The sequence below is a fragment of the Stenotrophomonas sp. BR163 genome (genome assembly GCF_047520985.2).
Lineage (GTDB): Bacteria > Pseudomonadota > Gammaproteobacteria > Xanthomonadales > Xanthomonadaceae > Stenotrophomonas > Stenotrophomonas sepilia.
This window is the reverse complement of sequence record NZ_JAXBRE020000029.1, coordinates 1-43,394: the sequence shown is the minus strand read 5'-3', so window position 1 is coordinate 43,394 and position 43,394 is coordinate 1. Positions and strand designations below refer to the sequence as shown.

General features: G+C 67.2%; 37 protein-coding genes. 14 read left to right on the top strand and 23 right to left on the bottom strand.

The window, feature by feature from the left end; genetic code table 11:
* Nucleotides 1-81: 81 nt before the first annotated feature.
* The 5 genes from ACM0PY_RS18125 to dapB all read right to left on the bottom strand — a co-directional run bounded on the left by ACM0PY_RS18125 (nucleotide 82) and on the right by dapB (nucleotide 7,024).
* Nucleotides 82-999, bottom strand: coding sequence for a phosphoglycerate mutase (locus tag ACM0PY_RS18125; protein ID WP_180885842.1), 918 nt, complete (start codon nucleotides 997-999; stop codon nucleotides 82-84).
* Between the two features lie 4 nt (nucleotides 1,000-1,003).
* Nucleotides 1,004-1,468, bottom strand: a complete 465-nt coding sequence (gene greA, locus ACM0PY_RS18120) for a transcription elongation factor GreA (RefSeq protein ID WP_026347191.1) — start codon at nucleotides 1,466-1,468, stop codon at nucleotides 1,004-1,006.
* An 8-nt stretch (nucleotides 1,469-1,476) separates the two neighbouring features.
* Complete coding sequence (carB, locus tag ACM0PY_RS18115; RefSeq protein WP_065177614.1) at nucleotides 1,477-4,719, bottom strand: carbamoyl-phosphate synthase large subunit; 3,243 nt, start codon at nucleotides 4,717-4,719, stop codon at nucleotides 1,477-1,479.
* A gap of 149 nt (nucleotides 4,720-4,868) precedes the next feature.
* Complete coding sequence (gene carA / locus ACM0PY_RS18110; RefSeq protein ID WP_134972737.1) at nucleotides 4,869-5,996, bottom strand: glutamine-hydrolyzing carbamoyl-phosphate synthase small subunit; 1,128 nt, start codon at nucleotides 5,994-5,996, stop codon at nucleotides 4,869-4,871.
* Between the two features lie 308 nt (nucleotides 5,997-6,304).
* On the bottom strand, nucleotides 6,305-7,024 hold the full coding sequence (gene dapB, locus ACM0PY_RS18105) for a 4-hydroxy-tetrahydrodipicolinate reductase (RefSeq protein ID WP_180885844.1): 720 nt from the start codon (nucleotides 7,022-7,024) through the stop codon (nucleotides 6,305-6,307).
* 143 nt (nucleotides 7,025-7,167) lie between these two features.
* Between dapB and ACM0PY_RS18100 the strand changes: the two genes are divergently transcribed.
* Complete coding sequence (locus tag ACM0PY_RS18100) at nucleotides 7,168-7,629, top strand: DUF4304 domain-containing protein (protein WP_134972722.1); 462 nt, start codon at nucleotides 7,168-7,170, stop codon at nucleotides 7,627-7,629.
* Between the two features lie 67 nt (nucleotides 7,630-7,696).
* Here the strand turns inward: ACM0PY_RS18100 and ACM0PY_RS18095 are convergent, their stop codons facing one another.
* Genes ACM0PY_RS18095 through ACM0PY_RS18085 form a run of 3 tightly spaced genes read right to left on the bottom strand, consistent with a single transcriptional unit; the run spans nucleotide 7,697 to nucleotide 10,058 of the window.
* Entirely contained in the window at nucleotides 7,697-7,942 is a 246-nt protein-coding gene (locus ACM0PY_RS18095) for a DUF6587 family protein (RefSeq protein WP_065177612.1), read from the bottom strand.
* A complete protein-coding gene (gene feoB, locus ACM0PY_RS18090; RefSeq protein ID WP_134972721.1) occupies nucleotides 7,942-9,807 on the bottom strand; it encodes a ferrous iron transporter B in 1,866 nt (621 codons plus the stop codon). Before feoB ends, ACM0PY_RS18095 begins: the two co-directional genes overlap by 1 nt.
* The gene (locus ACM0PY_RS18085; protein ID WP_049464336.1) at nucleotides 9,804-10,058 is read right to left on the bottom strand and encodes a FeoA family protein; all 255 of its coding nucleotides are present in this window, start codon (nucleotides 10,056-10,058) and stop codon (nucleotides 9,804-9,806) included. Before ACM0PY_RS18085 ends, feoB begins: the two co-directional genes overlap by 4 nt.
* 119 nt (nucleotides 10,059-10,177) lie before the next feature.
* Here ACM0PY_RS18085 and ACM0PY_RS18080 point away from each other — a divergent pair, with 119 nt between their 5' ends.
* From ACM0PY_RS18080 to yeiP, 5 genes are all read left to right on the top strand, one after another.
* Complete coding sequence (locus tag ACM0PY_RS18080; protein ID WP_061479265.1) at nucleotides 10,178-10,966, top strand: enoyl-CoA hydratase/isomerase family protein; 789 nt, start codon at nucleotides 10,178-10,180, stop codon at nucleotides 10,964-10,966.
* A gap of 2 nt (nucleotides 10,967-10,968) precedes the next feature.
* Nucleotides 10,969-11,370, top strand: coding sequence for a VOC family protein (locus tag ACM0PY_RS18075; RefSeq protein WP_072169000.1), 402 nt, complete (start codon nucleotides 10,969-10,971; stop codon nucleotides 11,368-11,370).
* Nucleotides 11,367-12,263 (top strand): hydroxymethylglutaryl-CoA lyase, encoded by an 897-nt coding sequence (locus ACM0PY_RS18070; protein WP_180885846.1) that lies wholly within the window; start codon nucleotides 11,367-11,369, stop codon nucleotides 12,261-12,263. Before ACM0PY_RS18075 ends, ACM0PY_RS18070 begins: the two co-directional genes overlap by 4 nt.
* A 100-nt stretch (nucleotides 12,264-12,363) precedes the next feature.
* Entirely contained in the window at nucleotides 12,364-13,134 is a 771-nt protein-coding gene (locus ACM0PY_RS18065; protein WP_065196763.1) for an SDR family oxidoreductase, read from the top strand.
* Between the two features lie 49 nt (nucleotides 13,135-13,183).
* The gene (gene yeiP, locus ACM0PY_RS18060; RefSeq protein WP_005409468.1) at nucleotides 13,184-13,750 is read left to right on the top strand and encodes an elongation factor P-like protein YeiP; all 567 of its coding nucleotides are present in this window, start codon (nucleotides 13,184-13,186) and stop codon (nucleotides 13,748-13,750) included.
* A gap of 162 nt (nucleotides 13,751-13,912) precedes the next feature.
* Here yeiP and ACM0PY_RS18055 read toward each other — a convergent pair whose 3' ends face one another.
* From ACM0PY_RS18055 to ACM0PY_RS18040, 4 genes are all read right to left on the bottom strand, one after another.
* Nucleotides 13,913-14,605 carry a COG3650 family protein gene (locus ACM0PY_RS18055; protein WP_138953581.1) on the bottom strand — a complete coding sequence of 231 codons (693 nt, stop codon included), beginning with the start codon at nucleotides 14,603-14,605 and terminating at the stop codon, nucleotides 13,913-13,915.
* 83 nt (nucleotides 14,606-14,688) lie between these two features.
* Nucleotides 14,689-15,081: a nuclear transport factor 2 family protein gene (locus ACM0PY_RS18050; RefSeq protein ID WP_095378816.1), complete on the bottom strand. Its 393-nt coding sequence runs from the start codon at nucleotides 15,079-15,081 to the stop codon at nucleotides 14,689-14,691.
* A complete protein-coding gene (locus ACM0PY_RS18045; RefSeq protein ID WP_180885847.1) occupies nucleotides 15,062-18,211 on the bottom strand; it encodes a multidrug efflux RND transporter permease subunit in 3,150 nt (1,049 codons plus the stop codon). The genes ACM0PY_RS18050 and ACM0PY_RS18045 overlap by 20 nt, the downstream gene beginning before the upstream one ends.
* Before the next feature lie 36 nt (nucleotides 18,212-18,247).
* Nucleotides 18,248-19,396, bottom strand: a complete 1,149-nt coding sequence (locus ACM0PY_RS18040; protein ID WP_180885849.1) for an efflux RND transporter periplasmic adaptor subunit — start codon at nucleotides 19,394-19,396, stop codon at nucleotides 18,248-18,250.
* Nucleotides 19,397-19,525: 129 nt separating this feature from the next.
* On the opposite strand from ACM0PY_RS18040, the gene ACM0PY_RS18035 reads away from it, so the two are divergent.
* Entirely contained in the window at nucleotides 19,526-20,242 is a 717-nt protein-coding gene (locus ACM0PY_RS18035; RefSeq protein WP_180885851.1) for a response regulator, read from the top strand.
* Nucleotides 20,242-21,318, top strand: coding sequence for an ATP-binding protein (locus tag ACM0PY_RS18030; protein ID WP_180885853.1), 1,077 nt, complete (start codon nucleotides 20,242-20,244; stop codon nucleotides 21,316-21,318). Before ACM0PY_RS18035 ends, ACM0PY_RS18030 begins: the two co-directional genes overlap by 1 nt.
* Here the strand turns inward: ACM0PY_RS18030 and ACM0PY_RS18025 are convergent.
* The 3 genes from ACM0PY_RS18025 to ACM0PY_RS18015 form a co-directional block, all read right to left on the bottom strand.
* Complete coding sequence (locus tag ACM0PY_RS18025) at nucleotides 21,296-23,092, bottom strand: DUF7844 domain-containing protein (RefSeq protein ID WP_180885855.1); 1,797 nt, start codon at nucleotides 23,090-23,092, stop codon at nucleotides 21,296-21,298. The genes ACM0PY_RS18030 and ACM0PY_RS18025 overlap by 23 nt on opposite strands.
* Nucleotides 23,093-23,132: 40 nt before the next feature.
* Nucleotides 23,133-23,432 (bottom strand): DUF2388 domain-containing protein, encoded by a 300-nt coding sequence (locus ACM0PY_RS18020; RefSeq protein ID WP_065196996.1) that lies wholly within the window; start codon nucleotides 23,430-23,432, stop codon nucleotides 23,133-23,135.
* A 62-nt stretch (nucleotides 23,433-23,494) separates the two neighbouring features.
* Complete coding sequence (locus ACM0PY_RS18015) at nucleotides 23,495-24,883, bottom strand: D-2-hydroxyglutarate dehydrogenase (protein WP_180885857.1); 1,389 nt, start codon at nucleotides 24,881-24,883, stop codon at nucleotides 23,495-23,497.
* Nucleotides 24,884-25,052: 169 nt separating this feature from the next.
* Here ACM0PY_RS18015 and serA point away from each other — a divergent pair, with 169 nt between their 5' ends.
* Nucleotides 25,053-26,294: a phosphoglycerate dehydrogenase gene (gene serA, locus ACM0PY_RS18010; RefSeq protein ID WP_180885859.1), complete on the top strand. Its 1,242-nt coding sequence runs from the start codon at nucleotides 25,053-25,055 to the stop codon at nucleotides 26,292-26,294.
* Nucleotides 26,295-26,370: 76 nt separating this feature from the next.
* On the opposite strand, the gene ACM0PY_RS18005 is transcribed toward serA, so the two are convergent.
* Together ACM0PY_RS18005 and ACM0PY_RS18000 are read right to left on the bottom strand one after the other, a co-directional pair.
* On the bottom strand, nucleotides 26,371-26,763 hold the full coding sequence (locus tag ACM0PY_RS18005; RefSeq protein ID WP_134971033.1) for a hypothetical protein: 393 nt from the start codon (nucleotides 26,761-26,763) through the stop codon (nucleotides 26,371-26,373).
* Complete coding sequence (locus ACM0PY_RS18000) at nucleotides 26,763-27,377, bottom strand: NUDIX hydrolase (RefSeq protein WP_414609340.1); 615 nt, start codon at nucleotides 27,375-27,377, stop codon at nucleotides 26,763-26,765. The genes ACM0PY_RS18005 and ACM0PY_RS18000 overlap by 1 nt, the downstream gene beginning before the upstream one ends.
* Nucleotides 27,378-27,509: 132 nt before the next feature.
* Between ACM0PY_RS18000 and ACM0PY_RS17995 the strand changes: the two genes are divergently transcribed.
* The 5 genes from ACM0PY_RS17995 to mtnC all read left to right on the top strand — a co-directional run bounded on the left by ACM0PY_RS17995 (nucleotide 27,510) and on the right by mtnC (nucleotide 33,030).
* Complete coding sequence (locus ACM0PY_RS17995; protein ID WP_005416354.1) at nucleotides 27,510-28,985, top strand: amino acid permease; 1,476 nt, start codon at nucleotides 27,510-27,512, stop codon at nucleotides 28,983-28,985.
* A gap of 82 nt (nucleotides 28,986-29,067) precedes the next feature.
* The gene (locus tag ACM0PY_RS17990) at nucleotides 29,068-30,495 is read left to right on the top strand and encodes an amino acid permease (RefSeq protein WP_053500013.1); all 1,428 of its coding nucleotides are present in this window, start codon (nucleotides 29,068-29,070) and stop codon (nucleotides 30,493-30,495) included.
* A gap of 545 nt (nucleotides 30,496-31,040) precedes the next feature.
* Nucleotides 31,041-31,682 (top strand): methylthioribulose 1-phosphate dehydratase, encoded by a 642-nt coding sequence (locus ACM0PY_RS17985; RefSeq protein ID WP_180885860.1) that lies wholly within the window; start codon nucleotides 31,041-31,043, stop codon nucleotides 31,680-31,682.
* 91 nt (nucleotides 31,683-31,773) lie between these two features.
* Nucleotides 31,774-32,331, top strand: a complete 558-nt coding sequence (locus ACM0PY_RS17980) for a 1,2-dihydroxy-3-keto-5-methylthiopentene dioxygenase (protein ID WP_021204389.1) — start codon at nucleotides 31,774-31,776, stop codon at nucleotides 32,329-32,331.
* Nucleotides 32,332-32,334: 3 nt separating this feature from the next.
* Nucleotides 32,335-33,030 carry an acireductone synthase gene (mtnC, locus tag ACM0PY_RS17975; RefSeq protein ID WP_180885862.1) on the top strand — a complete coding sequence of 232 codons (696 nt, stop codon included), beginning with the start codon at nucleotides 32,335-32,337 and terminating at the stop codon, nucleotides 33,028-33,030.
* A gap of 81 nt (nucleotides 33,031-33,111) precedes the next feature.
* On the opposite strand, the gene ACM0PY_RS17970 is transcribed toward mtnC, so the two are convergent.
* The 6 genes from ACM0PY_RS17970 to ACM0PY_RS17945 form a co-directional block, all read right to left on the bottom strand.
* Nucleotides 33,112-35,730: a glycosyl hydrolase 2 galactose-binding domain-containing protein gene (locus ACM0PY_RS17970; RefSeq protein WP_180885864.1), complete on the bottom strand. Its 2,619-nt coding sequence runs from the start codon at nucleotides 35,728-35,730 to the stop codon at nucleotides 33,112-33,114.
* Nucleotides 35,731-35,820: 90 nt separating this feature from the next.
* Entirely contained in the window at nucleotides 35,821-37,047 is a 1,227-nt protein-coding gene (locus tag ACM0PY_RS17965; protein WP_134971037.1) for an AGE family epimerase/isomerase, read from the bottom strand.
* A complete protein-coding gene (locus ACM0PY_RS17960; RefSeq protein WP_005416347.1) occupies nucleotides 37,044-38,039 on the bottom strand; it encodes a carbohydrate kinase family protein in 996 nt (331 codons plus the stop codon). The genes ACM0PY_RS17965 and ACM0PY_RS17960 overlap by 4 nt, the downstream gene beginning before the upstream one ends.
* Before the next feature lie 7 nt (nucleotides 38,040-38,046).
* Nucleotides 38,047-39,360: an L-fucose:H+ symporter permease gene (fucP, locus tag ACM0PY_RS17955; RefSeq protein WP_005416346.1), complete on the bottom strand. Its 1,314-nt coding sequence runs from the start codon at nucleotides 39,358-39,360 to the stop codon at nucleotides 38,047-38,049.
* A 60-nt stretch (nucleotides 39,361-39,420) separates the two neighbouring features.
* Nucleotides 39,421-40,470 (bottom strand): LacI family DNA-binding transcriptional regulator, encoded by a 1,050-nt coding sequence (locus tag ACM0PY_RS17950; protein ID WP_134971039.1) that lies wholly within the window; start codon nucleotides 40,468-40,470, stop codon nucleotides 39,421-39,423.
* 96 nt (nucleotides 40,471-40,566) lie between these two features.
* The gene (locus ACM0PY_RS17945; protein ID WP_180885868.1) at nucleotides 40,567-43,032 is read right to left on the bottom strand and encodes a GH92 family glycosyl hydrolase; all 2,466 of its coding nucleotides are present in this window, start codon (nucleotides 43,030-43,032) and stop codon (nucleotides 40,567-40,569) included.
* Nucleotides 43,033-43,394: the final 362 nt, after the last annotated feature.

Genomic DNA, 43,394 nt, shown 5'->3' with positions numbered 1-43,394 from the left:
AGTGCCGGCCGCTGGCCGGCAACCCCGACAAACCCTGGGGGGTCAGAGCCGTTTTCCGATGGAAAACGGATCCGACCCCGGTCAGTCGTGCAGCTGGCGCGGCTTCTTCCAGAACTGCCAGCGCTGGCCACGGTCCAGCTGGAACTGCAGGCCGTCCTCGAAGTCCAGCACCAGCCGCTGCAGTTCGCCACGCCTCAGCGCGGCCAGCAACGGCCGGATCGCATCGTTGCCGAGCTGCTGCAGCGAACGCAGCTGGCGCAGGTCGACCAGTGCATCCACCGCCTGTTCGCCATCCACGGCCACACCGGCCGCCAAGGCCAGGCCCTGCAGCAGCGCGTCGCGGCTGCGCACCTGCGCGTGTGGGGTGCTGACCGACACCGGCATCACGCCACCGCCCCAGAACCACAGCGAATTGATCGGCTGTTGTCCCTGTGCGGCACGCTGCTGGTTCCAGGAATGGTTGTGCAGCAGCACCTGCGCCTCGGTCATCAGCGCCCGCCAGCGACGGCCGCCCTCGCCCTCCGGCAAATGCGAGAACAGGTCATCGCCCAGCACCTCGTCCGGACTGTCGAAGTCCGGCAGGGCCAGGTCGATCGGCAGGCGCAGGTACCAGCGCGACGGGTCCGGTGCGTCGAGCACGAATCCGGCATCGGCGAACAAGGGCTGCAGCACCGGCAGCAGGGCCAGGCTGTCGGCCAGCGTCGGCCGCAGCGTTTCGCCGTAGGCCATCATCCGCGCGCCATGCATGTCCGGCACCATGCAGGCCGGATCGGCACGTAGCCAGCTGGCGCCGGCCGCATCGCCGACGTCGCGCTGGCGGGTCAACGCGGCCACCGGCCAGTGCGGCGCGGCAACCGCAAAATGGCGCGTCAGCTGCGCGCGCTCGCCCGGCACGACCTGCACCGTCGTGGCACGGCCGAGCGCGCGTGCCACATCGTCCGGCAGCGCAGCCGCGGCAAAGCGGCTGCGTGCAGGCAACAGCAGGGTCGCCGTCGCCACGCGGTCAGTCCACGTAGCTGACGCTGACGATCTCGTACTCGCGCTGGCCGGCCGGGGCGTCGATCACGATCGAATCGCCTTCCAGCTTGCCGATCATCGCCCGCGCCACCGGCGAGGAAATCGCGATCAGGCCCAGCTTGATGTCCGCTTCCAGGTCACCGACGATCTGGTACTTCTTCTCTTCGTCGGTTTCCACGTCGGCCAGCGTCACGCTGGCGCCGAACACCACCTTGGAGCCGGCATTGAGCTTGCTCACGTCGATGATCTCGGCGTGCGACAGCTCGCCCTCCAGCTGCTTGATGCGGCCTTCGATGAAGCCCTGTTCCTCGCGCGCGGCGTGGTACTCGGCATTCTCCTTCAGGTCACCGTGCTCACGCGCTTCGGCAATGGCGGCGATGACCTTCGGGCGCTTGACCGACTTCAGGTGATCCAGTTCGTCGCGCAGCTTCTGCGCGCCCTTCATGGTGATGGGGGCTCTCATGCATTCAACTCCTTGTGCAGCTCCTGCAGCGACCAGACGGGGCCGGTGCCGCGGAATTCCAGTGAATCCACCAGCGCCTTGGCGCCGGCAATGGTGGTCGAGTAGGTGACGCGGTGCTGCAGCGCCTCGCGGCGGATCGAGAACGAGTCGTTGATCGCCGAACGACCTTCGGTCGTGTTGACGATGTAGACGATCTCGCCGTTCTTGATCGAGTCGACGATGTGCGGACGGCCTTCGACCACCTTGTTGATGATCTCGCAGTCCATGCCGTGCTGCTGCAGCCACGCGGCGGTGCCACGGGTGGCGACCAGGCTGTAGCCACGCGCCAGCAGCGCCTTGGCCACCGGCAGCACGCGCTTCTTGTCCGGGTCGCGGACCGAGACGAAGGCCTTGCCGACCGGCGGTGCCTTGATGCCACCGGCTTCCTGCGCACGCGCAAAGGCGGCGTTGAAGGTGCGGCCGACGCCCATCACCTCGCCGGTGGAGCGCATCTCCGGCCCGAGGATCGGATCGACGCCCTGGAACTTGGCGAACGGGAAGATCGCTTCCTTCACCGAGTAGTAGTCCGGCACGATTTCCTTGGTCGCGCCCTGCTCGGCCAGGCTCTTGCCAGCCATGCAACGGGCGGCGATCTTCGCCAGCGCCATGCCGGTGGCCTTGGACACGAACGGCACGGTGCGCGAGGCACGCGGGTTCACTTCCAGCAGGTAGATGGTGTCGGCACCCTCGTCGCTGGTCTGGATCGCGAACTGGGTGTTCATCAGGCCGACCACGTTCAGGGCCTTGGCCAGCTCCACCACCTGGCGGCGCAGTTCGGCCTGGGTTTCAGCCGACAGCGAATACGGCGGCAGCGAGCACGAGGAATCGCCCGAGTGCACGCCAGCTTCTTCGATGTGCTCCATCACGCCACCGATCAGGACGTTGCCATCCTTGTCGGCAATGATGTCGACGTCGCACTCGACAGCATTGTCGAGGAAGCGGTCCAGCAGCACCGGCGAATCGTTGGACACCTTCACAGCGTCGCGCACGTAACGGGCCAGGTCGGCTTCGCCGTAGACGATTTCCATGGCACGGCCGCCCAGCACGTAGCTCGGGCGCACCACCAGCGGGTAGCCGATCTCGCGGGCCAGCAGCAGGGCTTCCTGATCATTGCGGGCGATGCGGTTCGGCGGCTGCTTCAGGCCCAGCTTGTCCACCAGCTGCTGGAAGCGCTCGCGGTCTTCGGCCAGGTCGATCGAGTCCGGGCTGGTGCCAATCACCGGCACGCCGTTGGCTTCCAGCGCGCGCGCCAGCTTCAGCGGGGTCTGGCCGCCGTACTGCACGATCACGCCCTTCGGCTGTTCCAGTTCGACGATTTCCAGCACGTCTTCCAGGGTCAGCGGCTCGAAGTACAGGCGGTCGGAGGTGTCGTAGTCGGTCGACACGGTTTCCGGGTTGCAGTTGACCATGATGGTTTCATAGCCATCCTCGCGCAGCGCCAGTGCCGCGTGCACGCAGCAGTAGTCGAACTCGATGCCCTGGCCGATGCGGTTCGGGCCACCGCCCAGGATCATGATCTTGTCGCGGTTGCTCGGCGCGGCCTCGCACTCGTCCTCGTAGGTCGAGTACAGGTAGGCGGTACCGGTGGAGAACTCACCGGCACAGGAGTCCACGCGCTTGTAGACCGGGCGCACCTTGTGCGCACGACGCAGCGCGCGGATGGCGGCTTCGTTGGTGCCGGTCAGCTGCGCCAGGCGCGCGTCGGAGAAGCCAGCGCGCTTCAGCTTGCGCAGGCGTGCGGCATCCAGCGCATCGATGCCGCCGGCAGCGACTTCGGCTTCGGCCGCGATGATTTCCTCGATCTGGTCCAGGAACCAGTGATCGATGAACGACAGTGCGTAGATCTCTTCCACGCTCATGCCGGCGCGGAACGCATCGGCCACATAGAACAGGCGCTCCGGGCCCGGCGCCTTCAGCTCGCGACGCAGGGTCTGCAGGTCGTCTTCGTTGCCCAGGTCCAGGCCGGTCGGGTCGAAGCCGACCTTGCCGGTTTCCAGGCCACGCAGGGCCTTCTGCACCGACTCCTGGAAGGTGCGGCCCATCGCCATCACCTCGCCCACCGACTTCATCTGGGTGGTCAGGCGGGCATCGGCGGCCGGGAACTTCTCGAAGGCGAAGCGCGGGATCTTGGTGACGACGTAGTCGATGGACGGCTCGAACGAGGCCGGGGTCAGGCCGCCGGTGATTTCGTTCTTCAGTTCGTCCAGGGTGTAGCCCACGGCCAGCTTGGCGGCGACCTTGGCGATCGGGAAGCCGGTGGCCTTGGAAGCCAGCGCCGAGGAACGCGACACGCGCGGGTTCATCTCGATGACGACCACGCGGCCGGTCTTCGGGTTGATGCCGAACTGCACGTTCGAGCCACCGGTATCGACGCCAATCTTGCGCAGCACGGCGATGGAGGCATCGCGCAGGCGCTGGTATTCCTTGTCGGTCAGGGTCTGGGCCGGGGCCACGGTGATCGAGTCACCGGTGTGCACGCCCATCGGGTCCAGGTTTTCGATCGAGCAGACGATGATGCAGTTGTCCGCAGTGTCGCGGACCACTTCCATCTCGAATTCCTTCCAGCCCAGCACCGACTCTTCCACCAGCACTTCGGTGGTCGGCGACAGTTCCAGGCCGCGGCTGACGATCTCGACCAGCTCTTCGCGGTTGTAGGCAATGCCGCCACCGCTGCCGCCCAGGGTGAAGCTGGGGCGGATGATGGTCGGATAGCCGACGCGGGTCTGGATTTCCAGCGCTTCGTCCAGGGTGTGGGCGACGGCGGCAGTCGGGCACTCCAGGCCGATCTCACCCATGGCCACGCGGAACAGCTCGCGGTCTTCGGCCATGCGGATCGCTTCGCGCTTGGCGCCGATCAGTTCGACGTTGTACTTCTCCAGCACGCCGTGGTCGGCCAGGTCCAGCGCGCAGTTCAGCGCGGTCTGGCCACCCATGGTCGGCAGCAGCGCATCGGGCTTTTCCTTGGCGATGATCTTCTCGACCGTCTGCCAGTTGATCGGCTCGATGTAGACGGCGTCGGCCATCTCCGGGTCGGTCATGATCGTGGCCGGGTTGCTGTTGACCAGCACCACGCGGTAACCCTCGTCACGCAGGGCCTTGCAGGCCTGGGCACCGGAGTAGTCGAACTCGCAGGCCTGGCCGATGACGATCGGGCCAGCACCGATGATGAGGATGGTCTTGAGGTCAGTGCGCTTGGGCATTTTCTTCTCTAAGTCAGTACAGCGTGACAAGGGGGAGTGATCGCACGCTGTCGATCAGGAATCTTGATCCGCAGCGCCGCGCCAGTGGCAGCAGCGATGCGGGGTTTACGGTCCATCGCGACGCCACCGGGGGGCCGGCGGCGTACTGATCACGCCTTGGCCTGCTCCATCAGCGCCACGAAACGGTCGAACAGCGGACCGACGTCGTGCGGGCCGGGCGACGCTTCCGGATGGCCCTGGAACGAGAACGCCGGCACGTCGGTGCGGGCCACGCCCTGGTTGGTGCCGTCGAACAGCGAACGGTGGGTCACGCGCAGGGTCGGCGGCAGGGTCGCTTCATCGATCGCGAAACCGTGGTTCTGCGAGGTGATCATCACCCGGCCGCTGTCCAGGTCCTGCACCGGGTGGTTGGCACCGTGGTGGCCGTGGCCCATCTTCATGGTCTGCGCGCCCGAGGCCAGGCCCAGCAGCTGGTGGCCCAGGCAGATGCCGAAGGTCGGAATCTTCACGTCGATGAAGGTCTTGATCGCTTCGATGGCGTAGTCGCACGGTTCCGGGTCACCCGGGCCGTTGGACAGGAACACGCCGTCCGGCTTCAGTGCCAGCACCTCGGCGGCCGGGGTCTGCGCCGGCACCACGGTCACTTCGCAGCCGCGCTCGGCCAGCATGCGCAGGATGTTGGTCTTCACGCCGAAGTCGTAGGCCACGACCTTGAACCGGGCCGGCACGCTGACGAAGGCGTTGGCATCCAGGTCCAGCTGGCCCTCGGTCCAGGTGTAGGTCTTCTCGGTAGTGACGACCTTGGCCAGATCCATGCCCTTCAGCCCCGGGAACTTGCGGGCGGCTTCCAGTGCCTTTTCCACGTCGATGTCGCCGGCCATCAGCGCACCGTTCTGCGCGCCCTTCTCGCGCAGGATGCGGGTCAGCTTCCGGGTGTCGATGCCGGCGATGGCGACTACGCCACGCTGGATCAACCAGTCCTGCAGCGACACCTGGCTGCGCCAGTTGCTGGGACGGCGCGGAACGTCGCGCACGATCAGGCCGGCCGACCACACCTTGGACGCTTCGTCGTCCTGGTCGGTCATGCCGGTGTTGCCGATATGCGGATAGGTCAGCGTGACCATCTGCCGGGCGTAGGACGGGTCGGTCAACACTTCCTGATAGCCGGTCATGGCGGTGTTGAACACCACTTCACCGACGGACAGGCCGGGCGCGCCTACGGATTCGCCCTCGAATACGGTGCCGTCTTCGAGGACGAGGATTGCGGCTTGGGTCACGGGAATCTCACTTTGGCTACCGAGGGGGCTGCCGAAGTCACGCCTGCGCTTCACGGAAATCCGGTTGCAAAAAAGCGCGGACGTACGGTCTGGGACCGGTCCGGCTTTCGTGATTCGGCGAGTGCGAATTGTAGCGCTGCCGGGGCGCTCGCGCCAGCGGTTATCGCGCTTCATGAACAGGCGATTGCGCATTCATTTCGATCCGGCCGGGTATGCGGCACCCGCCACCCGGTAGTGCCGGTCGCTGGCCGGCAACCCCATTGGCTCCCGTCACCCAAGGTTGCCGGCCAGCGGCCGGCACTACCGCCTTACGCCAGCAGGTCCCGCACCCGGTAGCTGCCCGGGGCCCGGCCCTGCAGCTGGCGGGCGGCGAACAGGGCGCCGCGGGCGAAGATGTCGCGGTTGGTGGCCCGGTGTACCAGCTCGATGCGCTCGCCCAGCCCGGTGAACTGCACCAGGTGCTCGCCGACGATGTCGCCGGCGCGCAGGCTGGCGTAATGCGGTTCCGCCCCGCCCCGCTGGGCGGCCGCGCCCAGGGTCAGTGCAGTGCCCGATGGCGCGTCCTTCTTCTGGGTGTGGTGCGATTCGACGATGTCGCAGTCCCAGCCAGCCAGCGCCTGTGCCGCGCGCTCGACCAGCTCGTCCAGTACCGCCACGCCCAGGCTGAAGTTCGAGGCCCAGACCAGCGGGATCTTCGCCGCTGCCGCATCCAACGCCTGGCGCTGCGTGCTGGAAATGCCGGTGGTACCCGACACCAGCCCTGCCCCGCGATCCACGCACAGCGCCAGCAGCGGGTCGAAGCCCTCCGGCAGGCTGAAGTCAATGGCCACATCGAACACAGGCGCACCAGGCAGTTCGCTGGCCGCAAAGAACGGCACACCGTCGACCACGCGCTGCGCCGGCGCGCGACCGGTCACGGCGGCCACGACCTGCAGGGTTTCGGGATGTTCAGCGGCCAACCGCAGCAGGGCTTGGCCCATGCGCCCGGAGGCACCGTGAATGAGCAATCGCAGGGGAGTCAGGTTCATGCCTGCAGGCTAGCGGCAGCACGCCCGCTCCGGCAAGCGCCATCGCTGCGATGCTGCATGCCCCTGCGGTGACGGGTTTGCCACTGGACGCGGCAACGCTCCCCTTCAAGTCTGTGGCCCTTCCCTCAGCCCGGGCAAAACCCATGAAATCCTCGACCGTCTTCAGCAAATGCGCCAGGAAGACCGGTTATGCCGGGACGTCGACCACGCGCTACCGCTTGCTGGATGCCGCCCTGCTTGTCGTTAATCACCAGCGCGCCAGCGAAAGCCGGGGCTTCTATGTGAATGCTGGACTCTACTTTCCAGAGCTGCTCGCGTATCCCCTCGCGCCTGACGATCTTGAAACGGCTTTCCGGTACCGCTCCAGCATTCCCACGCCCCATGTCGACTGGCGGATCGAAGAAACGCCGGGCCTGCGCCGGACCTTCATCCAGCAGGATCTTGATGACCTGCTGGAGGCCGGCAACCGCGACGCGCTGAAAGCCCTGCTGCTCGATGCCCTGGCTGACGTGGCGGGTTTCGCAGCAGCCTATGGAAACCGCGAATCGGTGCGGCGATTGAATCAGGACGGGAACTTCCGCGCGATCATCCGCAGAGAGGTCTGAACCCTGGAAAGCGTGCGGGTCGAAAGTTCGCACCCTCCGGACAGCCGCGGTCCAGCATGGCTGGACGCTACTTCTTGGTCGGCCCGCAGCTGTCGCACCCCCCACAGGCACCGCCCCCACCGCTGGCCGGCGGCGCGATCTTCCGCCCCAGCGCCTGCAGCCAGGCCGCGCGACCCGGCTTCAGCAGGGCCAGCGCCAAGGCCCCGCGCAGCGTGCGCACGGTGCCCGGGAACTGCTTCTTCAGCACCACCCAGGCACTGACCAGCACGGCCACCGCGATGATCAGGTACTGGATCAGCAGCCCGGTATCCATCAGCCGCCTCCCAGCGCCCTGGTCACCTGGTAGGTGATCAGCGCGGCCACGTAAGCCGCGGCAAACAGGTAGAACGCGGCAAAGCCCATCTGCTTCCACGAGTTGGTCTCGCGCTTGATGGTCGCCAGCGTCGAGATGCACATCGGGGCGTAGATGTACCAGACCAGCAGCGACAGGGCCGTGGCCAGCGACCAGCCATCGCTGATCAGCGGGGTCAGCGCCTGGCTGGCGGCATCGTCATCGGCGGCCGACAGCGCATACACGGTGGCCAGCGACGACACCGCCACCTCACGCGCAGCCAGGCCCGGAATCAGCGCGATGCAGATCTGCCAGTTGAAGCCCAGCGGTGCGAAGAAGACCGCCATCGCATGGCCGATCCGGCCGGCGTAGCTGTAGTCGATGGCCGGCATCGTGGCATCGGCCGGGGCCGCCGGGAACGACAGCAACACCCACAGCAGGATGGTCAGCGCCAGGATGATGCCGCCGACGCGCTTTAGGAAGATCATGCCGCGCTCGTACAGGCCGACCGCCAGGTCACGCACATGTGGCAGGCGGTACGACGGCAGCTCCAGCATCAGCGGGTGCTCACTCTTGTCGCGGCGCCACTTCTTCATGATCCAGGACATCGCCAGCGCACTGAGGATGCCGGCGGCGTACAGGCCGAACAGGACCAGGCCCTGCTGGTTGAACACCCCCCACACCGTCTTCTGCGGAATGAACGCACCGATCAGCAGGGCGTACACCGGCAGGCGCGCCGAGCAGGTCATCAGCGGTGCGACCAGGATGGTGGCCAGGCGGTCACGCGGGTCCTGGATGCTGCGCGTGGACATGATGCCCGGCACCGCGCAGGCGAAGCTGGACAGCAGCGGGATGAACGAGCGGCCGGACAGGCCGGCGGCGGCCATCATGCGGTCGAGCAGGAACGCCGCACGTGGCAGGTAGCCGGATTCCTCCAGCACCAGGATGAAGAAGAACAGGATCAGGATCTGCGGCAGGAACACCACCACGCCACCGACGCCGGCGATGATGCCATCGGTCAGCAGGCTGGCCAGCGGACCCTCCGGCAACACGCTGCCAACGAGAGCACCGAGCCAGGCGAAGCCCGCCTCGATGCCATCCATCAACGGCGTCGCCCAGGCGTACACCGCCTGGAAGATCAGGAACATCACCACTGCAAGGCTGATCAGCCCGAACACCGGGTGCAGCAGCCAGCGGTCCAGCGCGTCGTCGATCTTCGCGGTCCGCGCCGGCATCCGCACGGCGACCGACAGGATCTCGCGCACCTTGGCGTGGTAATCGATGCCACCTTCCGGGCCCGGCACCGGCGCATCCAGGTGCGGCACCATCGCATCGAGGCGCTCGACCAGGGCCTTGGCACCCTGCTTGCGCACCGCCACGGTCTCCACCACCGGTACGCCCAGCTCGCGCTCCAGCGCGGCCACGTCCACCTGGATGCCACGGCGCTGGGCCGCATCGACCATGTTCAGGGCGACCACCATCGGCTTGCCCAGCTCACGCAGCTCCAGCGCGAAGCGCAGGTGCAGGCGCAGGTTGGTGGCGTCGATCACGCACAACAGCACGTCCGGCGCAGCTTCGCCCGGGTAGAAGCCCCGGCACAGGTCACGGGTGATTGCCTCATCCAGGCTGGCCGGATGCAGGCTGTAGGCACCCGGCAGGTCGAGCACGGCGAATTCGCGGCCGGACGGCGCACGCAGGCGGCCTTCCTTGCGCTCGACGGTGACGCCGGTGTAGTTGGCGACCTTCTGCCGGCTGCCGGTCAGCTGGTTGAACAGCGCGGTCTTGCCGCTGTTGGGGTTGCCGACCAGCGCGATGCGCAGCGGTGAGGCGGAGACAGTGACGGTCATGCGCGTCGTTCCTGACTGACGGCGTCGACCACGACGCGCTTGGCTTCACTGATCCGCAGCGCGAACCGGGTGAACCCGACCTGCACCAGCAGCGGCTCGCCCCCCACCGGGCCCTTGGCCACCAGGCGTACTTCCTCGCCATTCACGAAACCCAGCTCGCGCAGGCGGCGGGCAATGGCATCGTTGGCATGCAGGTCCTGCACGGACTCGACCACGGCCGAGGTGTGCAGCGGCAGTTCGGACAGCGTCATCTAGCGTGTTCTCTGCTGGATGTAAATGGTTCTCGATTCTAACATTCCCGCGTCGCGTCATGGCCCATGACCAATGGCCCGCTATGATCCATACAGGTATGGAGTGACCCTGGAATCCCATGAACGATGCTTTGCAGATCGAGCGCCGTGGCGCTGTCCTCACCCTCTGGCTGAACCGGCCGGAGCTGCACAACGCCTTTGACGCCAGCCTGATCGCCCGGCTGACTGCCGCACTGGAAGCCGCCGGCGGCGATGATTCGGTCCGGGCCGTGGTGGTCGCCGGTCACGGCGCTTCCTTCTCGGCCGGTGCCGACATGCAGTGGATGCGCGGCATGGCCGCCGCCAGCGAGGCCGACAACCGCGAGGACTCGCTTGCCCTGGCGCGGCTGATGCGCACCCTGGACGAGCTGCCCAAGCCGACCCTGGCCCGGGTCCACGGCGCGGCCTTCGGTGGCGGCGTCGGCCTGGTTGCCTGCTGCGACATTGCCATCGCCAGCACTGCGGCCCGCTTCGGCCTGACCGAAAGCCGCCTGGGCCTGCTGCCCGCCGTCATCTCGCCCTACGTGATCGAGGCCATCGGCCCGCGCCAGGCGCGGCGCTGGTTCGCCACCGGCGAGCACTTCGATGCCGACACCGCGCTGCGCATCGGTCTGGTCCATCAACTGGTCGAACCCGAGCGCCTGGACGAGGCGCTGGAACGCCAGCTGGCCCTGCTCGACAAGGCCGGCCCGATCGCCTCATCCACCGCCAAGCAGCTGGTGCGGCAGGTCCGCGACAGCCATGACCGCGACGCACTGGATCGCGATAATGCGGCCCTGATCGCGCGCCTGCGGGTCTCCGCCGAGGGCCAGGAAGGCCTGGGCGCCTTCCTCGACAAGCGCGCCCCCCACTGGGTCACGGAAGCCTGAACATGCTCGATCATCTTGGTTTGACCAGCGCCGACCTGGCGCGCAGCAGGACCTTCTTCCTGCAGGCACTGGCGCCGCTGCAGATCGGCGTGGTGATGGAAGTGACCGCCGAACAGACCGGCGACCACGACCACGTCGGCTTCGGCAGCGACGGCAAGCCGTTCTTCTGGCTCGGCAATGGAGGCACCGCCAGTCACGGCGTACACGTGGCCTTCGCCTGCGCCAGCCGTGCGCAGGTGGATGCCTTCCATGCCGCCGCGCTCGCCGCCGGCGGCCGCGACAACGGCGCGCCGGGCCTGCGCCCGTGGTATCACCCGGATTACTACGCGGCCTTCGTGCTCGACCCGGACGGCAACAACATCGAAGCGGTCTGCCACCGCCCCGCCGATGGGGCAGCCGCATGAGCGATTACGTCCGCATCGTCGAGGTCGGCCCGCGTGACGGCCTGCAGAACGAAAAGCAGTCGGTGTCCACCGCCGACAAGATCGAACTGATCAACCGCCTGTCGGCCACCGGCCTGCGCAGCATCGAGGCGACCAGCTTCGTCAGCCCGAAGTGGATCCCGCAACTGGCCGACGCCTCCGAGGTCTATGCCGGCATCCAGCGCAGGCCGGGTGTCCAGTACCCGGTGCTGGTACCGAACGAACAGGGCTACGACCGCGCCCGTGCGGTCGGCGTCGAGGAGGTGGCGGTGTTCACTGCCGCGTCCGAGGCGTTCAACCGCACCAATACCAATGCCGGCATCGACGAGTCGCTCGCCCGGTTCGAGCCCATCCTGCGCCGCGCCGCCGCCGATGGCGTGCGCGTGCGCGGCTACGTCTCCACCGTGCTCGGCTGCCCCTACCAGGGCGAGGTGCCGCTGGCCGACGTGGTGCGCGTGGCGCGCGCCCTGCACCAGATGGGCTGTTACGAAATCTCGCTGGGCGACACCATCGGCGTCGGCACCCCGCGCAAGGCACGGGCGATGCTGCAGGCGGTGGCGGCCGAGATTCCGATGACGGCACTGGCCGTGCACTTCCACGACACCTACGGCCAGGCCATCGCCAACATCGCCACCTGCCTGGAAGAAGGCGTGCGCGTGGTCGACAGTGCCGTCTCCGGCGCCGGTGGCTGCCCGTATGCGAAGGGCGCCAGCGGCAATGTGGCCAGCGAAGACGTGGTCTACCTGCTGCAGGGCCTGGGCCTGGACAGCGGCGTGGACCTGCCGGCACTGGCCGAGACCGGCCGCTGGCTGGCCGGCCTGCTCGGTCGCGCCACCGCCAGCCGCACCGGGCAGGCGCTGGCCGCCGCAGGTTGACCGCCGCACTGCGCCGCCCTGCTGCGGCGGCGCAGTGCACAACAGCGACGGTCGCAGCTTCCGTTAGAATCGGCGGTTCTCGAACCTGCAGGACCGTTCAATGCAGCTGTCTTCCGTACGTGCCGTGATCACTGGCGGCGTCTCCGGCCTCGGCCTGGCCGTGGCCCAGCACCTCGTCGCCCAGGGCGGCAAGGTGGCCCTGTTCGATCTCAACGACGACAAGGGTGCGACCGCCGTTGCTGGGCTGGGTGCCGACAACGCCCGCTATTTCAACGTCAACGTCAGCGATGAGGCCGCCGTGGCTGCGGCCATCGACCAGGCCCACGATTTCCTCGGCGGCCTGAACGTGGCGATGAACTGCGCCGGCATCCTCGGCGCCGGCCGCGTGCTGGGCAAGGACGGCCCGATGCCGCTGGCCGGCTTCCAGGGCACGGTGATGGTCAATCTGGTCGGCAGCTTCAATGTCGCCAAGGCCGCGGCCAACCGCATGCAGCACAACGAGGCCGGCATCGATGGCGAGCGCGGGGTGATCATCAACACCGCCAGCATCGCCGCCTATGAAGGCCAGATCGGCCAGGCCGCCTATGCCGCCAGCAAGGGCGGCGTGGTGTCGATGACGCTGCCGATGGCACGCGAACTGTCGCGCTTCGGCATCCGCGTCAATACGATTGCTCCCGGCGTGTTCTGGACGCCGATGGTGGACGGTATGCCCGAAGCCGTGCAGCAGTCTCTGGCCGCCTCGATTCCGTTCCCGTCGCGCCTGGGCAAGCCGGAAGACTTCGCCAGCCTGGTCGGCTTCATCCTCGGCAACACCTACCTCAACGGCGAGACCATCCGCCTGGACGGCGCTACCCGCCTCGCTCCGAAGTGATTCCCCACGGGCGCCGGGACGGCGCCCTCCCCCAACGACCTAGATCACCATGAAAGCCAACGACATCAAGAAGGGCAACGTCGTCGAGTACAACAACGGCGTGTACCAGATCCGCGACATCGAGCGCAGCTCGCCGCAGGGTCGCGGCGGCAACGTCCGCTTCCGCTTCATCATGTACAGCGTGCCGGGCGGCAACAAGCTCGACGCCAGCTTCGATGCCGACGACAACCTGGTCGAGGTCGAACTGCTGCGCCGCCAGTCCACCTATTCGTACAAGGACGGCGATGCCTTCGTGTTCCTCGATGACGAGGACTACACCCCGTACACCCTGGATGCGGACGTGATCGGCGATGACGCCGGTTACATCACCGACGGCCTGACCGGCATCTACGTGCAGGTGATCGACGAGCAGCCGGTGGCGATCCAGCTGCCGGCCTCCGTGGTGCTGGAAGTGATCGAGACGCCGCCGGAACTGAAGGGTGGCACCGCCACCAAGCGCCCGAAGCCGGCCAAGCTCAACACCGGCATCGAGATCATGGTGCCGGAGTACATCGTCAACGGCGAGCGCGTGCTGGTGAACACCGCCACCGGCGAATTCGCCGGCCGTGCCGACTAAGCACCCTGCGCCGATCGCCTGCCGATCGCTGCCTGCGGCAAGTTCGCCGCAGGCAGCAAGCAGCGCATCGCTGACAGTAGTTGTGTAGAGCCGAGCCCGTGCTCGGCTGCGGTGGGTTGGACAGGTACTGCAGCCGAGCGTGGGCTCGGCTCTACAGGTAACTTACGGCTGCTTCGCGCCGAAATTGCCGCAGCCGTGGTACTGGCGGGTACCGACGGTCAGCATCACCTTCGCCTCGAACGCCTCCCCGCTCATATCGTCCTGGCAGGTAGTGCGCTGGAAACTTAGCTTGACGTCGGTACCATCGGACGCCTTGCCGCTCCAGCCGTCGGCACCCTTGGTTGGCTTGGCCACGTCAAAGCGGCGCTCGCCATAGTCAACTTCCACCTGCAGGCCCGGCATATCGCCATCGACGACTGCAAGCCATCCGGGTTCATTGCCGGTGGCACGGAACGCGGCATTGCCGGCGCTGCCATCGCCTTCGGCAGCTTCCACCGCATGGCACTCGCGATCCGGCTCGCCCTTCAGGCTCAGCAGGCCATCATCGCTGCCCTTGGTCCAGAAGCTGTTGCCAAGGCCATCGCTGTACTTGGCGCCGGATGCCGCGCGCTCGGAGGTCATGGCGAAGCTACGCTCGCCGATCACCACCGTGGCAGCATCCTCGCCATTGAAGGTCGCGCGCACGCTCAGATCACCACACTGGTAGGCGGTCTCGCTGCCACCTTCCGTGTTGGCGCTCGGCTTCGGCGTGGCAGGCGAGGGGTCATTGCTGCCCGCCGCGGGTGCCTGGGCCGGCTGGCACGCGGCCAGGACCAACCCCAGGGAGGCTGCCAACAGACTGGGAACTACACGCATGGCTCGACTCCTTGTCGACACTGCAGGAATGCTCGACCCTACCACCTCGCGGTGAGCGGGGCCTGAAAACAGCCTGACCGCACTCATGCGGCCAGCACCGCCATCGACAGCAGCTGCGCGCCACTGCCGCCGGAACTGCAGGTCCAGACCCGCAACAGGCGCAGCTTCAGTTCACGCTCCCGGCCCTGCCGCCACACCGACATCCGCACGTCGCTGGACAGCAACGCCAGACGGCCACACAGCAGCGTTTCCACCGCGTGCAGCTGCAGGCTTCGTACCTGCAGGTCACCGGCCAACCAATCACCCAGCCACGGCAGATCGAGCATGCGGCCACCGTGGCCGTCCATCAGGAACAGGGCCGGCGATACCAGCGCGTTCAACGCATCGTGATTGTTATCCAGCAGCGCTGCGCACAGGCGCTGCTCCAGCGCCATCAACTGCTGCTCATGCAGATCTTCAACGATGTTCCGTTCCATCCACGGTTCCTCCCGGCATCGGCCGGCGCCTGCGCAGGCGCTGCGCGATCCACTGCCGCGCGCCCTGCACCACTACATAGAAGACCGGCACGAAGAACACGGCCAGCACGGTCGCACTGACCATGCCGCCGAACACGCCGGTTCCAATTGCCTGCTGGGTTTCCTTCGACGCGCCCTGCGCCAGCATCAGTGGCACCACGCCCAGCGCGAACGCCAGCGAGGTCATCACGATCGGACGCAGGCGCAGCCGCGCCGCCTCCAGCGCTGCTTCAACCAGGCCGCGCCCCTGCTGCTGCAGCTGCCGCGCGAATTCGACGATGAGGATCGCGTTCTTCGCCGACAGCCCGATCACGGTGATCATGCCGACCTTGAAGAACACGTCGTTGGGCATGCCGCGCAACAGCACCGCGGCGACCGCGCCAAGCAGGCCCAGTGGCACCACCAGCAGCACCGCCAACGGAATCGACCAGCTCTCGTACAGCGCGGCAAGCACCAGGAACACCACCAGCATCGACAACAACAGCAGCCACGGCGCCTGCGCCCCCGACTCACGCTCCTGCAGCGACTGGCTGGTCCACTGCAGGGCGAAGCCGGACGGCAGCTTTGCGGCCAACCGCTCCATCTCCGCCATGGCCTGGCCGGTGGACACGCCAGAGGCCGGGGCGCCGGACAGGTTCAGCGCGGGGAAACCAAGATAGCGTTGCAGCTGCAACGGCGCTTCGGTCCAGTGCGGGGTGACCAGCTCGGACAACGCCACCATGCCGCCCTCGCTGTTGCGCACGTACAGCTTCAGCACGTCTTCCAGCTCCATCCGGTGCGGCGCATCGGCCTGCAGGATCACCTGCTGCAGCCGTCCCTTGTTGGGGAAGTCGTTGACGTACTGCGAGCCCATGGCTGCCGACAGCGTGCTGCTGATCTGCTCGAAGCCCACGCCCATTGCCTCGGCCTTGGCCCGGTCGATGTCCAGCCGCACGCTGGTGCCGGCCGGCAGGCCATCGGCATGCACCTCCGACAGCAGCGGGCTGGCTTCGGCCAGCTTCAGCAGCTGCTGCAGGGCCGCGCGCAGTTCGGCCTGGCCCTGCCCGGTGCGCGCCTGCAGCGCCAGCGAGAAGCCGGACGAACGTCCCAGGCTGTCGATGGCCGGCGGCATCACGCTCATCACCTCACCCTCGGCAACCGTGGCCATCGCCTGCTGTGCGGCCTCCACCTCACCGGCCGCGGTTGCGCCTGCGCGCTCACCCCAGTCCTTCAGCATGGTGTAGGTCAGCGCCGCACTCGGGCCGGAACCGGAAAAGCTGTAGCCGAGGATCGACTGGTTGGAGCCGATGCCCGGACGCGAGGCCACGTGCCGTTCGTAGGCTTCGACAACGGCCAGCGTACGCTCGGCCGTCGCCTCGGCCGGCAGCTGGATCGAGGTCATGAAATAGCCCTGGTCTTCTTCCGGCAGGAACGCACCCGGCAGCCAGTGCAGGCCCAGCAGCAACGCCGCCACCAGCGCGGCGAACACTCCCATCACCCGCCCGCTCCGCTGCAGCACCGACGCCACACCACGCTGGTAACGCCCGGTCATCCGCTCGAAGCCCCGGTTGAAGGCGCCGAACAGCCCGCCGCGACCGTGATGGCCGTGGGTGGCCTGGCGCAGCAGGGTCGCGCACAGCGCCGGCGTCAGGCTCAGGGCCAGCAGCGCAGAGAACAGGATCGACACCGCCATCGCCACGGTGAACTGGCGGTAGATCGCGCCCACCGAACCGCTGGCCAGCGCCATCGGGATGAACACCGCAGTCAGCACCAGGGTAATGCCGATCACTGCGCCGGTCAGTTCACGCATCGCCTTGATGGTGGCCTCGCGCGGCGGCAGGCCCTCCTCGGCCATGATCCGTTCCACGCCCTCGACCACCACGATCGCGTCGTCGACGATGATGCCGATGGCCAGCACCATGCCGAACATGGTCAGTACGTTGATCGAGAAGCCCAGCGCCAGCATCACCGCGAACGTACCCAGCAGCGCGATCGGTGCGACCAACGCCGGGATCAGCGTGTAACGCCAGTTCTGCAGGAACAGGTACATCACCGCGAACACCAGCAGCATCGCCTCCAGCAGGGTCTGCACCACCTTCTGGATCGATATCTTCACGAACGGCGCGGTGTCGAATGGAATGCTCGCTTCCACGCCACGCGGCAGCAGCGGCGCCAGCTCAGCCATGCGCTCACGCACCGCCGCAGCGGTACGCACCGCGTTCGCGCCCGGGCGCAGCTGCACGCCGGCGGCGGTGGCTGGATGGCCGTCCTCGCGGGTGCCCCAGGCATAGCTCTGCGCGCCCAGCTCGACGCGGGCGACATCACCCAGCACCACCCGTGAACCGTCGGCGCCGGCACGCAGTACGATCGCCGCGAACTGTTCCGGCGTGGACAACTGGCCGTCGGCACTGAGCGGCACGGTGATGCGCTGGCCTGGAACACCCGGCGAGTCACCAATGCGTCCTGGCGAAATCTCCAGATTCTGCTGCTCGATCGCGGTTGCCACATCGCCCATGGTCAGGCCGTAGCCGGTCAACCGGGTCGGGTCCAGCCACACGCGCATCGCCTGCTCGGCACCGAACAACTGCACGCGGCCGACGCCATCGATACGGCGCAGCTCTTCGATGATGTTGCGCGCCATGAAATCGCCCAGCGCGGCCTCGCTGACGCTGGCATCGGGCGAACGCAGGCCGACCAGCATCAGGAAGCCGGAATCAGCGGCCTCCACGAACAGGCCGTTCTGGCGCACGCTGCGCGGCAGCCGTGGTTCGATCGCCTTGATCCGGTTCTGCACGTCCACCTGCGCCAGCTCCGGATTGGTGCCGGGCTTGAAGGTGGCAGTGATCGACGCTTCGCCGGACGTGTCCACCGACGACTCGAAGTACAGCAGGTGCTTGACGCTGGAAAGCTCGCGCTCGATCAGGCCAACCACGGCATCATTCAGCGTCTGCGGGCTGGCACCCGGGTAGCTGGCATAGATGCTGACGCTGGGCGGGGCGACTGCTGGATAGCGCTCCACCGCCAGCCGCGGGATCGCCAGCACGCCGGCCAGGATGATGAAGATCGCCAGCACCCAGGCGAACACCGGGCGATCGATGAAGAAACGTGCCATGTTGGATTTTCCTGGAGGGACCGGCCCGGAACAGGCTCAGCCCTTGCTGCCGGCCTGTACTGCACCGGCGCTGGCAACCGGCATCTGCCAGTCGCGCGCATCGACCACCACGCCTTCCTGCAGGCGCTCCTGGCCCTCGACCACCACTTTCTCGCCGGCCTTCAGGCCCGTGCGCACCAGCCACTGGCGATCGACACTGCCGTCCACTTCCAGCGTGCGGATCACCGCCTTGCCGTCGGCGCCGATCACCCAGGCATAGGCCTGGCCACCGGCGCTGCGCAGCACCGCCTGCTGTGGCACGGTCAATGCACTGGCGGGCTCGCCACGTGGCACCCTCGCGCGCACGTACATGCCGGGCAGCAGCTGCCGCTGAGGGTTGTCGACCAGGATGCGCAGGATGACATCACCGGTTCGCGCATCGACATTGATGCCGGAGAACAGCAGCTGGCCGCGTTCGGGCAGTGGCTTGCCGCTGGCACCGATGATCGTCACCGGCAGCTCGCCGCCACCGGCGGCACTGCGCTGCAGCGACTCCAGCTGCGCCGCCGGTTGGCGCACATCGACGTAGACCTGGTCGATCTGCTGCACCACTGCCATCGGCTCGGCATCGGCCGCGCCGACCAGCGCACCTTCGGTCACCAGCGCCTGGTCGATACGGCCGGCAATGGGTGCACTGACCGTCGCGTAACGCAGATCGAGCTGGCGACGGGACAGGATCGCGCGCGCTTCGTTCACTGCGGCACGGGCCTGCTCGTATTCGGCGCTGGCGTCGTCGCGATGCTGTTGGCTGACCGCCTGTGCGGCGGCCAGCGCATGCAGGCGCTGCGATTGCACGCGGCTGCGGCCCAGCGCGGCCTCTCTGCGCTGCAGGGCAGCCAGTGCCGAATCGACGTCGGCCCGGAACGCGGCCGGGTCGATCTGGAACAGGGCCTGGCCGGCGCTCACTTCGGCCCCCTGGTCGAACAGTCGGCGCTGCACGATGCCGCCCACCTGCGCACGGATCTGCGCGGTGCGCACGGCGGCCACGCGGCCGGGCAGTTCGTCGTCACGCTGCACCACCTGTGGGCCGACGGTGATCACGCTGACACGCGGTGCGGCTTCGGGAGTGGCTTCGGGGGTGGAGCAGGCCGTCATGGCCAGGGCGAGGGCCGCGATCAACGCGACCGGAGTCCTGAAGGTTCTCATTGCTGTGCACAATGCCGCGCAGGCGGCGGATAGGTTCTGAAGCGCGCAGTGTGCGTGGCAATGATGGGGTTTCGATGGAGGAACTGTGGAGATACGATGGAGGCAAGCACCTTACGGCCCCGCCCCTGCATGCATGCCTCCCCCGCCCTCGCCGCTCTCGTCCTGATCGTCGAGGATGAGGCCGAGATCGCCGATATTCTCAGCGCCTACCTGGAACGCGAAGGACTGCGCACGCTGCGCGCGGCCGATGGCCATAGCGCACTGGACCTGCATCGCAGCGCCCGCCCCGACCTGGTCCTGCTCGATGTACAGCTGCCACGCCTGGATGGCTGGAGCGTGCTGACCCAGCTGCGCCAGCGTGGTGAGACGCCGGTGATCATGCTGACCGCGCTGGACCAGGACCTGGACAAGCTGACAGCACTGCGCATGGGTGCCGACGACTACGTGGTCAAGCCGTTCAACCCGGCCGAGGTGGCGGCACGCGTGCGCGCGGTGCTGCGGCGTACGCTGCGCGCCTCGCGCGTGGATGCCCCCAGCGCGCTGCGCGTCGGCCCGCTGCTGATCGACTCGGCCACCCACGCCGTGCACGTGGAGGGCGAAGGCTACAGTCACGAAGTGCTGCTCACGCTCACCGAGTTCAAGCTGCTGCACTGCATGGCGCTGGCACCGACCCGCATCTTCAGCCGCAGCGAGCTGATGCACGAATGCCTACCGGAAAGCGAAGCGCTGGAGCGCACTGTCGACAGCCATGTCAGCAAGCTGCGCCGCAAGCTGGACGAAGTGGGCATGGTCAATGTTCCGGCCAGTGTGCGCGGCGTCGGCTACCGGTTGATGGCTGACCGCTGATGGCCCGACTGCGCCGTTCCGGGCTCAGCCGCCACATCATCGTCTCGATGTCGCTGATGGTGATCGGCGTCATCGTGATGATGATCCTGTCGTCGTGGCTGCTGTACGCGGTGCTGGTCGAGTTCTTCCCCGGAAGTACCGAAGAGCCGGAAAGCTGGCTGCCGACCGGGCCGGAGCTGGCATGGATGGTGGGCGTGATCCTGACCGGCCTGGCGCTGGCCATCGCCGCCTCGTTCCGCCTCGCCCACCGCATCCTGTCGCCGTTGAATTCGCTGGTGGACAGCGTGCGTGCGCTCGCCAGCGGTGACCTTGGGGCGCGCGCCAGCGTCGAGGAGAATTCGCCGGGCGAAGTGGCAACCCTGGTTGAGGACTTCAATGCGATGGCGCGCCGCCTGCAGCACATGGAGAGCGAGCGCGCGATGTGGCATGCGGCCATCGCACATGAGCTGCGTACTCCGGTGACGATCCTGCGCGGCCGCCTGCAGGGACTGGCCGAGGGCGTGTTCCAGCCGGACGAGTCGCAGTTCCGCAGCCTGCTCGCCCAGGTCGAAGGGCTGTCCCGCCTGATCGAAGATCTGCGCGTGCTGAGCCTGTCCGACAATGCGCGGCTGGACGTGCGTCGCGCACGCACCGACGTGGTGGCCGAGGTGCATTCGGTGATGACGCTGGTCGACCCGCAGTTCCGAGCTGCGGGCTTCGTGCTGGAACTGGAAACCAGCCGCGAGGAACACAACGCGCACTGTGATCCCACGCGCCTGCGCCAGGCGCTGCTGGCGCTGCTGGAAAACGCGCGTCGCTATGCCACCCCAGGCAAGGTGCGGATCGCCGTGCATGACACGCCGGGCCATGTGCAGGTGGCCATCGAGGATGAAGGCCCGGGCATCGATCCCGGACTGCATGCCGACATCTTCACTCCGTTCATGCGCGCCGACGGCTCACGTTCGCGCCAGGGCGGTGGCAGCGGGCTCGGCCTGGCGGTGGTCAAGGCCATCGCCGATGCACATGGTGGCCATGCCTGCTGCACGCCCGGCAGCTGCGGCGGCAGCCGTTTCGTCATCGAACTGCCGCGCCAGTAGCCGGCCCAGCGGCCTGCGTGCGCAGGTATGCCCCCAGCGCGGCCAGATTGGCGTCGATCGCATCCATTTCCTCACGCTGCCGCGGCGGCAACTGCTGGCGAAGCTGCACACGCAATGCCTGCCACGCCGGTACCGCCTGCGCGCTCGCAGTGGTCACGGCCGCAGACAGCAGTACCTGCTCGTCGCCCAGCGGCAACCCATAGCCGCCGTCCTGCAGCAGCGTCCCCGGGCGCAACCACTGCCCACTCTGCGCCAGCAGGCCGCGCAGGCTGCGGGTTTCCGCGCTGTCGGCAGCAGCCAGCAGCTGCCGCTTGAGCACATCGCGTGCCCGCAGCTCGGCACGCCGCTGCGCGGCCTGTTCCAGCAACAGCAGGCCGGCACTGGCGCGCAGATCGCCCTTCAGCAGCCACGCTGCCCGTTGTTCTGCCGGCAGCTTCAACCAGCCGCGCACATCGCGGGCGGGCAGGCTCAGCTGGGTCGCTGCCACTGTGAACAACTGCTGGTAGTGGTCGCGCGCGGAAGCGAAGTAATAGCCCTGTGCCTGCGCAGCGTTGCGGTCAGTGAGTACCCGTTCGTCGAGCATGCCCAGCCGCGCCAGCCGGCGCTTGAGGCCGCGCGGGCTCAGCTGGGCCAGCCCGGCCTCGCCCAGCCGCGGCACTCCGGCCTGCAGCAGCTTGGCGGTCTCCACCGCACAGTTGTTGCTGACGAAGTAATAGCGCCCGTCATAGCTCCAGTGCACCTGGGCGGTGCGCTCGAGCAGGCTGGCGATCTCATCGCGCTGCAGCCGCAATGGCAGCGACTGCAGGCCGCGCAGTTCGACCTTGGTGTACTCGTCCACCACCTGCTGCAGCGGCAGCACGAACAGCCGCGACGGGTAGCCGCCGGTCAAGCCGCGCCAGTTGGATATCTGTACGTCGCCCACGAACGCGCGGAAGGACAGCACGCGATGGTATTCAAGATCCAGCCGGCAGTCCGGCCCCGGTGCACGCCCGGGCCTGCAGATCACCAATCGCAGCATGCTGTGGCCCCAGCGGCTCATCGGCTGTGCGCTGCCTTCGGCGAACAGGTAATCCACGGCGTAGACACGCGCGGGGTCGAGCTGCAGCAGCGATGCCGCCCCCTCTTCCGCTTCGGCCTGCAGCAAGGGCAACGCGGTCGCGCAGTGCGACTGCGGCAGCGATGGCGGCGTTCCGAAATGGGCCTGGTACCACTGCGCCAGTGCCGGGCGCCGGCAGGCGAACTCGCTGTCGAGCACGAAATGCTCGGCGTTCACTGCCAGGTACTCGGCCGGGTCCTTCAGTTCATACGCATCGGGACTGCGGTCACGGAAGTCGTTGTCGCCACGGCCCAGATGCCAGGGCTTGCGCTGCCATCCTGCCAGATCACGCCAGCGCACACTGCGTGACCAGTTCGCCCCCGTACGGTCAGCAACATGGGTCAGTTCGTGTACCAGCGCGCTGCGGCGTGCGCCACGGGCGCCCGGCGCACTGTCGCCCAGCAGACTCCGGCGCAACGCGATACGGCCAGCGAAGGTGCGGCCATGCACATCGGCCGGCAGGTCATCCGTCCAGCGCACCCGTACCTGCGCCGGCAACGCAGCCAGCAGGCCGTCCGGCAATAGTGACTGCGCGTCGGCCAGGGTCTGGCTGGCGAGCCGCTGCTGTGCCGGATCGAGACCGGACGGATCAAGCTGCAGGCGATCAGCTGCAGACGCGACGTGGGCGGTCAGCAGTAGAGCCACGCCAAGCGTGGCGGCGTTCCGTGCAGATGTCATGGAATTGCCGGCCAGCGGCCGGCACTACCCGAAGGCCGGATCAACGCGCCAGCAGTGTGCGGGCCAGTTCCAGGTCGCTCTGCTGCTGCGCGGCGGCGCTCTGCTCACGCAGGTGGGCCAGTGCGGCCTGCAGGCGGGCGCCACGGATCTGGCCGTCGCTGGCAACGAACGCAGCGGCATCATCGCGCGCGGCCAGCACCACCTTGTCGTCACCCGAGCTGCTGCCCGAGGAGCCGGAGGAAGCACCGGTGGCCGAACCGGCCGAGGTGCCGGCGAAGCTGGAAGCAAAGCCGGCCAGCGGCAGGGACAGCAGGGCGAGCAGCAGAAGCGGACGGGTCATCGGTTCGAAGCCGGTTGTGAGGATGCGTGGAGCGTAACGGGTGCGTGAAGGATTTGCCCGGCTCAGGCGTCAAACAGCTTGCCGGGATTCAGCCGCGCTTGGGGATCGAACGCGCGTTTGACCGCCTTCATCAGCGCGATTTCGGCCGGGCCGCGGGTGCTGTCCAGGTAGCCCTTCTTGACCAGGCCGATGCCATGCTCGGCCGAGATGCTGCCATCGAAACGCGCCAGCACCTGCGCCAGCAGCTTGGTGACGTGCTCGCACTGCGCCACGAAATCGGCGTCACTGGTGTCGTCGGGCTTGAGCACGTTGATATGCAGGTTGCCGTCGCCGATGTGGCCGAACCAGACCACGTCGAAGTGCGGGTAGGCTTGCCCGATCAGCGCCTGGGTCTCTGCCAGGAACGCCGGCATCGCCGAGATCCGTACCGAGACGTCGTTCTTGTAGGGTTTGTAGCGCGCCAGCGATTCGGTGATGCCTTCGCGCAGGCGCCACAACTGGGCGGCCTGGGCGTCGCTGGCACTGATCACCCCGTCGCTGACCCAGCCGTTGCCCATGCAGTCCTCGAAGGCCGCCATCGCCGCCGCTTCCTGCGCTTCGTCGTTGGCGGCGAACTCGGTGACCACGTAGTACGGGTGCACCTCGTCGAACGGCGCCTGCGCGCCGTGCGCCAGCACATGTTCCAGCGCGCGGTCGGTGAAGAACTCGAAGGCCTGCAGCTGCAGGCGCGCGCGGAACGCGGCGAACACCTGCATCAGCACTTCGAAGCTGGGTACGGCCAGCAGCATCACGTTGCTGGCCGGCGGCGGATCGGTCAGCTTCACCGTCGCCTCGACGATCACCCCCAACGTACCTTCCGAACCAATCAGCAGCTGGCGGAAGTCATAGCCGCTGGAGTTCTTGATCAGGCCCTTGTTGAGCTCGAGCAGTTCGCCACTGGCGGTGACCACCTTCAGCCCGGCGATCCACTCGCGGGTGTTGCCGTAGCGGATCACGCGGATGCCGCCGGCATTGGTGGCGATGTTGCCGCCGATCGTGCACGAGCCGCGCGCGGCGAAATCCACCGGGTAGATCAGGCCGTGGTCCAGCGCGGCGTTGTGCACGGCTTCCAGCGGCATGCCGGCCTGCACCACCAGGGTGCGGTCGACCGCGTCGTAGGCCAGTGCCTTGTTCATCCTCTCCAGGCTGAGCACCAGCTCGCCGTTGGCCGCCACCGCGCCACCCGAGAGGCCGGTGCGGCCGCCCGACGGCACCACCGCCACGCCCTCGGCGGCAGTCCAGCGCATCACCGCCTGTACCTCCTCGACCGTGGTCGGCAGTGCGATCGCCAGCGGCGCCGGCGTCCAGCGCCGGGTCCAGTCGCGCCCGTAATGCTCCAGGTCGGCCGGGTCGGTCTTCAGCTTCAGGCCGGGACAGGCCTGCTGCAGCGAGGCAATGCGGGAATCGGTCATGACGGTCCAGCGCGGGGCGTGAAGAACGGGCAAGCGTGCCAGCGGCACGCGCCAGCGTCCAGCCCTGCAGACAGGCAGATAGCTACGGATGCAACCAATTGCGCACTGCACCATGAGCGCCGTGATCTGGCATAGTGGTTGGCCCCTGTCCCACTGGCCGTGTTGCCCCATGTCGCCGAAGAAGACCTCGTTCCCCAAGCAGGATATCCGCGTGCTGTTGCTGGAGGGGGTCAGCCCGACCGCCGTGGAGGTGTTCAGCGCCGCAGGCTACAGCCAGATCGAGGCACACACCAAGGCGCTGCCCGAGGACGAGTTGAAGGCGCGCATCGCCGAGGCACATATTGTCGGCATCCGTTCGCGCACCCAGCTCAGCGCCGAGGTGCTGGCCGAGGCGAAGCGCCTGATCGCGGTGGGCTGCTTCTGCATCGGCACCAACCAGGTCGACCTGGATGCGGCCGAACTGGCCGGCATCCCGGTGTTCAATGCGCCCTATTCCAATACCCGCAGCGTGGCCGAGCTGGTGATCGCCGAGGCGATCATGCTGACCCGCGGCATCCCGCAGAAGAACGCCGAATGCCATCGCGGCGGCTGGTCGAAGTCGGCCAGCGGCAGCCATGAAGTGCGTGGCAAGACGCTGGGCATCATCGGTTATGGCCACATCGGCACCCAGGTCGGCGTGCTGGCCGAATCGCTGGGCATGCAGGTGATCTTCCACGACGTGGAAACCAAGCTGGCACTGGGTAATGCCCGTGCAGCGGCCAGCCTGGACGACCTGCTGGCACGCGCCGACATTGTCACCCTGCACGTGCCGGAGACGCCGGCCACGCAGTGGATGATAGGCAGCACCGAGCTGGCGAAGATGCGCAAGGGCGCGCACCTGATCAACGCCGCCCGCGGCACCGTGGTCGACATCGATGCGCTGGACGCTGCGCTGGCCAGCGGCCACGTCGGTGGCGCCGCGCTCGATGTGTTCCCGGTCGAGCCGAAGGGCAACGGCGATATCTTCGAGTCGCCGCTGACCCGCCACGACAACGTCATCCTCACCCCGCACGTGGGCGGCAGCACGCTGGAGGCGCAGGACAACATTGGTGTGGAGGTGGCGGCCAAGCTGGTGCGTTACAGCGACAACGGTAGCACCCTGTCGGCGGTCAACTTCCCGGAAGTGACCCTGCCCGAACACGAAGACAGCCTGCGCCTGCTGCACATCCACCAGAACGTGCCGGGCGTGCTGTCCAAGGTCAACGAGATCTTCTCGCGCCACAACGTCAACATCGACGGCCAGTTCCTGCGCACCGACCCGAAGGTGGGTTACGTGGTGATCGACATCACCGCCAGCGAGGAACAGGCCGCCGCCGTCCGCGACGAACTGGCCGCCATTCCAGGAACGTTGCGTACGCGCATTCTGTATTGAGCAAGGCGTCGCCGGGCATGCCCCGGCGGATTGCTTCCGGCATCGCGCCATCCACGCATGGCGTGGATGGAACACCTCAGAACCTTACGGCGTGGAGGTTCTTGTAAAAGTCCCAATGGATCAGAACCCTGTCTTCCATCGACAGGAACAGCGTATCGACGAAATCCAGCTCCTCGGCATGAGCCAGCCAGCCCTGCAGGCGGCTGCCCAGTGAAGGTACCGCCCCATCCACCTGGACAACCGTCAGCGCAGCCTCGCTTGGCAAGCCAACAGCATCTGCAATGGCGCTCAACTCCTGCGCCAGCCGCTCCCGCCCCACCCCGGGGACCTCCAGGCGTGATGGCACGCGCTCCCAGTCGATGGATGTGATGACTGGCAATGCAGCCTTGATCATCGCAAGGGCAGCATCCTGCTTCGCCTCGCCACACGCATGAGCCGCAACAAACGCGGCACAGCCGTCCGAGAGCATCAACGTGCCAGCCAGCGGCGCGCCATGCGCTGCATGGATTCATCCGATTCGGGGTCGGCCGCGACCTCGGTCACCGGCCGCCAGGCCAGGTCCAGCGATTCCTCGCTGAGCACGAAGGCCTCCCCCCCCAGCGCCCGGATCACGAAACGCACGTCGTAGTGCCAGTGCCCCGGCACGTCCTTGCGCTCCGGAATCCAGTGCTTGTCCAGATCGAAGATGGCCGGGTCTTCCAGCACCAGGCCGCTCAGGCCGGATTCCTCCTCGGCTTCCTTCAGCGCCACCTGCGCCAGATCACGGTCGCCGTCGGCGTGACCGCCCAGCTGCAGCCAGCGCTGCAGCTTTCGGTGATGGGTGAGCAGCAGGCGCTGGCCGTCGGCACTGACCAGCCAGCAGCTGGCGGTGAAATGCCCGGCCAGCCGTTCGCGACGGAACGGATCTTCTGGATCGTCCAGCAATGTGCCGAATTCGGCAGCCAGTGCGTCGTGGGAGGGCTCGCGGCGGGCATAGTCCCGCAACAGGCCGCGCAGGCGATCGTCAAGCACGGCAAGGGTTTTGGCGGTCTGGCGCATGAATGGGGGCGGTTCGGAAAAATACTGCTCATTATCGCCGTTCATTGTTGCGATTGCGCTTGTGCGTTGGCTTCAGCTTTGGCTAAGGTACAGCGGGCCGTTCGCACGGCCTTCACCATTCAAGGTTGCCGGCAACGTATCGGCGGCCCACCCCATCCGATCATTAGGAAGTACTGCATGCTGAAAGCTCTGTTGAGGGTCAAGCCGGTCCAGCCGGCCGGGCACGTCGATGCCGGCGAACCCATCGAAGGCAGCCTGGACGGCGAAGCCACGTTGAAACGGACCCTCACGGCTAAACACCTCATCCTGCTTGGCGTGGGTGCGGTGATCGGCGCTGGTATCTTCGTGCTGACCGGCCAGGCCGCGGCCAACCACGCCGGCCCGGCGGTGATGCTGTCCTTCGTGCTGGCCGGTTTCGCCTGTGCCCTGGCGGGCCTGTGCTACGCCGAGTTCGCGGCGATGATGCCGGTCTCCGGCAGTGCCTACTCCTACTCCTACGCCACCCTCGGCGAGGGCATGGCCTGGTTCATCGGCTGGTGCCTGGTGCTGGAGTACCTGTTCGCCTCGGCGTCGGTCGCGGTGGGTTGGTCGGCCTACCTGATCAGCTTCATCACCACCACGCTGCACATGCCCTTCCCGGACCTGCTCAGCGCCGCGCCCATCGCCTGGACCGGCAGCGAGTTCGTCTCTTCCGGCAAGCTGTTCAACCTGCCGGCGGTGCTGATCGTGGCGGCGGTGTCCGGCCTGCTGTACGTGGGCGTGACCCAGTCGGCGTTCGTCAACGCCATCATCGTGGCGATCAAGGTCACCGTCATCTGCCTGTTCATCGGCATCGGCGCGGCCCACATCGATCCGGCCAACTGGCAGCCCTTCATTCCGGAAAACACCGGCGTGCCGGGTGAGTTCGGCTGGAGCGGCATCTTCCGCGCGGCCACCATCGTGTTCTTCGCCTACATCGGCTTCGACGCGGTTTCCACCGCCGCCGGCGAAACCAAGGACCCGCAGCGCAACATGCCGATCGGCCTGCTCGGCTCGCTGGCCGTGTGCACCATCGTCTATATCATCGTCTGCGCGGTGCTGACCGGCATGATGCCGTACCACCTGCTGGGCACCGACAAGCCGGTGGCGACCGCGCTGGAGCCCTACCCGACCCTGTCCTGGCTGAAGACCCTGGTCGAGATCGGCGCCATCGCCGGCCTGTCCTCGGTGGTGCTGGTGATGATGATGGGCCAGACCCGCATCGCCTACACCATTTCCCGCGACGGCCTGCTGCCGAAGTTCTTCGGCAAGGTCCACGCTCGTTTCCGCACCCCCTATTGGGCCACGATCGTGGTCGGGGTGATCGCCGCCGCACTGGCCGGCCTGGTGCCGCTGAACGTGCTGGGCGAACTGGTGTCGATGGGCACCCTGTTGGCCTTCGCCACGGTCTGCATCGGCGTGCTGGTGCTGCGCTATACCAAGCCGGAGATCCACCGCCCGTTCCGCGTGCCGGCGGTGTGGATCATCTGCCCGCTTGGCGCTGCGGCCTGCCTGTTCCTGTTCTGGCAAGCGTTCGTGGTGCACTGGCACCTGTTCGTCGGCTGGACCGTGCTGGGCATGCTGATCTATCTCGGCTATGGCATGCGCAACAGCAAGCTGGCCAAGTCACCCTGATCCGCCTACGGGCCGGCCCTGTGCCGGCCCGTCCGTTTTCCCCGCGCGCCAGACACGGCGCGCTTCGACAAGACCACCAGACATGTTCAAGCAACTGTGGGCCACCAAGCACCCGCATGCCGCCCATGAAGACGCCAACGGCCTGAGCCTGCGCCGCCATCTCGGTCCCTGGGGGCTGACCGCCCTCGGCATCGGCGCCGTGATCGGCGGCGGCATCTTCGTCATCACCGGCCAGGCCGCCGCCAACCACGCCGGCCCCGCGATCATGCTGTCGTTCGTGCTGGCCGCCATCTGCTGCGCCTTCTGCGCGCTGGCCTACGCCGAGTTCGCCTCGATGGTGCCGGTCTCCGGCAGCGCCTATACCTATACCTATGCCACCTTCGGCGAACTGTCGGCCTGGTTCATCGGCTGGATGCTGGTGCTTGAGTACGGCGTCTCTGCGTCGGCGGTGGCGGTCAGCTGGACCGGCTATTTCCTCAGCCTGCTCAGCCAGTTCGACATCCATCTGCCAGCCGCGCTGGTCAGTGCGCCACTGGACGCACAGCTGCGCCCCACCGGCGCGATCGCCAACCTGCCGGCCGCTGCGCTGGTACTGCTGCTGACCTGGCTGTGCTACGTCGGCATCAGCAAGTCATCGGCGATGAACATGGCGATGGTCGTGCTGAAGACCGGCCTGATCCTGCTGGTCATCGTGGTCGGCTGGAAGTATGTGGACACCAGCAACTGGACCCCGTTCATTCCCGCCAACGAAGGCCCCGGCAAGTACGGCATGGAAGGCGTACTGCGCGGCGCGGCGATGGTGTTCTTCGCCTACATCGGCTTCGAGGCGGTATCGGTGGCGGCGCAGGAATCGAAGAATCCGCAGCGCGACATGCCGATCGGCATGATGCTGTCGCTGGTGGTCTGCACCGTTCTGTACATCGCGATGGCCGCGGTGATGACCGGCCTGGTGCCGTTCCAGCTGCTGGGCACCGACGAACCGGTGGTGACCGCGGTGGCCGCGCATCCGCAGCTGGGTTGGCTGCGCTGGGTGGTCGAGGTCGGCGCGCTGGTCGGCCTGTCCTCGGTGGTACTGGTGATGATCATCGGCCAGCCGCGCATCTTCATGATCATGGGGCGCGACGGCCTGCTGCCGCCGGTGTTCACCAGGATCCATCCGAAGTACCGCACCCCGCACATCAACACGGTGATCACCGGCATCGGCATCGCGCTGCTGGCGGCGCTGTTCCCACTGGACATCCTTGGCGAGCTGACCTCAATGGGCACGCTGATCGCGTTCGCGGCGGTGTGTGCCGGCGTGCTGATCCTGCGCCGCACCCAGCCGGACCTGCCGCGCCCGTTCCGCATGCCGATGGCCTGGCTGATCTGCAGCCTGGGCGTGCTCAGCTGCCTGGCGCTGCTGTCGGCGATGACGATGCACAACTGGATGCTGATGGGCGTCTGGACCTTCGTCGGTTTCGTGATCTATTTCTGCTACGGCTTCAGGCACAGCCGCCTGCGGGGTAAGTGAGGTTTTCTGCATTGCAGGGCCTGCGGCCCTGCACCCGCAGCCGGAGCAACGGCAAGAGCGGGACTGTGGGTTTGGCGGGGAGGCATGGGTTCGCGGGGGACGCCGCAAGTACGTCCATGTAGGCTTGGCAGCCGCATCCATGCGGCTGACACTCCCGCGAACCCATGCCTCCCCGCCCCTGACAGTCTCCCGGCGCGTCCGGTAGATCCACGCCATGCGTGGATGAAGCGCTCCCGGAAACGAATGTATCGGGACGAATCTTCTGTAGAGCCGAGCCATGCTCGGCTGCGAGCAAGCGTAGCGCCGCGACCCGCTTTTCGCTCTTCCTTCTTCACTCCGTGGCCGGCCGCACGCCGGAACCTGTCCGAGGCGGGGCGGGTGGGCCGTGCAGGGGCGTGAGCCGCATGGATGCGGCGACCGAGCTTACAGGGACGTACTTGCAGCGTCCCCTGCACGGCCCACCCGCCCCGCCAACCCCATGAACCGCTCTACACGACCCGCCACGAGGGGCTCAGCCGTTGGCCGAATCCAGTAAAATCGTCGGCATGAACGCCCCCACCTTCCCCTACGACACCGCGCGCCTGAGCGAACTGGCCCAGCTGCTGATCGACAACATCCGCGAACTGGCCCACGCCGGCTGGACCCCGGCCACCAGCAGCAACTTCTCCCACCGCCTGGACGACCGCCACGCGGCGATCACCGTCTCGGGCAAGGACAAGGGCCGCCTGATCGAGGATGACATCATGGTGGTGGACTTCGACGGCCAGGCCGTGGGCCGTCCGTTGGGCCCGTCCGCCGAGACCCTGCTGCACACCCAGCTGTACCGCCGCTTCCCGGAGGTCGGCTGCGTGCTGCATACGCATTCGCCGGTGCAGACCATCGCCTCGCGCCTGTATGCGCCGCAGGGCCACATCCGCCTGGAGGGTTACGAGCTGCTGAAGGCCTTCGCCGGCAACAGCACCCACGAGATGGCCATCGACGTGCCGGTGTTCGCCAATACCCAGGACATGAACGTGCTTTCGCAGCAGGTCGATGACCTGCTCGACCGGCAGAACCTGTGGGGCTACCTGATCGACGGCCATGGGCTGTACGCCTGGGGCCGCGATATGGCCGAAGCACGCCGCCACCTGGAAGCGTTCGAATTCCTGTTCCACTGCGAACTGGAACTGCGCAAGCTGCGCAGCTGAACCGGCGCGCAGGTGCAGATGCCGATCCGGAATCTGCGCCCCGCCCCCACCCTGCTACCCTGTCTTCCCCCGAGACGTTCAAGCTGCCGCCATGAGCCGACTGCGCATCTACGACGACACCCGCCCCGAATCGCCGCTGCTGGACACCCAGGACGGCGCGGTCATCGCTGCCGAACTGCAGAAGATCGGCGTCACCTTCGAGCGCTGGCAGGCCACCGCGCCAGTCGCGCCGGGCGCCAGCCAGGAGGAAGTGTTCGCCGCCTACCGTGCGGACATCGACCGCCTGGTCGCCGAGCGCGGCTTCAAGAGCGTGGACGTGGCCTCGATCGCCCCGGACAACCCGAATCGCGCCGAGCTGCGCAAGAAGTTCCTCGACGAGCACTTCCACAAGGAAGACGAAGTGCGCTTCTTCGTTGCTGGCTCGGGCCTGTTCACCCTGCACGTGGGTGACAAGGTCTATGAGATCGAATGCGTGAAGGACGACCTGATCGCCGTGCCCGATGGCACCACCCACTGGTTCGACATGGGCGAGGAACCCAGCTTCGTGGCGATCCGCTTCTTCACCGAGCCGGACGGCTGGGTCGGTCACTTCACCGGCACCGACATCGCGCAGAAGTTCCCTCGTTACGTACCCACCCAGGCGTCCTGATCCATGCAAGCCCGCGTCATCCTGACCGACATCGAAGGCACCACCAGCAGCATCTCGTTCGTCAAGAACGTGCTGTTCCCCTATGCGCGCAAGGCGTTGCCCGCGTTTGTCGCCGAGCATGGCCAGCAGCCGGACGTCCGCCGCTGGCTGGATGCGGTGGCTATCGAGATCGGCGGTGCCTGCCAGGACAGCCTCGTGGCCGAGACGCTGCAGGGCTGGATCGACCAGGACCGCAAGCACACCGCACTGAAGGCGCTGCAGGGACTGATCTGGGACGAAGGCTACCGCCGTGGCGACTACACCGCGCACTTCTACCCGGAAGTAGCGCCGGTGCTGAAGGGCTGGCACGCTTCCGGCCTGCCGCTGTACGTGTACTCCTCCGGCTCGGTGCCGGCGCAGAAGCTGTTCTTCGGTTTCAGCGACGCCGGCGACCTCAGCCCGCTGGTGTCGGGCTGGTTCGATACCGAAGTCGGCGGCAAGCGCGAGGCCGACAGCTACCGCCGCATCGTGCAGGCCATCGGCGTACCGGCCGGCGAGATCCTGTTCCTGTCCGATGTGGTGGAAGAACTGGATGCCGCCCGCGAAGCCGGGTTGCAGACCCGCCTGATCGATCGCCTGGATGATTACCCGATGCCGCGTACCGGCCAGGCCGCCAACGGCCATGAACGGGTCGAGAATTTCCAGCAGATCCAGCTGTAAAGCGCCGGGTAGATGCCAACCTTGGTTGGCATGTTCCGGGTGTGCCAACCAAGGTTGGCACCTACCAAAGCGGGATACCCCTCAACGGTCGTTGAGGGTCTTCACCTGCAGCGCTTCGCGCAGGGTAGCCAGATCCGCCGGGCCGCGCACCGCGATATCGCGGGTTTCACCCGGCAGCAGGTCCAGCAGGTTGTCTTCGACCTGCACATCCAGCGCGCCGAAGTCGATCCACGCCGCGCGCACATACGCCGCGCTTTCCAGCCGCAGACGATAGTGCTCCCCTTCGATGGACAACGTGGCCTTGAGTTTCTGCCGCAGCAACACCTGGCCCTTGGCTTCAACGAAACCGACCACCTGCCGCGCACTCACGTTGCCGTCCTGCAGCAACTCGAACACCGCCACCGTACGCATCGGGTCGGCACCGGCCAGCAGCTCCGCATCGCTGAAATCGCCCATCGGGGTGACACCCGCCGCCGCCAACGTCACCGTTTCCTCGCGACGACGCAGCACCTTCCCCTCCACGTCCATCACCCGCAGACGCCAGCGCGCATCCAGTGCGGCACCGTCGTTGATCAGGCGCACCCGCGTGCTGCCCTCGTCGCGCAGCGCTGCCACCGTCACTGGCGCGAAGAAACGCCGCGCGGCGAAGTGCAGCGCCTTCCAGCGGCCGAAATAGTCCACGCTGGACCACGAGGCGCCGGGCCAGACATCGTTGAGCTGCCAGTACAGCGAACCCATCGTGTATGGCCGCGAGGCGCGATGATGCAGCGCCGCCAGTGCGATGCCATCGGCCTGCATCACCTGGCTGAGGTAGACGAAGTCCTCGAAGTCCTTCGGCGTGCCGTAGCCCAGTTCGATGTAGTGCAGCAGGCGGCTGTTGCCCTCGCCCGCCATGAATTTCTGGTGAGCGCGGATCACCGGGCTGTCGATGCGCTGTTCGGCGCGGGTGGCGATCTGGTCCACCGTCGCCACCGACGGCCACGCTTGCAGCCCGTACTCGGACATGAAGCGCGGCGTCTCACGCAGGTAGGCCTGCACCGGCAGCGCCGGATTGCCCCAGACCTGCCAGTAGTGCTTGTCGCCACGCGTTGAATCGTTGGCCTTCTCGTCAAGGTCGTTGCTGGGCGAGCTGGACCAGTACGGCACGCCCAGCCCCTCCTCGCCCACAACCTGGCGCAGGTCGTTGCCGAACAGGTCGACGTAGCCCTGCCAGACCTTCGCCGCAAATCCCGGGTCGGCCGCCTTCAGGTCGCGGCCGTGGCCCCAGTCCTTCCAGGCGGTTTCTTCCTCGTTGTTGCCACACCACAGCACGATGCTGGGGTGATGGCGCAGACGACGTACGTTGTCGCGTGCTTCGGCCACCACGTTGGCACGAAACGCCGGATCGTAGCCCGGCTGCATGCCGCCGCCGAACATGAAGTCCTGCCACACCAGCAGGCCCAGTTCGTCGGCGATGTCGAAGAACGCGTCCTCCTCGTAGTAGCCGCCGCCCCAGTTGCGCAGCATGTTCATGTTGGCGTCGCGCGCGGCCGTCAGCACCTGGCGCAGGCGTGCGGTATCGACGCGCGCGGGGAAGGCATCGAACGGAATGACGTTGGCGCCCTTGGCGAAGATCTCCACGCCGTTGATGACGAAAGCGAAGCCCTGCCCGCCCTTGCCGTCTTCCTCGCGGCGCAGTTCAACCGTGCGCAGGCCGATGCGCTGCTCGCGCACCAGCTCCGGCGCGCCACCTTGGTCCAGGCGGGCCCGCACCGTGTAGCGGTCCTGCGCGCCGTGGCCGACTGGCCACCAGCGCCGCGGATCGGCCAGTTCAACCGGAACCTCGATGCTGTTCTGGCCGGGCTTCAGCAGCACCGTGCGCTGCACCTGGGCCACGTTGCGGCCCTGCGGATCGCGCACATCCACAGTCACCACGGCCGAGCCCGCCGCCGCGCCCTGCTCCACCTGCAGCAGCACGGCCAGCTTCGCCTGCTCCGCGCTCAATGCATCCGTGCGCACCGCAAGATCGGTCAGGCGGTGCGCGTCCCAAGCCTGCAGATCGATTCCGCGCCAGACGCCGGCGGTGACATAGCGCGGACCCCAGTCCCAGCCGAAGTGGTAGGCCGGCTTGCGCGCGAAGTTGCCGACCATCGCGTCCTTCGGCTCATCGCCATACGGCGACGGGTAGTTGCCAGCGATCTTGTGCGGCATTGCCTGCACGCCCGGCAGCAGGGTGCGGATCGGCGAACGGAACACGATCTGCAGTTCATTGTTGCTCGCACGGAGGCGGCCTTCGACCCGGGCACGCCACGTGCGGTGTGCGTTGTCCGCGCGCAGCAGCGGCTTTCCGTTGAGGCTGACTTCGGCATAAGTGTCCAGCCCGTCGAAGCGCAGTTCGGCATTGGGCTTGGCCAGCATCGCCGCATCCACGTCGAAGCGGGCGCGGTACTCCCAGGCGGCCAGGCCGATCCATTGCAGTTCGGCCTCTGGTGCGCCGACATACGGATCACGGATCAGTTCGTGAGCCAGCAGGTCGGTATGCACGCTGCCCGGCACCGTCGCCGCCCGCCATTGCTGCAGACCTGGGTGAGCGGCGCCCTGCGCGTCGCCGGGCAGCATACGGAACTCCCACTGTGCCTGCAGCGGCGCGGCAGCGACCGGGAAGGCGGACGCCGCGATCAGCAGCAGGAGCAGGCGGACAACGAGGGGAAGGCGATGCACGGGATGCTCCTGTTATTCCGCCGGGCATGGTCCGGCGCTACCTGCAAGTCCAGTTCACGGCAGTGCCGGGCCATGCCCGGCGCGCCAACCTCAACGCACCACGTTCAACACTTCGTAGCACGCACCCATGGTGTGGTAATCCACCTTGCCGGCCGGGCTCTTCTCGTCGCTGTACTTGCGATTGTCGGCATCGAGGATGCGGAACCAGGCGCCGTACCGGTGATCGACGAAGTGTTCCCACGAATACGCCCAGATACGCTCGTACCACTGCCAATAGCGGTCATCGCCGGTACGCTTGGCCATCAGTGCGGCGGTCGCAAGCGTCTCCGCCTGCACCCAGAAATACTTGTCGTCGTCGCAGACGAAACTGTCGCCACCGATCGGGGCGCCATCCATGCCCGGCTGCCGGCGCGACTCCGGCGCGAAACCGTAGTACAGGCCACCCCGCGCCTCGTCCCAGCTGCGCGCCACGGCCACGTCGAACAGGTGCTGCGCGGTCGGCACCAGCCAGTCGACCTGCACATGGCGGTCCAGGATCAACAACAGCTTGGCCCATTCGGTCTGGTGGCCGGGCTGGAAGCCCCATGGGCGGAACAGGTGCTTGGGGTCGTCCAGGTTGTAGTCCCAGTCGATCTCCCAGTTGGAATCGTAGTGCTCCCACACCAGGCCACCGGCCTTGGCGGCCTGGCGACGGGTCATGTTGTCGGCCAGCTGCAGCGCGCGCTCCACATAGCGCTGTTCGCCGCTGGCCTCGAAGGCGGCCAGCATCGCCTCGCACATGTGCATGTTGGCGTTCTGGCCACGGTAGCCGGTGAAATTCCACTGCCCATCGGCTTCGTCCTTGTAGAGGCCGTGCTGGGGCTCCCAGAAGCGCGCCTCCAGCAGCTGCCAGGTCTCGTCCATCCATGCGCGGGCCTGTTCGAGACCGATCTTCAGTGCGCAGCTGTAGGCCAACAGCACGAACGCCACGCCGTAGCAGTGGTTCATGTCGTCCTCGACCTTGCCGTCGCGCAGGGTCCAGGCGTAACCGCCGGTGGCCGGGTTGCGGTGCACCTCACGCAGGTAGCGCACGCCGTGCTCGACCGCCTCTCGGTACTCGGCGTTGCCGAATTCGCGGTAGGCCATCGCGTAGTTGAAGACGAAACGCGTGCTGCTCACCAGATGGCGATGGTTGGCGTCGTAGATGCTGCCGTCGTCACGGAAGTAGTGGAAGAAGCCACCGTTCGGATCGATGCAGCGCGGATGGTAGAACGCCATCGTGTCGGCGATATGCGCGCGCAGGAACGCGGGCGAACGGAAGTCGGGGGAGGTGCTCATGCGGTAATGTCCTGGGCCTGCAGCAGCTGCTGCACTTCATCGAGCGAGGGCATCGCGGCGAACGCGCCCTTGCGGGTAACAGCCAGCGCACCGACCGCGGCGCCGAAGCGCAGCGTGGCGGTGATCGCCTCCGGGTCCTGGCAGAAGGCGGCAAAACCGGCACCGGCGCCGCCGCGCTCCAGCAGCCCAACCAGAACGCCACCGACGAAAGCATCGCCAGCCGCCGTGGTATCGACGGTAGCCACGCGGAAGCTGGTGACCGTGCCGTGGTTGTCGCGCGTGTACCAGTGCAGCGTGGCCGCACCGTCGGTGACGATCACCCAGCGCGCGCGCGCAGCGAGCAGGCGCCGCAGTACCGCAGCCTCGCCATCGGCACCCAGCGGCGCGGCCAGGTAGTCCAGCTCCTCGCGCGACAGCTTGACCAGGTCGGCGCGTTCCAGCGCCTGCCACAGGCGCGGTGTCGGGTCCTCGTTCGCCGGCCACAGCGCCGGACGCAGATTGAGGTCGAGGCTGACCACCGCACCAGCCGCACGCGCGCGATCCATGCCGGCGAAGGTCGCCTCGGCGATCGCCGCTTCGGTCAGGCTGTTGGAACAGACATGGAAGCACTGTGCGCTGTCGAAGCACGCCGCCTGGAAGTCGCTGTCACGAAACAGCAGGTCGGCTGCCGGCGGGCGATAGAAGCTGAAGCTGCGCTCGCCGCTGGCATCCAGTGCGACGAAGGCCAGTGCGGTCTTGGCCGCATCGGTACGCACGATGTAATCCGTGCCCACGCCGTGCTCGACCAGGCTGTCGGCCAGGAAGTCGCCGAACATGTCGCGGCCCAGCGTGCCGACGAACTGCGTCTTCGCACCCAACCGGGCGGCCGCAACGGCAACGTTGGCCGGTGCGCCACCCGCGTACTGCAGGAAGGCGCGCGGCGTGTCGGCCGAGGCCGGCGGCTGCGCTAGTAGATCGATCAAAATTTCGCCGAAGCAAACGATGGCACCCATTCCGGACTCAGCCTCCCTGCGTTGCGGAGGCCGGCGTACGCGCGCCGACCAGTCCGTAGAAAATGATGTAGCCGTAGCACAGCAGCGGCAGGATGAAGCTGGCCTGCACACCGATGTGGTCGGCCAGGACGCCCTGCAGGTACGGCACCACGGCACCGCCGACGATGGCCATGATCAGCAGGCTGGAGCCCTTGTTGGTCAGCGGCCCCAGGCGCTCGATGCTCAGCGCGAAGATGGTCGGGAACATGATCGAGTTGAACAGGCCGATCGCCACCACCGAGTACAGCGCGATGTTGCCGGAGCTCAGCATGGTCGTGACCAGCAGCGCCACGTTGACCAGCGCGAAGATCGCCAGCAGGCGGCTGGGCGAGAAGCGCGCCAGCAGCGCGGAGCCCGCGAAGCGGCCGATCATCGCCATCGTCCAGTAGGCCGACACGTAGTGCGTGGCTTCCTGTTCGCTGAAGCCACCGATGTTGGGCATCGACAGGTAGTTGACCAGGAAGCTGCCAATCGACACCTCAGCGCCGACGTAGAAGAAGATGCCCAGCACGCCCAGCAGCAGGTGGCGCTTGCGCAGCGCATCCAGGTAGCTGTGGTGGTGGCCCTGGTCGGCCTGCTCGGTGGCGTCGCTCAGCGCCGGCAGGCGGAACAGGAACACGAACAGCGCCAACAGCACCAGCGCCACGGCCAGGCCCACGTACGGTCCCTGCACGGCCTGCGCCTCGGCGGCACGGTAGGCCAGCTGCTCGGCGGCCGGCAGCGCCGCGATGTCGTCAGCGCTCTTGACCGTGTTGGACAGGATCAGCATGCCGCCGAAGATCGGGGCGATGGCCGTGCCCAGCGAGTTCAGCGCCTGCGCCAGGGTCAGGCGGCTGGAACTGGTCTGTTCCGGGCCCAGCAGCGCGACGTACGGGTTGGCGGCGACCTGCAGCACGGTAATGCCCGTGGCCAGTACGAACAACGCGCCGAGGAAGGCGCCGTACACGCGCAGCTCGGCCGCCGGCCAGAAGCCCAGCGCGCCAATGCCGGCAATCACCAGTCCAGCCACGATGCCCTTCTTGTAGCCCAGCGCCGCCACTAGCCGGCCCGCCGGCAGCGACATCAGGAAGTAAGTGCCGAAGAAGGTGAACTGCACCAGCATCGCCTTGGCGTAGTTCAGTTCGAACACCGCCTTCAGGTGCGGGATCAGGATGTCATTGAGGCAGGTCAGGAAGCCCCACATGAAGAAGATCGTGGTGACGACAGCCAACGCCTTGCCGTTGGTGACGGCGGGTGCGTTGCCCGAAGAACCCGATGGACGGGGCGTTGCGGAAATCGGCATGCGGTACGCGCCTCGATGCGCGGAAGGTCGTTGTTGCGTGGAAGGGGTATGCAGAAGGAATCAGTTCGGTCGTGCGGCACTGCTTTCGCGGATGCGCAACTGCACCGGCGCAACCGTGCGCCGTGGCGGCGCGTCCGGTTCGTCCAGTCGCTGCAGCAGCAGCGCGGCAGCCTGGCGGCCACGCTCGCGCGGGTCGGCGGTGAGCGTGGTCAACGGCGGAACCGCGACCGACGCCTCGGAAATATCGTCGAAGCCTGTCACGGCAAAATCACCGCCCGGACGGATACCGCGCGAGTTCAAGCCCAGCATCAGGCCAAGCGCGACGGTGTCGTTGTAGCAGACCGCCGCACTTGGGCGATGGCCATTGGCGAACAGCTCATCGGTGCGCGCTGCCGCTTCCAAGCGATTCGGGGCCGATTCGATCATCCAGCCCGGCGGCAGCGACAGGCCGGCCTCGGCCAGCGCCTGCTGGAAACCCGCGCGGCGCTGGTGGCAGGAACTGGATGCGGCGTGGCCCCCGAAGAAGGCGATCTGGCGATGGCCGCGCTCGATCAGGTGGCGCGTGGCCAGATAGGCGCCGTGCTGGTTGTCCAGGGTCAGGAAGTCCCAGTCGGCCCCGGCCAGTTCGCGGTTGAACAGCAGCACGTTGGCATTGGCACCCAGTGCCTGCCGCAGCTGTGCGGTATCGCTGCCCTCGGCCGGCGACAGGATCAGGCCGGCCGGGGTGTGCTCCATCAGCGTGGACAGCACCGCCTGCTGCCGCTCCGGCGATTCACCCGTGCTGCCGAGCAGGGTCACGTAGCCACGCCCGCCCAACGCCTCGTCCACGCCCGATGCGAACTCGGCGAAGAACGGGTTGGAGAGATCGTTGATCACCAGCGCGATGCTCGACGAGGTACGACGGCGCAGGTTGGCCGCCGCGCGGTTGTAGACGTAACGCTGGCGGCGCAGTTCGGCCTCGACCTTGGCCCGGGTATCGACGTTGACCAGCGGGCTGCCACGCAGCACCAGCGACACGGTTGCCCGTGACACGCCGATCGCGCGCGCGATGTCGGTCACCGTCACCGCCTTGCCGGCGCGCTTGCTGGGACTGTTGCCGTTGTCGTTCATCGTCTTCCCGGACTCCGCTGGAGGCTCAAGCCTAATGGATCAGGGCCGTGTCGTGCCGTGCCGTTCGCTGGGTCAACGCGAACGGCACAGTCCGGCTCAGCGCAGCTGGCTGCCCGGTGCCGCGCACCAGGACACCGGCAGGTCCTTCACCGCCGTGCCCCAGCCCTGCTCCGGCGCCTTCGCGTCGAGTGCGAACTGCAGGCGCGGGCCCTGCTGCAGGCGGTCCCAGTCCAGCCACACCGGTGCATGCGGCTGGCCGTCGACCCGCACACCCTGCACGTACTGCAGGCGGCGGCCATCGGCACCCGGCGCGTCGATGCGCAGGGTCCGGCCATTGCCCATGTCCACGTCGACCTTGCTGAAGCGCGGCGTGTGCAGCAGGAACTGGCCGCTGCCCGGCACCGCCGGGTACACGCCGATGGCGCTGAACAGGTACCAGGCCGACATCGTGCCGAGGTCATCGTTGCCGGTCACGCCATTGGGGGCATTGGTGAACAACTGCTGCGCGGCACGCACCACGGCCGCGGTCTTCCACGGCTGGCCGATCAGCGTGTACAGCCACGGCGAGTGCAGGTCCGGCTCGTTGTTCGGGTTGTAACGGAACTGGTTGTAGTAGCTGTACGGCCCGACCACCCACGCCTTGCGGGCGGCATTGAGCGGATCGGCCTGCAGCGCGTCCATCGCGAAGAACGCATCCAGGCGGCGACCGGCCTGTTCGCGGCCGTCCATCGCTTCGACCAGGCCCGGCACGTCCTGCTGCGCCAGCCACTGGTACTGCCACGCCGTGCCCTCATGGAAACCGTGGTGCGAACGCGGACTGTAGTGGCCATCGGCCGGCGTGTACCACTGGCCATCCTCGGTGCGCGGGCGCGGGAAGCCGGTGAAACCCGTCTCGGCATCGCGCACCTGCGGGTCCCACACCTTGCGCCAGTTGCGGCCACGCTCACGGAGTGTCGCCGCATCCTGCGCATGGCCCAGGCCATCGGCCATCTGCGAGAGCGCGCAGTCGGCCAGCGCATATTCCAGCGTGGCCGAACCACCATGGTGCGGATCGACATCCATGCCCTTGGACGGGAACGCGCGGTCGTAGGCCACATAGCCCTTGTCCAGGTAGGTCGGGTTGCCGGAGCGTCCGGCCATGCGCGAGTTCAGTGGTGGCGTGCCGAAGGCATTGCGGCGCAGTGCATCCCAGGCTTGCGATTCACGGCCCTTGAGCGCGCCGAAGCGCCACAGGTCGACCATGAACGGCGTGACCGGATCGCCGGTCATGATGTTGGTCTCGAAGTTGGCATAACCCCAGCGCGGCAGCCAACCGACCTGTTCGTCGATCGCCAGCAGGGTACGGCCGATGTCGCGCGCCACGTCCGGGCGGGTCAGCGCCAGCCACTGGTTCTGCGCGCGGTAGGTATCCCACAGCGAGAAGTACTCGTAATAGGTCCAGCCATCAGCGCTGTGGATACCGTCGTCATAACCACGGTAGCGGCCGTCGGCGTCGTTGCCGGTCATCGGCTGCAGCAGCGCGTGATAGACCGCGCTGTAGAACACGGTGCGGTCATCGGCGGTGCCGCCCTGCACGCGCACCCGGCCCAACTGCTCACGCCAGGCCTGCTGGGACAGCGCGCGCATGCGGTCGAAGCCGAGCAGCGCCCCACCCTGCATGCCCTCCGCGCGCAGGTTGGTGCGCGCGCCTTCGGCATCCACATGCGAGATCGCGCTGACCGCTGTCACCGACTGGCCCTTGGCCAGGTCGAAGCTGAGCCAGGCACCGTTCGGCTTCTGCTCGCCTTCCATGCTGTGGCGCGCGCCCGGCAGGCCACCGCCCTCGCCCCAGGTGCCATGCGCCTTGAACGGACGGTCGAACTCGATGCGGAACCAAGTGGTGTACTGATGGCCGCCGCAGAAACTCTTGGTGACCAGCTTGCCCTCGACCACGCGGTCGCCGACCACATCGACCACGCTGCCGATCACCGAATGGCGCTCGTTGGCCTGGCCGACGTTGACGAGGACGTGGCCATCGCCGCTGCGCTGGCTGAAGGTGTAGCGCTCGGCCGCGGCACGGGTACGCGCGGTCGCCTCGGCATCGATGCCACCGTAGCTGGTCAGGCGCACCTTGTAGTAGCCGGCCTGGCCGACCTCGCCATCGTGGGTGAAAGCCGACGCATAAGCCTTGTGGTCGAACTGCTTGGCATTGCCGGTATCGAAATCGCCACCCGGACCGATCGAGCCGGTCACCGGCAGCACCGACAACTGCCCGCCCTGTTCCCAGCAACCCGCGCCGGACAGGAAGGAGTGGCCGAACCCGCGGATCTTCTCGTCGTCATAGCGCCAGCCCGAGTAGTGGCTGCCGATCGGACTGACCTGGATCAGGCCGAACGGTGCCGACGCACCCGGGAACGTGTTGCCGTCGTCCTTGCTGCCGATGAAGGTGTTGACCTCGCGCTCCAGCGCTGCCGGGGCAGCCTGCAGCAGCACCGGCACTGACGACAGCGCGAGCAGGCAGGCCAGGCGCACCAGCGGGCGCGAGGACAATGGGACGGCGGGAGCGGACGGCACTGGGCGCATGTCGGATTCCTGTAGTCGATGACGCGGAGGCAGACGGCCGGGGGCGTTCGGCACCGTTCCGCTGAGCCCTGCCCTGACCTGCAGAGAGCTCCCCCTGGAATGACGCCCGACCCACCAGACCGTGAATTTAGATCGATTCAAGTAGAGCATGCAGGTTCAGCCGAATGCATTCTGCGGCGCAGCATGAGAGGGGGTGTTCGGCAGGGCTGCGCCCTGCACGTGCTACGAGCTGGAGCAACAGCAACAGCAACAGCAACAGCAACAGCAGAAGCCAGTTTCCTGCGGGGAGTCGGGGTGGGTCCGGTTGCGGGGGACGCTGCAAGTACCCCTCCGGGGCCCGGCCCAGCCGCCAGCGGCTGGGC

Bases quoted from the DNA above. Each gene is read 5' to 3' on its own strand.
- mtnC (WP_180885862.1), top strand. From the start codon at position 32,335: ATGCAAGCCCGCGTCATCCTGACCGACATCGAAGGCACCACCAGCAGC.
- ACM0PY_RS17960 (WP_005416347.1), bottom strand. From the start codon at position 38,039: ATGGGTGCCATCGTTTGCTTCGGCGAAATTTTGATCGATCTACTAGCG.
- ACM0PY_RS18020 (WP_065196996.1), bottom strand. From the start codon at position 23,432: ATGACCCGTCCGCTTCTGCTGCTCGCCCTGCTGTCCCTGCCGCTGGCC.
- ACM0PY_RS18045 (WP_180885847.1), bottom strand. From the start codon at position 18,211: ATGGCACGTTTCTTCATCGATCGCCCGGTGTTCGCCTGGGTGCTGGCG.
- ACM0PY_RS18030 (WP_180885853.1), top strand. From the start codon at position 20,242: ATGGCCCGACTGCGCCGTTCCGGGCTCAGCCGCCACATCATCGTCTCG.
- ACM0PY_RS18025 (WP_180885855.1), bottom strand. From the start codon at position 23,092: ATGACATCTGCACGGAACGCCGCCACGCTTGGCGTGGCTCTACTGCTG.
- ACM0PY_RS18055 (WP_138953581.1), bottom strand. From the start codon at position 14,605: ATGCGTGTAGTTCCCAGTCTGTTGGCAGCCTCCCTGGGGTTGGTCCTG.
- ACM0PY_RS18015 (WP_180885857.1), bottom strand. From the start codon at position 24,883: ATGACCGATTCCCGCATTGCCTCGCTGCAGCAGGCCTGTCCCGGCCTG.
- ACM0PY_RS18080 (WP_061479265.1), top strand. From the start codon at position 10,178: ATGAACGATGCTTTGCAGATCGAGCGCCGTGGCGCTGTCCTCACCCTC.
- fucP (WP_005416346.1), bottom strand. From the start codon at position 39,360: ATGCCGATTTCCGCAACGCCCCGTCCATCGGGTTCTTCGGGCAACGCA.
- ACM0PY_RS18005 (WP_134971033.1), bottom strand. From the start codon at position 26,763: ATGCTCTCGGACGGCTGTGCCGCGTTTGTTGCGGCTCATGCGTGTGGC.
- ACM0PY_RS17965 (WP_134971037.1), bottom strand. From the start codon at position 37,047: ATGAGCACCTCCCCCGACTTCCGTTCGCCCGCGTTCCTGCGCGCGCAT.
- ACM0PY_RS18100 (WP_134972722.1), top strand. From the start codon at position 7,168: ATGAAATCCTCGACCGTCTTCAGCAAATGCGCCAGGAAGACCGGTTAT.
- feoB (WP_134972721.1), bottom strand. From the start codon at position 9,807: ATGACCGTCACTGTCTCCGCCTCACCGCTGCGCATCGCGCTGGTCGGC.
- ACM0PY_RS18000 (WP_414609340.1), bottom strand. From the start codon at position 27,377: ATGAACGGCGATAATGAGCAGTATTTTTCCGAACCGCCCCCATTCATG.
- dapB (WP_180885844.1), bottom strand. From the start codon at position 7,024: ATGAACCTGACTCCCCTGCGATTGCTCATTCACGGTGCCTCCGGGCGC.
- ACM0PY_RS17995 (WP_005416354.1), top strand. From the start codon at position 27,510: ATGCTGAAAGCTCTGTTGAGGGTCAAGCCGGTCCAGCCGGCCGGGCAC.
- ACM0PY_RS17985 (WP_180885860.1), top strand. From the start codon at position 31,041: ATGAACGCCCCCACCTTCCCCTACGACACCGCGCGCCTGAGCGAACTG.
- ACM0PY_RS17980 (WP_021204389.1), top strand. From the start codon at position 31,774: ATGAGCCGACTGCGCATCTACGACGACACCCGCCCCGAATCGCCGCTG.
- ACM0PY_RS18050 (WP_095378816.1), bottom strand. From the start codon at position 15,081: ATGGAACGGAACATCGTTGAAGATCTGCATGAGCAGCAGTTGATGGCG.
- serA (WP_180885859.1), top strand. From the start codon at position 25,053: ATGTCGCCGAAGAAGACCTCGTTCCCCAAGCAGGATATCCGCGTGCTG.
- ACM0PY_RS18085 (WP_049464336.1), bottom strand. From the start codon at position 10,058: ATGACGCTGTCCGAACTGCCGCTGCACACCTCGGCCGTGGTCGAGTCC.
- ACM0PY_RS17950 (WP_134971039.1), bottom strand. From the start codon at position 40,470: ATGAACGACAACGGCAACAGTCCCAGCAAGCGCGCCGGCAAGGCGGTG.
- ACM0PY_RS18035 (WP_180885851.1), top strand. From the start codon at position 19,526: ATGCATGCCTCCCCCGCCCTCGCCGCTCTCGTCCTGATCGTCGAGGAT.
- carB (WP_065177614.1), bottom strand. From the start codon at position 4,719: ATGCCCAAGCGCACTGACCTCAAGACCATCCTCATCATCGGTGCTGGC.
- yeiP (WP_005409468.1), top strand. From the start codon at position 13,184: ATGAAAGCCAACGACATCAAGAAGGGCAACGTCGTCGAGTACAACAAC.
- ACM0PY_RS18070 (WP_180885846.1), top strand. From the start codon at position 11,367: ATGAGCGATTACGTCCGCATCGTCGAGGTCGGCCCGCGTGACGGCCTG.
- ACM0PY_RS18065 (WP_065196763.1), top strand. From the start codon at position 12,364: ATGCAGCTGTCTTCCGTACGTGCCGTGATCACTGGCGGCGTCTCCGGC.
- ACM0PY_RS18040 (WP_180885849.1), bottom strand. From the start codon at position 19,396: ATGAGAACCTTCAGGACTCCGGTCGCGTTGATCGCGGCCCTCGCCCTG.
- ACM0PY_RS17945 (WP_180885868.1), bottom strand. From the start codon at position 43,032: ATGCGCCCAGTGCCGTCCGCTCCCGCCGTCCCATTGTCCTCGCGCCCG.
- ACM0PY_RS18075 (WP_072169000.1), top strand. From the start codon at position 10,969: ATGCTCGATCATCTTGGTTTGACCAGCGCCGACCTGGCGCGCAGCAGG.
- ACM0PY_RS18095 (WP_065177612.1), bottom strand. From the start codon at position 7,942: ATGGATACCGGGCTGCTGATCCAGTACCTGATCATCGCGGTGGCCGTG.
- ACM0PY_RS17990 (WP_053500013.1), top strand. From the start codon at position 29,068: ATGTTCAAGCAACTGTGGGCCACCAAGCACCCGCATGCCGCCCATGAA.